The 57,477-nt window shown below is 59.1% G+C and carries 52 protein-coding genes and 1 pseudogene (2 of these 53 running past the window's edge); 34 read left to right on the forward strand and 19 right to left on the reverse strand.

The features are described from left to right. Positions 1-1,991, reverse strand: partial view of a polyribonucleotide nucleotidyltransferase gene (gene pnp, locus HGT1_RS05870; protein WP_176248988.1) — the 5' portion only. The gene continues 145 nt to the left of window position 1, outside the view; only the first 1,991 of its 2,136 coding nucleotides appear in the window; the start codon lies at positions 1,989-1,991; its stop codon lies off the left edge, out of view. A 250-nt stretch (positions 1,992-2,241) separates the two neighbouring features. Here pnp and HGT1_RS05875 point away from each other — a divergent pair, with 250 nt between their 5' ends. Together HGT1_RS05875 and HGT1_RS05880 are read left to right on the forward strand one after the other, a co-directional pair. Further along, positions 2,242-3,465: a cytochrome P450 gene (locus HGT1_RS05875; protein WP_255200108.1), complete on the forward strand. Its 1,224-nt coding sequence runs from the start codon at positions 2,242-2,244 to the stop codon at positions 3,463-3,465. 96 nt (positions 3,466-3,561) lie between these two features. Continuing rightward, on the forward strand, positions 3,562-4,053 hold the full coding sequence (locus HGT1_RS05880) for a hypothetical protein (RefSeq protein ID WP_176248989.1): 492 nt from the start codon (positions 3,562-3,564) through the stop codon (positions 4,051-4,053). A 115-nt stretch (positions 4,054-4,168) separates the two neighbouring features. On the opposite strand, the gene rpsO is transcribed toward HGT1_RS05880, so the two are convergent. From rpsO to rbfA, 6 genes are all read right to left on the reverse strand, one after another. Further along, entirely contained in the window at positions 4,169-4,438 is a 270-nt protein-coding gene (gene rpsO, locus HGT1_RS05885; RefSeq protein WP_176248990.1) for a 30S ribosomal protein S15, read from the reverse strand. A gap of 197 nt (positions 4,439-4,635) precedes the next feature. Then, positions 4,636-5,586 carry a calcium-binding protein gene (locus HGT1_RS05890; RefSeq protein ID WP_176248991.1) on the reverse strand — a complete coding sequence of 317 codons (951 nt, stop codon included), beginning with the start codon at positions 5,584-5,586 and terminating at the stop codon, positions 4,636-4,638. A gap of 109 nt (positions 5,587-5,695) precedes the next feature. Beyond that, entirely contained in the window at positions 5,696-6,205 is a 510-nt protein-coding gene (locus HGT1_RS05895; RefSeq protein ID WP_176248992.1) for a DUF1643 domain-containing protein, read from the reverse strand. Next, entirely contained in the window at positions 6,202-7,119 is a 918-nt protein-coding gene (gene truB, locus HGT1_RS05900; protein WP_176248993.1) for a tRNA pseudouridine(55) synthase TruB, read from the reverse strand. The genes HGT1_RS05895 and truB overlap by 4 nt, the downstream gene beginning before the upstream one ends. 121 nt (positions 7,120-7,240) lie before the next feature. After that, on the reverse strand, positions 7,241-7,981 hold the full coding sequence (locus HGT1_RS05905; RefSeq protein WP_176248994.1) for a phosphodiester glycosidase family protein: 741 nt from the start codon (positions 7,979-7,981) through the stop codon (positions 7,241-7,243). Continuing rightward, the gene (gene rbfA / locus HGT1_RS05910; protein WP_176249065.1) at positions 7,978-8,409 is read right to left on the reverse strand and encodes a 30S ribosome-binding factor RbfA; all 432 of its coding nucleotides are present in this window, start codon (positions 8,407-8,409) and stop codon (positions 7,978-7,980) included. The genes HGT1_RS05905 and rbfA overlap by 4 nt, the downstream gene beginning before the upstream one ends. Positions 8,410-8,489: 80 nt before the next feature. Here rbfA and dapB point away from each other — a divergent pair, with 80 nt between their 5' ends. Next, positions 8,490-9,305, forward strand: a complete 816-nt coding sequence (dapB, locus tag HGT1_RS05915) for a 4-hydroxy-tetrahydrodipicolinate reductase (protein WP_176248995.1) — start codon at positions 8,490-8,492, stop codon at positions 9,303-9,305. 87 nt (positions 9,306-9,392) lie between these two features. Then, positions 9,393-9,749, forward strand: coding sequence for a dihydrodipicolinate reductase (locus HGT1_RS05920; RefSeq protein WP_176248996.1), 357 nt, complete (start codon positions 9,393-9,395; stop codon positions 9,747-9,749). A 71-nt stretch (positions 9,750-9,820) separates the two neighbouring features. Here the strand turns inward: HGT1_RS05920 and HGT1_RS18290 are convergent, their stop codons facing one another. Then, positions 9,821-10,009, reverse strand: a complete 189-nt coding sequence (locus HGT1_RS18290; RefSeq protein ID WP_375708105.1) for a DUF1674 domain-containing protein — start codon at positions 10,007-10,009, stop codon at positions 9,821-9,823. Positions 10,010-10,189: 180 nt separating this feature from the next. On the opposite strand from HGT1_RS18290, the gene HGT1_RS05930 reads away from it, so the two are divergent. The 7 genes from HGT1_RS05930 to HGT1_RS05960 all read left to right on the forward strand — a co-directional run bounded on the left by HGT1_RS05930 (position 10,190) and on the right by HGT1_RS05960 (position 18,795). Then, the gene (locus tag HGT1_RS05930; RefSeq protein ID WP_176248998.1) at positions 10,190-11,461 is read left to right on the forward strand and encodes an RsmB/NOP family class I SAM-dependent RNA methyltransferase; all 1,272 of its coding nucleotides are present in this window, start codon (positions 10,190-10,192) and stop codon (positions 11,459-11,461) included. A 114-nt stretch (positions 11,462-11,575) separates the two neighbouring features. Next, on the forward strand, positions 11,576-13,324 hold the full coding sequence (locus HGT1_RS05935) for a heparinase II/III family protein (protein ID WP_176248999.1): 1,749 nt from the start codon (positions 11,576-11,578) through the stop codon (positions 13,322-13,324). Positions 13,325-13,340: 16 nt separating this feature from the next. Then, on the forward strand, positions 13,341-14,927 hold the full coding sequence (gene purH, locus HGT1_RS05940) for a bifunctional phosphoribosylaminoimidazolecarboxamide formyltransferase/IMP cyclohydrolase (RefSeq protein ID WP_176249000.1): 1,587 nt from the start codon (positions 13,341-13,343) through the stop codon (positions 14,925-14,927). 34 nt (positions 14,928-14,961) lie between these two features. Beyond that, positions 14,962-15,459 (forward strand): signal peptidase II, encoded by a 498-nt coding sequence (gene lspA, locus HGT1_RS05945; RefSeq protein ID WP_176249001.1) that lies wholly within the window; start codon positions 14,962-14,964, stop codon positions 15,457-15,459. Positions 15,460-15,510: 51 nt separating this feature from the next. Further along, positions 15,511-16,014 carry a DUF3035 domain-containing protein gene (locus HGT1_RS05950; RefSeq protein WP_176249002.1) on the forward strand — a complete coding sequence of 168 codons (504 nt, stop codon included), beginning with the start codon at positions 15,511-15,513 and terminating at the stop codon, positions 16,012-16,014. A 124-nt stretch (positions 16,015-16,138) separates the two neighbouring features. Then, positions 16,139-17,482: a pitrilysin family protein gene (locus HGT1_RS05955; protein ID WP_176249003.1), complete on the forward strand. Its 1,344-nt coding sequence runs from the start codon at positions 16,139-16,141 to the stop codon at positions 17,480-17,482. Next, positions 17,479-18,795 carry a pitrilysin family protein gene (locus tag HGT1_RS05960; RefSeq protein ID WP_176249004.1) on the forward strand — a complete coding sequence of 439 codons (1,317 nt, stop codon included), beginning with the start codon at positions 17,479-17,481 and terminating at the stop codon, positions 18,793-18,795. Before HGT1_RS05955 ends, HGT1_RS05960 begins: the two co-directional genes overlap by 4 nt. 108 nt (positions 18,796-18,903) lie before the next feature. Here the strand turns inward: HGT1_RS05960 and HGT1_RS05965 are convergent, their stop codons facing one another. The 3 genes from HGT1_RS05965 to uraH form a co-directional block, all read right to left on the reverse strand. Then, positions 18,904-21,243 carry an aldehyde dehydrogenase family protein gene (locus tag HGT1_RS05965; protein WP_176249005.1) on the reverse strand — a complete coding sequence of 780 codons (2,340 nt, stop codon included), beginning with the start codon at positions 21,241-21,243 and terminating at the stop codon, positions 18,904-18,906. A gap of 49 nt (positions 21,244-21,292) precedes the next feature. Next, positions 21,293-22,294, reverse strand: a complete 1,002-nt coding sequence (gene deoC, locus HGT1_RS05970; RefSeq protein ID WP_176249006.1) for a deoxyribose-phosphate aldolase — start codon at positions 22,292-22,294, stop codon at positions 21,293-21,295. An 85-nt stretch (positions 22,295-22,379) separates the two neighbouring features. Continuing rightward, entirely contained in the window at positions 22,380-22,739 is a 360-nt protein-coding gene (uraH, locus tag HGT1_RS05975; protein ID WP_176249007.1) for a hydroxyisourate hydrolase, read from the reverse strand. A 531-nt stretch (positions 22,740-23,270) separates the two neighbouring features. Here uraH and puuE point away from each other — a divergent pair. The 12 genes and pseudogenes from puuE (at position 23,271) to HGT1_RS06035 (ending at position 35,741) form a co-directional block, all read left to right on the forward strand. Next, positions 23,271-24,683, forward strand: a complete 1,413-nt coding sequence (gene puuE / locus HGT1_RS05980) for an allantoinase PuuE (RefSeq protein WP_176249008.1) — start codon at positions 23,271-23,273, stop codon at positions 24,681-24,683. Further along, positions 24,680-25,495, forward strand: a complete 816-nt coding sequence (locus tag HGT1_RS05985) for a bifunctional allantoicase/(S)-ureidoglycine aminohydrolase (RefSeq protein ID WP_176249009.1) — start codon at positions 24,680-24,682, stop codon at positions 25,493-25,495. The genes puuE and HGT1_RS05985 overlap by 4 nt, the downstream gene beginning before the upstream one ends. Then, positions 25,492-25,980, forward strand: coding sequence for an ureidoglycolate lyase (locus HGT1_RS05990; protein WP_176249010.1), 489 nt, complete (start codon positions 25,492-25,494; stop codon positions 25,978-25,980). The genes HGT1_RS05985 and HGT1_RS05990 overlap by 4 nt, the downstream gene beginning before the upstream one ends. 56 nt (positions 25,981-26,036) lie before the next feature. Then, positions 26,037-26,470, forward strand: a pseudogene (locus tag HGT1_RS05995) (solute carrier family 23 protein); the annotation flags it as partial. A 153-nt stretch (positions 26,471-26,623) separates the two neighbouring features. Beyond that, positions 26,624-27,847: a urate hydroxylase PuuD gene (locus HGT1_RS06000; protein ID WP_176249011.1), complete on the forward strand. Its 1,224-nt coding sequence runs from the start codon at positions 26,624-26,626 to the stop codon at positions 27,845-27,847. 82 nt (positions 27,848-27,929) lie between these two features. Beyond that, positions 27,930-29,771, forward strand: a complete 1,842-nt coding sequence (gene mutL / locus HGT1_RS06005; protein WP_176249012.1) for a DNA mismatch repair endonuclease MutL — start codon at positions 27,930-27,932, stop codon at positions 29,769-29,771. Further along, positions 29,768-31,015, forward strand: coding sequence for a DNA recombination protein RmuC (locus HGT1_RS06010; RefSeq protein ID WP_176249013.1), 1,248 nt, complete (start codon positions 29,768-29,770; stop codon positions 31,013-31,015). Before mutL ends, HGT1_RS06010 begins: the two co-directional genes overlap by 4 nt. Before the next feature lie 125 nt (positions 31,016-31,140). Continuing rightward, the gene (locus tag HGT1_RS06015) at positions 31,141-32,460 is read left to right on the forward strand and encodes an NAD(P)/FAD-dependent oxidoreductase (protein ID WP_176249014.1); all 1,320 of its coding nucleotides are present in this window, start codon (positions 31,141-31,143) and stop codon (positions 32,458-32,460) included. Beyond that, on the forward strand, positions 32,457-33,218 hold the full coding sequence (locus HGT1_RS06020; protein WP_176249015.1) for a DUF1365 domain-containing protein: 762 nt from the start codon (positions 32,457-32,459) through the stop codon (positions 33,216-33,218). The genes HGT1_RS06015 and HGT1_RS06020 overlap by 4 nt, the downstream gene beginning before the upstream one ends. Further along, entirely contained in the window at positions 33,215-34,453 is a 1,239-nt protein-coding gene (locus HGT1_RS06025) for an MFS transporter (RefSeq protein WP_176249016.1), read from the forward strand. Before HGT1_RS06020 ends, HGT1_RS06025 begins: the two co-directional genes overlap by 4 nt. Beyond that, on the forward strand, positions 34,453-35,013 hold the full coding sequence (locus HGT1_RS06030; RefSeq protein WP_176249017.1) for a DUF3833 family protein: 561 nt from the start codon (positions 34,453-34,455) through the stop codon (positions 35,011-35,013). Before HGT1_RS06025 ends, HGT1_RS06030 begins: the two co-directional genes overlap by 1 nt. Next, the gene (locus HGT1_RS06035) at positions 35,010-35,741 is read left to right on the forward strand and encodes an SDR family oxidoreductase (RefSeq protein WP_176249018.1); all 732 of its coding nucleotides are present in this window, start codon (positions 35,010-35,012) and stop codon (positions 35,739-35,741) included. Before HGT1_RS06030 ends, HGT1_RS06035 begins: the two co-directional genes overlap by 4 nt. Positions 35,742-35,899: 158 nt before the next feature. On the opposite strand, the gene HGT1_RS06040 is transcribed toward HGT1_RS06035, so the two are convergent. The 3 genes from HGT1_RS06040 to HGT1_RS06050 are packed head-to-tail and all read right to left on the reverse strand — an operon-like array spanning position 35,900 to position 38,240. Then, positions 35,900-36,958: a saccharopine dehydrogenase gene (locus tag HGT1_RS06040; protein WP_176249019.1), complete on the reverse strand. Its 1,059-nt coding sequence runs from the start codon at positions 36,956-36,958 to the stop codon at positions 35,900-35,902. Further along, a complete protein-coding gene (locus HGT1_RS06045) occupies positions 36,955-37,575 on the reverse strand; it encodes a glutathione S-transferase family protein (RefSeq protein ID WP_176249020.1) in 621 nt (206 codons plus the stop codon). The genes HGT1_RS06040 and HGT1_RS06045 overlap by 4 nt, the downstream gene beginning before the upstream one ends. 11 nt (positions 37,576-37,586) lie before the next feature. After that, entirely contained in the window at positions 37,587-38,240 is a 654-nt protein-coding gene (locus HGT1_RS06050; RefSeq protein WP_176249021.1) for a histidine phosphatase family protein, read from the reverse strand. 215 nt (positions 38,241-38,455) lie between these two features. Between HGT1_RS06050 and fdhF the strand changes: the two genes are divergently transcribed. Both fdhF and HGT1_RS06060 read left to right on the forward strand, forming a co-directional pair. Then, a complete protein-coding gene (fdhF, locus tag HGT1_RS06055; protein WP_176249022.1) occupies positions 38,456-41,224 on the forward strand; it encodes a formate dehydrogenase subunit alpha in 2,769 nt (922 codons plus the stop codon). 112 nt (positions 41,225-41,336) lie between these two features. Continuing rightward, positions 41,337-42,542, forward strand: coding sequence for a Zn-dependent hydrolase (locus HGT1_RS06060; RefSeq protein WP_176249023.1), 1,206 nt, complete (start codon positions 41,337-41,339; stop codon positions 42,540-42,542). Here the strand turns inward: HGT1_RS06060 and HGT1_RS06065 are convergent. Next, positions 42,531-42,758 carry a WGR domain-containing protein gene (locus tag HGT1_RS06065; RefSeq protein WP_176249024.1) on the reverse strand — a complete coding sequence of 76 codons (228 nt, stop codon included), beginning with the start codon at positions 42,756-42,758 and terminating at the stop codon, positions 42,531-42,533. The two genes, HGT1_RS06060 and HGT1_RS06065, sit on opposite strands and share 12 nt — an antisense overlap. A gap of 122 nt (positions 42,759-42,880) precedes the next feature. Here HGT1_RS06065 and HGT1_RS06070 point away from each other — a divergent pair, with 122 nt between their 5' ends. Beyond that, positions 42,881-43,639 (forward strand): enoyl-CoA hydratase/isomerase family protein, encoded by a 759-nt coding sequence (locus HGT1_RS06070; protein ID WP_176249025.1) that lies wholly within the window; start codon positions 42,881-42,883, stop codon positions 43,637-43,639. Here the strand turns inward: HGT1_RS06070 and HGT1_RS06075 are convergent. Genes HGT1_RS06075 through HGT1_RS06085 form a run of 3 tightly spaced genes read right to left on the reverse strand, consistent with a single transcriptional unit; the run spans position 43,636 to position 46,705 of the window. Next, a complete protein-coding gene (locus HGT1_RS06075) occupies positions 43,636-44,106 on the reverse strand; it encodes an N-acetyltransferase (protein WP_255200109.1) in 471 nt (156 codons plus the stop codon). The two genes, HGT1_RS06070 and HGT1_RS06075, sit on opposite strands and share 4 nt — an antisense overlap. Next, positions 44,097-44,798, reverse strand: coding sequence for a response regulator transcription factor (locus HGT1_RS06080; RefSeq protein ID WP_176249026.1), 702 nt, complete (start codon positions 44,796-44,798; stop codon positions 44,097-44,099). Before HGT1_RS06080 ends, HGT1_RS06075 begins: the two co-directional genes overlap by 10 nt. After that, positions 44,795-46,705 (reverse strand): PAS-domain containing protein, encoded by a 1,911-nt coding sequence (locus tag HGT1_RS06085; protein WP_176249027.1) that lies wholly within the window; start codon positions 46,703-46,705, stop codon positions 44,795-44,797. Before HGT1_RS06085 ends, HGT1_RS06080 begins: the two co-directional genes overlap by 4 nt. Positions 46,706-46,916: 211 nt before the next feature. Here HGT1_RS06085 and HGT1_RS06090 point away from each other — a divergent pair, with 211 nt between their 5' ends. The 8 genes from HGT1_RS06090 (at position 46,917) to HGT1_RS06125 (ending at position 57,337) form a co-directional block, all read left to right on the forward strand. Beyond that, entirely contained in the window at positions 46,917-48,890 is a 1,974-nt protein-coding gene (locus HGT1_RS06090) for an AMP-binding protein (protein WP_176249028.1), read from the forward strand. 73 nt (positions 48,891-48,963) lie between these two features. Beyond that, the gene (locus HGT1_RS06095) at positions 48,964-49,785 is read left to right on the forward strand and encodes an ABC transporter ATP-binding protein (protein WP_176249029.1); all 822 of its coding nucleotides are present in this window, start codon (positions 48,964-48,966) and stop codon (positions 49,783-49,785) included. A gap of 35 nt (positions 49,786-49,820) precedes the next feature. After that, complete coding sequence (locus HGT1_RS06100; protein WP_176249030.1) at positions 49,821-50,810, forward strand: branched-chain amino acid ABC transporter permease; 990 nt, start codon at positions 49,821-49,823, stop codon at positions 50,808-50,810. A gap of 87 nt (positions 50,811-50,897) precedes the next feature. Continuing rightward, entirely contained in the window at positions 50,898-51,974 is a 1,077-nt protein-coding gene (locus tag HGT1_RS06105) for a branched-chain amino acid ABC transporter permease (protein ID WP_176249031.1), read from the forward strand. 98 nt (positions 51,975-52,072) lie between these two features. Next, positions 52,073-53,353: an ABC transporter substrate-binding protein gene (locus HGT1_RS06110; protein ID WP_176249067.1), complete on the forward strand. Its 1,281-nt coding sequence runs from the start codon at positions 52,073-52,075 to the stop codon at positions 53,351-53,353. A gap of 75 nt (positions 53,354-53,428) precedes the next feature. After that, positions 53,429-54,265 carry an ABC transporter ATP-binding protein gene (locus HGT1_RS06115; protein ID WP_176249032.1) on the forward strand — a complete coding sequence of 279 codons (837 nt, stop codon included), beginning with the start codon at positions 53,429-53,431 and terminating at the stop codon, positions 54,263-54,265. 51 nt (positions 54,266-54,316) lie between these two features. Further along, on the forward strand, positions 54,317-55,543 hold the full coding sequence (locus HGT1_RS06120) for a phenylacetate--CoA ligase family protein (RefSeq protein WP_176249033.1): 1,227 nt from the start codon (positions 54,317-54,319) through the stop codon (positions 55,541-55,543). A 123-nt stretch (positions 55,544-55,666) separates the two neighbouring features. Continuing rightward, positions 55,667-57,337 carry an iron ABC transporter permease gene (locus HGT1_RS06125; RefSeq protein WP_176249034.1) on the forward strand — a complete coding sequence of 557 codons (1,671 nt, stop codon included), beginning with the start codon at positions 55,667-55,669 and terminating at the stop codon, positions 57,335-57,337. A 119-nt stretch (positions 57,338-57,456) separates the two neighbouring features. Here HGT1_RS06125 and HGT1_RS06130 read toward each other — a convergent pair whose 3' ends face one another. Next, positions 57,457-57,477, reverse strand: the 3' end of a protein-coding gene (locus HGT1_RS06130) for a Fe(3+) ABC transporter substrate-binding protein (protein ID WP_176249035.1). Its footprint extends 996 nt past the window's final position; 21 of the gene's 1,017 nt are visible here — the last part of the coding sequence; its start codon lies beyond the right edge, outside the window — the gene reads right to left on this strand; the stop codon is at positions 57,457-57,459.

Here is a 57,477-nt window from a genome sequence, read left to right on the forward strand (position 1 = left end):
TGGTTCAGGCGGCGGTTTTCGATCTGGGACACATGGACCAGACCGTCGCGCTTGCCAAAGAAGTTCACGAATGCACCGAAATCAACGATCTTGACGACGGTACCGGTGTAAACCGCACCTTCTTCAGGCTCGGCCACGATGGACCAGATCATGTCATAGGCTTTCTTGATCGACTCGCCGTTTGGCGATGCGATCTTGATGATGCCTTCGTCGTTGATGTCGACCTTGGCACCGGACACTTCAACGATTTCACGGATCACTTTACCGCCGGAACCGATAACTTCACGGATCTTGTCGGTTGGGATCTGCATCGTTTCGATGCGTGGTGCGTGAACCGAGAATTCACCCGCGCCGGACAGTGCTTTGTTCATTTCACCAAGGATGTGAACGCGGCCGGCTTTGGCTTGGGCCAAGGCTTTTTCCATGATCTCTGGCGTGATGCCGGCGATCTTGATGTCCATTTGCAGCGACGTGATACCTGCTTCGGTACCGGCCACTTTAAAGTCCATGTCGCCAAGGTGGTCTTCGTCACCCAGGATGTCGGACAGGATTGCATAGGAACCGTCTTCTTCCAGGATCAGACCCATGGCCACACCAGCGACTGGCGCTTTCAATGGTACGCCTGCGTCCATCATGGACAAGGAACCACCACAAACCGACGCCATCGAGGAAGAGCCGTTCGATTCAGTGATCTCGGACACAACGCGGATGGTGTAGGGGAAGTCGGTGGAAGCCGGTAGAACCGCCTGCAACGCACGCCAAGCCAGCTTGCCGTGACCGATTTCGCGACGGCCAGGGCCGGAAACGCGACCAACTTCACCAACCGAGTAGGGAGGGAAGTTGTAGTGCAGCAGGAAGTTGGATTTGAAGTTGCCGTGCAGCGCATCGATGAACTGCTCGTCGTCGCCGGTGCCCAATGTGGTCACAACCAGACCCTGGGTTTCGCCACGTGTGAACAAGGCCGAACCGTGGGTGCGCGACAGGATGCCTGTCTCGGATACGATTTCACGGATTTCGTCAGTCTTGCGACCGTCGATGCGTGTGCCTGTCTTAACAACGTCACCGCGCAGGATCGACGCTTCAAGCTTTTTCAAAGCGGAACCAAGGTTCGCATCTTCTTTTTGCTCGTCGGTCAGGGCTGCTTTGATGGTCTCGCGTGCGGCTGCAACAGCGGCGGTGCGCTCTTGCTTGTCAGCGATTGCAAAGGCGGCGCGCATTGCGTCTTCGCCAGCGGCTTTGACGGCAGCGGACAGGTCCGAATAGTCAACAGGCTGGAAATCAAACGGCTCTTTCGCGGTGTCTTCGGCCAGATCAATGATCAGGTCGATAACAGGCTGGATCTGCTCGTGGGCGAATTTAACCGCGCCCAGCATTTCTTCTTCCGACAGCTCGTAGGCTTCGGATTCAACCATCATCACGGCTTCTTTGGTACCGGCAACAACCAGATCCAGACGCTGTTCGGGCTTCAGGCGCAGGTCCTGCATGTCGTCAACGGTCGGGTTCAGGACGTATTCGCCACCTTCAAAACCAACGCGGCACGCGGCAATCGGGCCACGGAACGGCGCGCCGGAAATGGTCAGCGCAGCGGATGCGGCGATCATCGCGACCATATCGGGGTCGTTCACCAGATCGTGGCTCAGAACGGTACACATCACCAGAACTTCGTTTTTGAAGCCGGGTACGAACAGCGGGCGGATCGGACGGTCGATCAGACGGGCTGTCAGTGTTTCTTTCTCGGTGGGGCGGGCCTCACGCTTGAAAAAGCCACCCGGTACTTTACCGGCGGCATAGTATTTCTCTTGGTAGTGAACGGTCAGCGGGAAAAAGTCCTGACCGGGCTTTTGCTGACGTGCAAAAGTGACGTTGGCCATGACGCTGGTTTCGCCCAGTGTCGCGATAACCGAACCGTCTGCCTGACGGGCCACTTTGCCTGTTTCCAGTGTAAGCGTTTCTTCGCCCCACTGCATGGATTTTGTCGTTACATTAAACATCTACGTTTCCTGTTTCGGCCCGCGTTGGGCCATTTGCGTAGGGGGCATATTCCCCCTGACTCCGGTATCTTCTTTGTCGGGCGCTGGAGTCCGGGCGCCGGCTTTCAGATTGTGCGGCCATACAGGAGTTTGCGTGCGATGGGAAGAGAAGCGTTGACGCAGCGTTTTGTGAAACTCCTTGCTCAACAGGGGGGCTTGGCCTTTGATGGGGACAGGCAGGCAAGCCTGTCGGGTTTGGGAGGACCGCAAAATGGAGATGATTGCAGGGCATGTGGCGATTTCTCCGCCCAAGGGCGTTCCGGTTTGGGATGTTGACCCCTATTCGGTCGAGATCTTGCGCGATCCGGAACCGTATTATGCGGAACTGCGCGCCAAGGGGCCTGTTGTGTATATTCCCAAATATTCCGTTCTGGCCGTCGGGCGTTACCCTGAAACAAAAGAGATTTTCTCGGATTGGGAGCGGTTCGTATCTTCACGCGGTGTGGGGTTGGACGATTTCGCCCATGGTCAGAGCTGGCGGCCCAATTCCATCATCCTGGAGGTCGACCCGCCCGAACACACGGCCGTGCGCAAGGTGATGATCCGCGCGATGTCGCCCAAGGTTGCTGCGGGCTATAAACAGATGTTCTTTGACGAGGCAGCACGTCTGATCAACGATCTGCTGACGCGCGACGGTTTCGACGCGGTGGGCGATTTCGCCGAAGTCTTTCCGACAAATGTGTTTCCCAAAGCGGTTGGCATGACCGATGTGAACAAACGGCATCTGGTGGATTACGGTGCGATGGTTTTCAATTCGCTGGGGCCTGACAACGACATTCGCAAGGCGACGATGGTCAAAGCCGCCGAGATTATTCCGTGGATCAACGCGGCTTGCGCGCGCGACAGGCTGACCGGCGATGGCATGGGCGGCATCCTCTATGCCGCCGCCGACGCCGGCGATATAACCCATGACGAAGCAGGTCTGCTGGTGCGGTCGTTTCTGTCGGCGGGGGTGGACACGACAGTGTCGAGCATCGGCAATGCGTTGGTCTGCCTTGCGCAGCATCCGGCCGAGTTCGAAAAGCTGAAAGCCGACCCGTCGCTGGCCCGCCCCTGTTTTGAAGAAGTGCTGCGCTATACGTCGCCGGTCCATACCTTTTGCCGCACAGCCAAGGCGGATACGCAGGTGTCAGGCGTCGATATTGCCGAACACAGCAAGGTTTTATGCGTCTTGGGATCGGCGAATATGGACCCCGACAAATGGGATAGCCCGCAAGAGTTCCGCATTAACCGCAAACCTGCCGGGCATCTGGCCTTTGGTGTGGGGGTGCATGGCTGCGTTGGTCAAAATATCGCCCGCGCCGAGATGGAGGCAGTGCTGACGACCCTCGCGCAGAAAGTCGACCGGATCGAACTGCTGGAGCAGCCGGTTTGGCGGCCCAACAACGCAATGCATGCGTTAGATCGAATGATGGTCAGGTTTCATTCTGCGTGACTTCTGCCAGGTTGTCTTGCAAGGCTGACCGGATAAGAGGTGCAGGTTTGCTTCTGTTTAGATGACAGTGAGAAAATTAATGAAAAGGAAAATGCGATGTTAAAGTCTATTGCGCGAATAGTAGCTGTTGGTGCGGTATGTGCCACGCCGGTTGTGGCTCAAGAGTTGGAGCAGTGGGGCGCGTCTGAATATTGGGACGTGATGATTGACCCGACACTGGGGGATGGATGCCTGATCCAATCGCAATTTACCGACGGTTCGGTTGTTCGCATCGGCTTTGATCGGAATGAGGGCATGGGCTATGTCACGGCCTTCAATGACGCATGGGGCGATATCGAAGAGGGTGCGATGTATCCTGTTCTGTTCGATCTGGACGGGCAGGAATACGAGGCCGATGCCAAAGGCATGTACCTTAATGATGTGCCGGGGGCCGACATCATGTTTGACGAAGAAGACTTCTTGTTCGACATCGCCCTAAAACAAACCATGACGCTTTATACCGAAGTGGGGCAGGTCATGTCGATCGACCTTACCGGAAGCTATCAGGCGCTTGAGGCGGCGATCGAGTGTCAGGAAGAGCAGGGCTGAGGCGCGGCCCCCGCGTCATCCACGAGATTTGGTGGCATAAAAAAACCGCGTCCCGATGGGGCGCGGTTAAATCATGTCACGGGTCGCAATGACCGATGTATGATCTTTTGTTAGCTTAGCGACGCAGGCCAAGACGTTTGATAAGGTCCTGATAACGAGCGTCATCTTTGCCTTTAACATAGTCCAAAAGCTTCCGGCGTGTCGCAACCATTTTCAAAAGGCCACGGCGACCGTGGTTGTCTTTCTTGTGGGTTTTGAAGTGCTCGGTCAGCGTTGCGATGCGCGAGGACAGAATGGCAACCTGAACTTCGGGCGAACCTGTATCGCCTTCTTTGGTTGCGAATTCTTTCATGACGCGTGCTTTTTCTTCTAGCGTAATCGACATCGGGGTCTCCTTTTCAAAAGGTTAAAGTGATGGCGCAGGCCGGGATGTCGTCCAGCACAGGCCCATGGAGCATCACCCCCTGTTTTGAATCAGCGGGCGATGGGCGCGTATAGGAAAGTTTCGGGCAGTTGGCAAAGACTTTATTGAGTTGCCGGTTGCGCTGGGCCCCGTGGTCCGGACCGGATGAGAAAGGGTTCTCATGTCAGGGCCAGACCCGCCGCGATCGCAGAACTAAGCGGGATGATCGACACATCGGCAACAGTCAACACATCCGCGCTTTTTACAGAGGCAACAATCACCCCGTTCATGCGCACCAGCGTCTGGTCGGGGTTTTCCGGATCGGGATCGACAGAAACCTCGGGCGCTTCATCTTCAGCCTGGCTATCGTCCCACACCAGCAACAAACTGTCATCTTCGGCTTCAAAATCTTCGATCACTGCGGCGTTTCCATCGGTGATCCAATTCCCCAGAATGATATTGTCGGCCCCGCCACCCGCTGTAACCACATCATTCTGACCTGCCACAATCGTATCGTCGCCATCGCCGCCATTCAGAAAGTCAGCTTCATCCTCGTCCAAGATGCCCGCAACATCAGGGTCGTCTTCGACCCCGACAATCAGGTCGTTACCCCAGCCGCCAAACAATGCATCCGAACCGCGCCCGCCGGCCAAGATGTCATTGCCCAATCCGCCCAACAGCGCATCATCGCCGTCGTCGCCAAACAGCGCGTCATCGCCCGCAGACCCGTTGAGCGAATCATTTCCGAAACCACCGCGCAGCACATCATTGTCGTTGTGGCCGGTTAGGCTGTCGTCGTCGGCACCGCCTTCAATCAGGTCGTTGCCGTCGTTGCCGTGCAGGTCATCATTGCCAGCCCCGCCACTCACCGTGTCGTTTCCGGCATCGCCCTGGGCATAGTCATTGCCGCCCTGGCCGCTGATCAGATCTGCACCGTCATATCCGCCAATCTGATCGTTGTTTTCGCCCCCTGTCAGGATGTCTGCCTGACTGGTTCCCGAAATGGTCTGGCCATTTGTGGGGGGCAGGTCGTCAGGAAAGGTATCGTCGTCGTCGTCCCCAACGCCGATATCGACAAAGGCAACCGCCCCCACCGCCATCAATCCCATTAAACCGGCCAAGAACAACATCACAGAATTCCAACTTCACTGACCCGCACAAGACGCGTCACCCTTCATAAGAGTGCCCATACTCTTATGCGTTGGTCAAAAGCATATACAGATAGCGGTTAACCGCTCCCTAATCGGGCCAGGCAAGCGGTTCTTGGGCATAGGAGATATACAAAGGGTGCTTTGGGTGGCCCGCTTTTGACAGGCCAAGATGGAACATCTTAACCCGCTGTTTTCTAAGTAACAATTCCACAGCCGAACCGCGACCCAAATGCGCGCCATGCGTCCCCCATGCGGCAATCACGGTATCAGCCCATGCCGCCCCTTGCAGCAGCACCTGGTCATTGTCGGGGCCCACGGGGTCTATGGCCTTGCGCATCAACTGGGGGCTGGTTTCGCGCCATGCAAAAATATTAGCCACCTGAAACGCCCCGAATCTCAACGCGCGCGCCCGGCGTTCGCAGCGCTCTACCGTGGGGTCATTTTGCACTTCAGTCGCTTTGGACGGGTTCAGCATCACGAACAAGACCTTGGGCCCCGCCCTGTCCCACACTCTGGTCAGACTGTAGCGGTACCGTTCACAGTCCGAATAAACAGCCGCCGACACCGCGTCGCCTTTGGTATGATATCGGGTGATCACGCGTCTTGAGGATGATTGAAAACGCGTGATGGATGCAATTCGCCCGCCTTGAAACGACCAACCGCCACGGCGCGCCCCTCATAGGATGCCCAGACCTCGTCGCCATATTCAACGTCATGGGCGATCACCATGCCAGGGTTCCCATTGCGCAAGCGCACGGCCCCTTCCGCCGTCGCCTTGACCTCCGGCAAATCCTCCAAACCCTTCTCAAGGGGCAAAAGATGGGCGTCCAAAGCATCGGTGCGCGCCATCTCTTCGATCTGCTCCATGGTAAGACCATCGCTGGCCTCGAACGGGCCGGACCAGATGCGGCGCAGTTCGCGCACATGGCCCAGACACCCCAATGCCTGCCCCAGATCACGCGCGATCGACCGCACATACCCGCCCTTGCCACAGACCATTTCCAAGGTCACGTGATCCGCGTCGGGGCGATCAATCAACAACAGGCTTTCCACCCACAAAGGCCGCGCGGCCAGTTCCATGGTCTCGCCTTCACGGGCCAGCTTATAGGCACGTTGCCCGTCAACCTTCACAGCTGAAAACTGCGGCGGAACCTGCTCGATATCACCAATGAAACCTGACAAAGCCGCCTTGATCGCCGCATCATCCGGACGCAGGTCACTGGTCTCCAATACCGTGCCTTCAGCGTCGTCAGTGTTTGTCGAAACGCCAAGGCGCACGGTAAACTCATATGCCTTCAGCGCGTCTGTAATATAGGGGACGGTTTTTGTCGCCTCACCCAGTGCAATCGCAAGCACGCCGGTGGCATCAGGATCAAGCGTTCCCGCATGGCCCGCCTTATTGGCATTCAGCGCCCAACGCACTTTATTTACCACGGTAGTCGAGGTCGGCCCGGCAGGTTTATCCACCACCAGCCAACCTGAAATATCCCGTCCCTTGCGTCTGCGCGCCATGTCTTGAACCCCATCTTTGTTGGCTGCGTCCTATCAAAATACAGACGCAATTGCCCAGACCGACTTATTCCAAATGGAAAAAAATCCTCGCCGAAGGCATAAAAACTCTTCTTTTCAACGCCTAATCGTCTGATACCACGCCAATGATGGGGCCCAGCGGGCTGAACCCCAGATCGTTGCGGCCCAGATCAGGCGCACGCATCCGTGAAATATTGCCATCAAAATAAAGCGCATTTGGCAGCTTCAGATGATCGCGAAAGAACACGCCGAAGTCATAGAAATTCACCACCCCGTTCGAGATGGCGAAATAGGCCGATTTGCCATCCGCGCTGGTCCCTACCCCATTACGGATATGACGCGATGTGCCGTCTTTCAGAAACTTCGGGTGCAGCTTGCCATCGATGACCAGCATCGGGCCGGATTGGGTCGCGCTCTTGCACCCCGGGGCGTCGCGGATGAACCGTTTGGTTTCGATCACGTCCGCGCGGGCGTCCCCTAGGCAAAGAACCCCGTTGGGAAGCAGCCCGAAATTGCCCGGCCCGGCGCTGCTGATCACACGTTGCAGCTCTTTTCCGTCTTCCAGATAGTACCCGACCGGTGTGCGGTCATCGTGATACATGCCTGCGTTCATCGCAAAGCCAAGCGTTTTTCCGTCCTCATTCAACGCCTTGTCCAAGGTGTTGAAATACCCATAGGGGGTGCCGTCTGCATCATAAAGAAAAAGCCCAAGCGTGTCGGTGCTCAGATCAACTTCGCAAACACTATAGCTGTTGCCCTGATAGTTTTCGTCCCGGCAGTTTTCTGCAGCAGCTTGACCGGCCGCGGCTCCAAGCAGCAGGGCGAGGGCCAGCAAACGTGTCACGACGCGTCGGGGTCCGAATCCGGCGCTTCATCAGGGGCTTCGGCATCACGGCGCACCACATCCTGGGCCAACATGCGCCGGGTCTCGTCCATCCGGTCAAAGGTCTCATCCAGTTGAAACCGCAGATCGGGCGCAAATTTCAGCACCAGTCTCTTGGACAGCTGACGCCGCAATTCACCCTTGTTGCGGGCCAGCAGCTTCAACACGTCCTCGCGCCCTTCGCCGCCCAAAGGCAAAACGTAAGCGGTGGCGATCTTTAGGTCGGACGATGCCCGCACCTCGCCCACGGTAATCGATAGCCGGTTGAGTTCTGGGTCGTGGACATCGCCACGCGCCAATACATCAGACAAGGCGCGGCGAATGGTTTCGCCGACGCGGAGTTGCCGTTGAGTGGGGCCCGAGCCCTCGTGTGTCTTGTTCTTTGCCATATGCTTCATCTAAGGGGTTGCTGAGGTTTTGCCAAGCAGGTCGCCACGCGCTAAACCAAGTATGAAAAAGGGAGCACAGCATGAGCGATACACCAGGCATAGCGATTACAGGGGCTTCGGGCCGGATGGGTCAGATGTTGATTGGGCAGGTTTCTGCCAATGACCGGGTGCGGTTGGTGGGCGCGGTTGAACGCGCGGGGCATCCTTGGGTCGGTCAGGATGTCGGCGTCGCCATGGGCGGCGCAGCTTTGGGGGTGATCGTAACCGATGATCCGCTCGAGGCGATTGCCCCTGCGCAGGCGGTCATCGACTTTACCGCGCCGCAAGCCACGCTGGAATTTGCAGCGATTGCAGCACAAGCCCGTGCCGTTCATGTCATCGGCACGACCGGCATGACCGAGGCAGAGATCGCGCAGCTTGAACCTGCATCGCGCCATGCTGTGATCGTGCGCGCCGGCAACATGAGCCTTGGGGTGAACCTGCTGACCCAACTTACAAAACGTGTGGCCGCCGCGCTGGACGAGGATTTCGACATCGAAATCATCGAGGCACATCACAACCAGAAGGTGGATGCGCCCTCGGGCACGGCCTTGATGCTGGGCGAAGCGGCGGCAGAGGGGCGAGGTGTGTCGCTTGCAGATGTGTCCGACCGGGGCCGTGACGGCATGACAGGCGCGCGGCGACGTGGCGATATCGGTTTTACTGCGATCCGGGGCGGCGACATTGTTGGCGAACATGACGTTCTCTTCGCTGCGGCAGGTGAACGGATCATCCTCAGGCACGTTGCCTCGGACCGGGCTGTATTCGCGCGCGGGGCGATCAAAGCAGCGCTTTGGGGGCAGGGTAAGATGCCCGGGCAATATGACATGCTTGATGTGCTGGGGCTGAATGACTGACCGGCATCGTTATTTTTTACGGGTGAGATGAAACTATCTTAACGGTTCCTGCGTATGTGTTGGTAAGCAACCACGCAGGAGCCCTTTATGAGAGACGTTCTAGTACTCGCCTGCGCAAGTATCGTTGTGCTTGCGACGGCCGCCAAGGCTGACTTTCAAAAGCTTGAAACCCAGGCTGATTTTGTATCTGCAGTGGCTGGAAAAACATTAAAGCGACCGATGGTCGAGCTCAATGTGACACCGGCAGGGGGCATTTCAGGGAAGGGCGCTGTTTGGCCCGTCTCGGGTAAATGGACCTGGAAAGACGGGTATTTTTGCCGCGATCTGGTGTGGGGTGGCGATGATCTGGGGCATAATTGCCAGGAGGTCAGCCTGAACGGGGGGAAGATACGGTTCACCTCTGACAAGGGCACCGGACAATCCGCCGATTTCACATTACGTTGACGGCAGCACCGGTTTTTCGAAAAACCGGACCAGAATTTTCGAAAAATTCTGCCGCGTCAAACCGCTGTCGTTCAAAAATCGACAGCGATTCCTTTTTTCTCCCAATCGCCATAGCGGACAGGCTCTGGCCCGTCCCTGCCGCCCAGTTCGGGTGGCAATTCCAGCTCTTGCGCTTTTTTGCGGCGCTCCGCGGCTTCGGCCAAGGCGCGCTGGGCGGCCGGCGGCAGGTCTGGCGAGATCATGGGATTGGGCCCGGGCATTGGCTCGGGTGGCAGATCGGGGCCCGGCTCCGGCATCGGCTGGGGATCATGGGGCGGGCTTGGCATCGGTTTTGGGCCTGCGTCGGTCATCATCTCATCCTCTTGAGGCTACGGCCCCCTTGATATACGCCGTAGATGCGCTCAGACAACCCGAGCGATCCAAGCAAGAAAGCGTTTCGCATGTCAGATACCGGCGTTCAGGCCCGCAGAAGTGCGGTTTATCTTCTCGATATGATTCTGGAGGAAGAAAGCCTGATGTCCGAACTTCTGGCATCCGGTGCCCTGGACAAGCTGCCCCCCGATGACCGCGCCCGCGCACAGCGGCTTGCGCTGGACACGTTGCGCGGCATGGAACGCGCGGACCGGCTCTTGCAAAAGCACCTTTCGAAATATCCCCCGCTGACGGTGCGCAACGCATTGCGGGTGGGCACGGTCGAGCTTTGCCAGGGCGGGGCCGCGCATGGCGTCGTGAACGCGATGGTCGAACTGGTCGGAAGCCACAAAAAACTGGGGCACCTCAAGGGGCTGACCAACGCGGTGCTGCGCAAGATCGCGACCGAAGGGCCAGAGGCGTGGGACGCGCTGCGATCCCCCCGTTTGCCCAAATGGCTGCGCGGCCCGCTGACCGAAGCCTGGGGGGCGGAAGCCATCGCAGGTATCGAGGCTGCCCATTTCGCCGGTGCGCCGCTTGACCTGACCGCCAAAAAAGACCCCGAGGCCTTGGCCGAGGCTGTGGGTGGCGTGGTTTTGCCGACCGGATCGGTGCGCGTCATGGACGCAGGGCAGGTGACGGCGATGCCCGGCTTTGCCGAAGGCGACTGGTGGGTGCAGGATGCCGCCGCTGCCTTGCCCGTCAAAATACTGGCCCCTCAAAAAGGCGAGGCTGTGCTGGATTTATGTGCCGCGCCCGGCGGCAAAACGATGCAACTGGCCGCAGCAGGGGCGCAAGTCACGGCTGTCGACAGTTCTAAACCGCGCATGCAGCGGGTTCGCGAAAACCTAGCCCGTGTTCATCTGCCGGCAAAGGTCGTCGTCGTTGATGCGCGCAAGTTTGAAGGTCAGTTCGATGCGATCCTGCTGGACGCGCCGTGTTCGGCCACAGGAACGATTCGCCGCCATCCGGATTTGCCCCATGCCAAGGACGGCTCCGAATTTGGCGAGCTGATCGAATTGCAATCCGAGATGATTGATCATGCGTGGTCCTTGTTGAACCCCGGCGGGCGTTTGGTGTTTTGCACCTGTTCGCTGCTTCCTGACGAGGGCGAGGTGCAGGTCGACGAGGCGCTGGAGCGGCATCCGGATATGTCTGTCGACCGCACGGCCCTTGATATCGAAGGCATTGATCCTGCGTGGATAAGTTCCGAAGGCGGGTTGCGGTTGCGGCCTGATTATTGGGCAGACCGTGGCGGGATGGACGGTTTTTATATCGTTTGTTTGCGCAAGGCAGCCTGATAGGGTGAAACGGAATCGATCAATGCCAAAAACGACCGGTCAAAATGCGGTGACTTAGGGACATTCTGTGCGTATAGTTTCCCAAACGCCACCAGAGCGTACAAGGGCAGCAGCATGATCAGTACCAGTTTTCACGCGCGAAAGACGCGTTTCCTGAACCGTTGGCACGCGCGCGCGGCCGCCAAGACCCGTGCGCAAGCCAAAGGGTTTGTTTCATCGCCGGAACCGCGCACGATCGGATCATTTGCGCGCGGCAGGCAGTTGATTGCAGGGAACCTGCTGTTTTCAGGTACGTTGATCGAAGCGCCCGAAGCTGAAACCCTGTGGGATGTCGCGACACCCGATCAGGAATTCGCACAAGAATTGCACGGTTTTGCGTGGTTGGATGATCTGGCGGCTGTCGGTGATCTGAAAGCCCGCGAAACGGCGCAACGATGGCTTTGGGGCTGGATTGACCAGTTCGGCACGGGCCGCGGGATCGGCTGGACGCCTGATTTGACGGGGCGGCGTTTGATCCGCTGGATCAACCATGCCTTGTTTGTTTTGCGCGGCACCGAGCAGGAACAAAGCGACGCTTTTTACCGGTCTTTGGTAAGCCAGACCCATTTCCTGTCGCGCCGTTGGCATGCCGCTGCCGCCGGTCTGCCCCGTTTCGAGGCGTTGACCGGGCTGGTGTATGCCGGCCTTTCGCTGGAGGGGCTGGAAACTCTGGCAGACCCCGCGATCAAGGCGTTGGCGCGGGAATGCGATGCCCAGATCGACGAGCAAGGCGGATTGCCCACGCGAAACCCCGAAGAACTGCTGCAAGTCTTTACCTTGCTGACATGGGCGGCGGCTGCGCTGAGCGATGCAGGGCGGGGCACCCCCAAGGCGCATATGGCCGCCATCGAACGGATTGCCCCGACGTTGCGCACCTTGCGCCACTCGGACGGCGGTTTGGCGCGGTTCCACGGTGGCGGGCGCGGGGCCGAAGGCTGGCTGGATCACGCGCTGTCGACCGCCAAGGTCAAGACGCGGCAACCCGACGGGCTGTCGATGGGGTACGCACGTCTCTCTGCCGGTCGCACCAGTGTGATCATTGATGCAAGCGCGCCTCCGGTTGGGGCGAATTCGGTAAATGCCCATGCCTCCACGCTTGCGTTTGAATTGACATCGGGCCGCCGGCCATTGGTGGTCAACTGCGGGTCTGGCGCGTCTTTCGGGGCTGAATGGCGCAGGGCAGGGCGCGCGACACCGTCCCATTCGACTTTGTCGCTGGGTGGATATTCCAGCGCGAGGCTGGCCGATCCTGATCGCCACACCGGACAGGAAGCGTTGATTGATGGCCCGACATTCGTCCCCGTCGAAATCGGCGCAATGAGCGATGGCACCAAGTTTCAGGGCGGTCACAACGGCTATGTTGCGGGGTTCGGGCTGACCCATGCCCGCACGATTGAATTAACCCATGACGGGCGCGCCGTTGCAGGCGAGGATATGCTGCTGGCGCTGGAAGAGTCCGAAAAGCGCCAGTTCGACCGTGAAATGGACGCGGTCAAGCTCAGGGGTATCCCGTTCGAGATTCGTTTTCATCTGCATCCTGACGTCGATGCGACGCTGGATCTGGGCGGGGCGGCAATTTCGATGGCCCAAAAAAGCGGAGAGATCTGGGTCTTCCGTCATGATGGCATCCATAAACTGTCTTTGGAACCAAGCGTTTACCTTGAGCGCAACCGCCTGAGACCGCGCGCATCCTTGCAGATTCTGCTGGCCGGACGCGCCACAACACATGCCACGCGGGTCAGGTGGTCCTTGTCCAAAGCGCAGGAAACTGCGATTGGCGTGCGGGATCTGTCTCAAGACGATCCATATGATGACCAAGACTGACCCAAGGAACCTTACTATGCCCGATCTTTACCCCGTCTCCCGCGCGCTACTTTCTGTTTCTGACAAGACCGGTTTGGTCGAGCTTGGTCAGGCGTTGGCATCCCACGGGGTCGAATTGCTGAGCACCGGTGGCACCGCCAAAGCCTTGCGCGATGCCGGTCTGGCCGTAAAGGACGTGTCCGAGGTCACCGGATTTCCCGAAATGATGGACGGTCGGGTCAAGACGTTGCACCCGGTGGTACATGGCGGTTTGCTGGCGTTGCGCGACAATGACGAACATGTCGCGGCAATGGACAAGCACGGGATCGGCGCAATCGATCTGGTGGTCGTCAATCTGTACCCGTTCGAAGAAACAGTCGCCAAAGGTGCCGAATACGATGAAGTGATCGAAAACATCGACATCGGTGGCCCTGCGATGATCCGCTCTGCCGCGAAAAACCACGGTTTTGTGAACGTGATCGTCGATGTCGAAGATTACGCCGTGGTGATCAAGGAACTGGGCGATCACAACGGCCAGACGTCCTATGCCCTGCGTCAGCGGTTGGCACAGACGGCCTATGCCCGCACCGCGGCCTATGACACCGCCGTGAGCACATGGATGGCAGCACAGGTCGGCGGCACACCGCGGCGTCGCACTGTTGGCGGCACCTTGGCCCAGACCCTGCGTTATGGCGAAAACCCGCACCAATCGGCAGCCTTTTACACAGACGGGTCAAACCGCCCCGGCGTTGCCACAGCAACCCAGCATCAGGGCAAGGAACTGTCTTATAACAACATCAACGACACCGATGCAGCCTATGAACTGGTCAGCGAATTTGACCCCGCTCAAGGGCCTGCCTGTGCGATCATCAAACACGCGAACCCCTGCGGCGTGGCGCGTGGCACGTCGATGGTTGATGCCTATTCGCGTGCGTTCGACTGTGACCGGACATCCGCCTTTGGCGGTATCATCGCGTTGAACCAGACATTGGACGGCGAAACCGCCGAAGCGATCAGCAAAATCTTTACCGAAGTTGTGATTGCCCCTGGTGCAACCGACGACGCAAAAGCGATCTTTGCCAAGAAAAAGAACCTGCGCCTGCTGACCACCAGCGGTCTGGCCGATCCAACGTTGGCCGCATTGGCGTTCCGTCAGGTTTCGGGCGGCTATCTTGTGCAGGACAAGGATATTGGCCGGATCACCATGGCTGACCTCAAGGTCGTGACCAAGCGCCAGCCTTCGGATCAGGAACTTGCGGACATGATGTTTGCATGGACCGTTGCCAAACACGTCAAATCCAACGCGATCATCTATGTCAAAGACGGTGCAACCGTGGGCGTCGGTGCCGGCCAGATGAGCCGCGTTGACAGCACGCGCATCGCCGCTCGCAAGGCGCAGGACATGGCCGAAGTCATGGGCCTGCCCGCACCACTGACCCAAGGGTCGGTTGTGGCGTCGGATGCGTTCTTTCCCTTTGCGGACGGTCTGATCACAGCGGCAGAGGCGGGTGCCACAGCATTGATCCAGCCCGGGGGTTCCATGCGCGATGACGAAGTGATTGCAGCAGCAGACGAGGCCGGGCTTGCCATGGTCTTTACCGGGATGCGCCATTTCCGTCACTAAGGTTCTTCGACAGCGTAGTTTTAAAAGGTTTGGTATGCGTATCATTTTCTGGGCCGGTTTTGTGGCCTTCTTTCTGGATCAGCTGAGCAAATACATCGTTATTCACGCGATGGAGCTAAGCCGCATTCGCACGATTGATGTGCTTCCGCCGGTGATCAATTTTCGTTACGGCGAAAATCGCGGGATCAATTTTGGCCTTTTCGGCGACGGAGCGGACGCAAGCCGGTGGATTTTAATCGCACTGGCTTGCGCGATCTGTGTGGGGGTTCTGGTTTGGGCCTATCGGCATGCTATGGGCTATTGGGCCAAAGTGAGTGCCGGTTTGCTGATCGGGGGTGCGCTTGCAAATGTCGTGGACCGACTGCTGTATGGATATGTCCTTGATTTCCTGAACATGTCTTGCTGTGGGATCAACAATCCCTTTGTCTTTAACATCGCGGATGTGTTCATTTTTGCGGGGGCAATTGGTTTGATATTCTTTACTTCCGACCCCAAAAAACCGGTGAACAAGCCGGGGAAAAAAGGTCAGTGACATTTACCGCCTGCCTGCGTTAGGTATGTACAGGCCTGTAGGAGACCCGTCATGCGCTTTGTCGCCGCTCTTGTTTTGATTTCGCTTGCACTTGCTGGCTGCGCCAACGATGGCCTGCGTGACATTCGTGGAACGGCCAAAGGTCCTGATGAATTCATGATCCAGCCGGTAAAGCCCCTGACCGAACCGGCAGATTACACGAGCTTGCCGGTGCCAACGCCGGGGCAGGCAAATCTGACCGACCGCAACGCCATTGCCGAAGGTATCCAGGCCTTCGGTGGCCGCCCCGAAGCAACCGGTGGCGGCATTCCGGCCAGCGATGGTGCGCTTGTTCAACAGGCAAGCCGTTTTGGTGTGGCTCCTGCGATCCGGCAGGAACTGGCTGAAACCGATGCGGCTTTCCGCAAGCGCAAGGCGCGGTTTACCCAGTTCAGGATCGTCCCGACGGACCGCTACAATCAGGCCTACAAACGCCAGTCCCTTGATGCGGCTGCCGAAGCGGCGCGTTGGCGTCGTGCAGGTGCGCGGACGCCGTCTGCCCCTCCGTCAAACTAATCGATTTCTTGCGGTATCGCGCCGACCAACCGGCTCGCCACGATTACAAATCTGTTAGGTCCCTTGATCGCCCCGCGGGGTGGCGTAAGTAAGGTGTCATCGGACCCTGCTTAAAGGACCAACCATGTTCAGATTACCGGCCTTTGCCGCCTTTGTTTCGCTTTTGCTGCCCGTGGCATCTGCCAGCGCCGCCGAAAACGAGGCTGTCACCCATTTCACCTTGGACAACGGGATGGAGGTCGTGGTCGTCGAAGATCACCGTGCGCCATCCGTTCAGCAAATGGTCTGGTATCGGGCAGGGTCGGCGGATGAACCTAAAGGGTCATCCGGTGTTGCGCATTTCCTTGAGCATCTGCTGTTCAAAGCGACAGACAAGATGGAATCGGGTGAGTTTTCAGCCACGGTTGCCAAAAACGGGGGGCGGGACAATGCCTTCACCAGCTATGATTACACGGCGTATTACCAACGGGTCGCAGCAGACCGGCTGGAACTGATGATGCGGATGGAATCAGACCGGATGAAAAACATCCGCCTGACCCCCGAAAACATCGCGACAGAACGTGACGTGATCATCGAGGAACGCAATCAACGCACGGAAAATGACCCTGCTTCGCTGTTTCGCGAACAAATGAGCGCAGCACAGTATCTCAACCACCGCTATGGCACACCCGTGATTGGCTGGATGCATGAAATGCGCGAACTTGATCTGCAAGACGCGCTTGATTTCTATGGCCTGTACTATTCGCCCAATAACGCGATCCTGGTGGTGTCCGGCGATGTCATACCTGACGAGGTCCGTCGCCTGGCCGAGCAATATTACGGTGTGATCCCAGCCAACCCCGATTTGCCTGCGCGGTTGCGTACCCAAGAGCCACCCCAAACCGCAGAACGGCGCATGACGTTTCGCGATCCGCGGGTGGCGCAGGAATATGTCAGCCGGTCCTATCTGGCGCAGGAACGTGATCCGGGCGATCAGAAAACCGCAGCGGCTTTGACCATTCTGGCAGAAATTCTGGGCGGTGGCACAACATCCTATCTGGTGGAAAAGCTGCAATTTGATGCGCCTGTCGCAACCTATTCCGGCGCTTTCTACAACGGGCAGACTTTGGACGATACGACCTTCAATCTGGTTGTCGTGCCGCGCCCGGATGTGACGTTGCAAGATGCCGAAGACGCGATGGATGCCGCGATTGCCAGCTTTATGAAAGACGGCGTTGATGCCGGACATCTGGAGCGGATCAAAGCGCAGGTCCGCGCCGAACAGATCTATTCGCGTGACAGCGCCGACAGTGTTGCGAACCGCTATGGCAGCGCGCTGGCCATCGGGCTGTCCGTTCAAGACGTGCAAGACTGGCCGGACGTTCTGGAGGCGGTGACCCCTGATGACATCATGCAAGCCGCCCAAGATGTATTTAACCGCGAGGCATCCGTTACAGGCTGGCTAATGCGTGAAGAGGTGACCCAATGAGACTGATTTACGCGCTTGTCCTGACCGTCATGGCCGCCCTTCCGGCGCGCGCCGAAGTGAACATTCAGGAAGTCACCTCGCCCGGCGGGTTGAAGGCGTGGCTGGTCGAAGAACCCTCCATTCCGTTTGTGGCACTTGATGTGCGGTTTCGGGGCGGGGCGTCCCTTGAAGGGCCGGATAAACGCGGTGCGATCAATCTGATGACCGCGCTGTTGGAAGAAGGTGCCGGCGCAATGGACGCGCGCGCCTTTGCACGTGCAGCGGAAGGGCTGGCATCCAGTTTCCGGTTCTCTGTTGACGACGATGCCTTGGCTGTGTCGGCGCAGTTTCTGACCGAAAATCAGGATGCGTCGGTGGCATTGTTGAAAGAAGCGCTACAAAACCCCCGCTTTGACGCAGAGGCGATCGACCGTGTCCGGGGTCAGGTTTTGTCGGGCATTCGGTCCAGTGAAAAAGACCCTGATGATATCGCGCGCAAGACGATGGATGGTTTGCTGTATGGCGATCACCCCTATGGGTCATCCTTAAGCGGCTCGGTCGAGACCGTGACTGCGCTGACCCGCGATGATCTGGTTGCAGCCCATGCGGATGTTCTGGCCCGTGATCGTGTGTTTATCGGTGCCGTTGGGGATATCACACCCGATGCCTTGGGGCTTTTGCTGGATGATTTGCTGGGTGGATTGCCGGAAAAGGGCGCGGCAATGCCAGCGGTGGCCGAAGTCCGGATTCCATCCGGTGTGACTGTTGTTGATTTCCCGACACCGCAATCCGTGGCCATCTTTGCGCAAAAAGGGATTAAACAGAAAGACGACGACTGGTTCGCGGCAACAGTGATGAACCAGGTTCTGGGCGGCGGATCATTTGAAAGCCGCTTGATGGATGAGGTCCGCGAAAAGCGCGGGCTCACCTATGGCGTTTATTCCTATCTGGTCCCGATGGATCTGGCCGAGACCTTTCAGGGGTCGGTCAGTTCGGCGAATGACCGTATCGGCGAGGCGATCAGCGTGATCCGCGATGAATGGGTCAAAATGGCAGAGAAGGGCGTGACCCAGCAAGAGCTGGACGATGCCAAGACCTATATCACCGGTTCCTACCCGCTGCGCTTTGACGGCAACCAACGCATCGCGAGCATTTTGGTGGGGATGCAGATGCTGGACCTTCCCATCGACTATATCCCGACGCGCAACGACAAGGTCGAAGCGGTCACATTGGAAGATGTGCAACGGGTTGCCGGTGAGTTGCTTGATCCGGAGGGGTTGGCATTTGTGGTTGTCGGCCAGCCTGAGGGCCTTGAAACGACCGCGGGCAACTAGGCCGTGATCGAAGTGAGGCGCGTGCGCGCCCCATGATGTTTTGCCGGACCCTGCGGGTCCGGCGTGCCTTCGGCGAGGATATTTTTGAGCCAGAGAAGAGATTAGGGTCTATTCTCCGTAAGGAATCCAGATGTTTTTGACTTCGGTTGTAGCTTGAAGGAACGCATGCCCCTGGCCGTCTTTGCCGTGCCAATCCCGTGCGTTGCCGTTGTTGACCCAAGTGCGTTTGAGGTTTTGGGCTGACCCCTTTTCGATGAGCGGGCTTAGCGGGCCTGCACCAAAGCTCCAGACCGCATCGACATCCATATGACGGGCCAGCGTTTCGGCAAGGTCGGGATGTGGTCCGGTCAGGATGTTGACCACGCCTGCCGGGACATCGGATGTTTCCAGCACTTGGACAAAGTCGGTCGCGGACAGCGGGAAGGGTGTGCTTGCGGCCAGAATGACGCGATTGCCCATGGCGATGGCGGGGGCCATGCATGAGATCAGGCCGAGCAAGGGGGCATCGTCCGGGCAGATTGCGCCAATGACGCCAACCGGTTCTTTCATTGCAAACGCTGCACCGCGTATGGGAACGCCATGGACCTGACCGTCGTATTTGTCGGCCCAGGCTGCATAGGTGAACAGGCGGTCGATCGAGGTTGCGACTTCCTTTGCGCCGGACTTGCCGCCTTGCATGGCATCCAGTCTGCCTGCGAATTCGGTACCGCGTGCCGCCAGATTTTCGGCAATATAATAGAGGATTTGCGCACGAAGATGACCAGTTGTCTTGCTCCAGCCTTTGGCCGCATGGGCGGCTTCGACGGCGTTGCGCACATCTTTGCGGCCTGCCAGCGAGATATGGCCCAAAAGGCTGCCTGACTTGCCAAAGATCGGGGCGGATTGCCCGCCGTCGGGACGTGCCTGTTTGCCACCTATGTAGAGCTTTGCGGTGCGGTCGATACCGTCTGCCGGGCTGTTTTTCCCTGTCATCGGCGCGGGTGTCTTGAGCGGCTTGGGATCGCCTTTCGGTTTGGTATAGGCGGCAAGACCTTCCCAGCCCCCTTCACGGCCGAAACCGCTTTCGCGCAGGCCGCCGAAACCGGCCGCAGCATCCAGCATGTTGGTCCCGTTGATCCAGACAACGCCGGCCACCAGTTTGGGGGCGATATCAAGGGCAAGGTTGATGTTTTCAGACCAGATGGTCGCCGCAAGGCCGTAGCGTGTGTTGTTCGCAATCGCGACCGCTTCGTCCGGCGTGCGGAAGGTTGTCGCCACCAGAACGGGGCCAAAGATTTCCTCCTGCATCAATGTGTCGGCAGGGTGCAGGCCGGTGATCAGTGTGGGCGGATAAAAGCAGCCGCTGTCCGGGATATCGCCTGCGGTGAACATATCGCCAGCGCTGTTTGAGGCGACCATATCGGTGACCCGTTGCACCTGCACAGGGTCCACCAATGCACCAACATCAATTGATTTGTCCAAAGGGTTGCCAACGCGCAGCTTGCCCATCCGGGCGCGCAGTTTGGCATAGAACCGATCGGCAACGGGTTCATGTACCAACAGCCGCGATCCTGCACAGCAGACTTGTCCCTGATTGAACCAGATGGCATCCACCAGCCCTTCGACCGCTGAATCCAGATCGGCGTCGTCGAACACGATATAGGGGGATTTCCCCCCCAGTTCGAGCGTTAGTGCCTTGCCGCTGCCTGCGGTTTCCTCGCGGATGCGGCGACCCACTGCTGTGGAACCGGTAAAGGCGATCTTGTCCACATCGGCATTCACGATCATCTGGCCGACAGCACCATCGCCGGTCACGATGTTCACCACCCCTTTGGGCAGTCCCGCTTGTTGGCAGATATCGGCAAACATCAATGCGGTCAGTGATGTGTATTCGGCGGGTTTCAGCACCACGGTGTTGCCCATGGCAAGGGCAGGAGCCACCTTCCAGGCCAGCATCAGCAGGGGGAAATTCCACGGAATGATCTGCCCGCACACACCTAGTGCCTGCGCATCAGGCAGCTCGCTTTCCATCAGTTGCGCCATACCCGCATGGTAATAGAAATGCCGCTGCGCCAAGGGGATATCGACATCGCGCGCCTCGCGGATCGGCTTGCCATTGTCCAGGGTTTCAAGCACGGCGAACAAACGGCTGTGCTTTTGCAGCAGCCGCGCAATCGCATAGAGATACCGCGCGCGTTCATGCCCTGTCAGCTTGGCCCACTTGGGCTGCGCTTTGCGGGCGGCGCTGACGGCGATGTCGACTTCGGCTTGTGTAGCCTGCGTCAGGTTGGCCAGCACAGTGCCATTGGCAGGGTCGCGGCTTTCAAAGTCGTCCCTCGGCTCGGTAAATGCACCGTCAATGAAATGACCAAACCGGCTGCCCTGATCCACCAACCATGCCAAGGCATCCGCAGCAGATTCCGGTGCCACCCCATAGTCCATGGTCTCGTAAACTTCGGAAACACTCATGGCTTCACCCTTTTATAAATACTCAAATCCAACGCCTGCTGCATCCGGTTTAGCTGATGGCGTGGCGATAGCTTGCGGAATAACTGCCGGTCACGTGATGCTCGAGCTGGCGTTCGATATCCCCCAGCAGGGATGACGCGCCAAAGCGGAAAAGGTCGGGCCGCAGCCAGCGGTCCCCCAGTTCTTCCTTGATCATGGCCAGATAGGTAAGTGCGTCTTTTGCCTTTGAAATCCCGCCCGCAGGTTTATAGCCGATGCGGATTCCGGTCCGGTCGAAATAGTCGCGGATGGCGCGGATCATCACCAAGGTGACGGGCAAGGTGGCATTCACGGTTTCCTTGCCGGTTGAGGTTTTGATGAAATCTGCGCCCGCCATCATGCAAACGAGGGAAGCACGCGCGACATTGCGCAGGCTGCCCAATTCACCGGTCGCCAGGATCGCCTTTACATGTGCGTCACCGCAAGCCGCCCGAAAGGCGCGCATTTCGTCGTAGAGCGCCTGCCAGTCGCCTGACAGAACATGCCGGCGCGAGATGACGATGTCGATTTCTTCGGCCCCTGCGGCCACGCTCATCTCGATTTCCTTTATGCGCAGTTCAAGCGGGGTCAGGCCGGCGGGAAACCCCGTTGAAACGGCGGCGATCGGGATGTTGGTCCCTGCAAGGGCGGCTTTCGCCGGTGCGATCATTTCGTGATAGACGCAGACAGCGCCCACCGTGACGGGTTCCATCCCGAGGGCTTTCATCAAATGCGGGGCCACGGGTTGCCGGGCCTTCGCGCATAATCTGTGGACCCGCCGCGCGGTGTCATCGCCGGACAATGTCGTCAGATCGATGCAGGTGATGGCGCGCAGCAGCCAGGCGGCTTGGTGATCTTTCTTGACCGACCGGCGGGCGGGCAAACTTGCGGCACGGCGCTCGACTGCCGATGTGTTGACCTGAACCGATCTGACCCAATCCATATCCAGCGGCATCCCCGGATTGCGAGGCTCTGTCACTTGGGGCAATTGGCTTTGCGCGATGTCTGTCTGGGTTGTCACATGTGTGGACATGGGCGGTTTCCTGTTTGATCAGATGTGCAAAGTGACATGGGCGTTGGTTCTTTGGCAACTACAGCGTCCCCACGTCACGCCGGTGTCAGCTGCCGCGATAGGTCGAATAGCCAAAGGGCGACAGCAAAAGCGGCACATGGTAATGCGCATCGGGGTCTGAAATGCCAAATCGCAGGGGGATTTGATCCAGAAAGCGGGGGGCTTCGGGCGGGGTGCCGATGGCGTCGAGATAGCCGCCCGCGTCAAAGACCAGCTCGTATGTGCCTGTGGTGAACTGATCTTTGGGCAGAATGGGCGTGTCGGTGCGGCCGTCGGCATTGGTCACCATCTGCACAAGCTTTACACGGGTGTCGCCGTTCATCCGGTACAAGGTGATTGCAAGCCCTCCGGCGGGCTGGCCGCGGGCTGTGTCCAGAACATGAGTGGTGAGATAGCCATGAGCCATGATGTCGGCCTTTCATTGGACGTTCGGTGTGCAGGATACGGGCGGCAAGTGCCGCGTCAATGCCCGTCGTTCGCGCGCGAATCAGGAAAAATTGTAAACCGATTCGTTTTTGCTTTGACCCGCGAATCATCCTCGGCCTATATGGATGACACATGTGATCAGAAGTGTCGCCTGCCAGCGATGCGCATAGCTCTGACATATGTACGCCGGGGATAGATTTTTTAGAATTCGAGCACACCATATGAATAATGGTGACTTTAGGACAGGGGCCGGCAGGACTGAACATACCATGCGTATGCGCAGCGGCCCCTGTCTGAATTTTACGCGACTTTCCCCCGACAGGTTTAAAAGTTTCAGATCGGCCAGCGCCCGAAAATTCCCGGATAACAAGCGAGCAGGGCCACGATGCGCGGATCTGGCAACGGGCTGACCTTAGAAACAGGTTGGCCTGTTGTACTTTCGCGGGATGGATTGTTGCAATTGATATGCTGGGCGAGGCACTGTTGCAGGCGTTGATCAAAGGACATGACCATGAACCGCTACCCCCGTGACTTTCAGGGCTATGGCCCCACGCCCCCTGACGCGCAATGGCCGGGCGGCGCACGTATCGCGGTTCAGTTCGTCGTGAATTACGAAGAAGGCGGCGAGAATAACATCCTGCACGGCGATGCCGCCTCAGAGGCATTCCTGTCCGAGATCGTTGGTGCTGCCCCTTGGCCGGGTCAGCGGCACTGGAACATGGAATCCATCTATGACTATGGCGCGCGGGCGGGGTTCTGGCGGTTGCACCGCTTGTTTACTGGCGCGAATATCCCGGTAACGGTCTACGGTGTCGCCAGCGCCTTGGCGCGGTCGCCGCAGCAGGTCGAGGCGATGAAAGAAGCCGATTGGGAAATTGCCAGTCACGGCCTCAAGTGGATCGACTACAAGGACCACAACGCCGAAACCGAAAGCGCGGACATCGTCGAAGCGATCCGTCTGCACACCGAAGTTGTGGGTGCGGCCCCTCGGGGGTGGTACACCGGGCGCAGTTCGATCAATACCGTCGCCCTGGCCGCCGAGACAGGCGTATTCGACTATATCTCAGACACTTATGATGACGATCTGCCCTATTGGATGCGGGTGTCGGACGGGGATCAGCTGATTATTCCCTATACGCTGGATTGCAACGATATGCGGTTTGCAACGCCTCAGGGCTTCAATTCCGGCGACCAGTTTTATGCCTATCTGCGCGACACATTTGACGCGCTATATGCCGAAGGCTGCGATGGCGCGGCCAAGATGATGTCGGTCGGCTTGCATTGCCGTCTCGTGGGGCGCCCGGGCCGCGTTCAGGCGCTGAAACGGTTCATCGACTATATCAAAGGGTTCGAGGGCGTCTGGACCCCGCGCCGCATCGACATCGCTGAGCATTGGCGCGCGACCCATCCGCCCAAGCATCCCCTGCGCATCGACCAGATGTCCCGCGCCATTTTTGTCGAGAAATTCGGCGGCGTGTTTGAGCATTCGGCATGGATCGCGGAACGTGCCTTTGATCTTGAACTCGGCCCCGCCCATAATTGCGTTGCCGGCATTCACAACGCATTGGCGCGCATGTTCAGATCGGCCAGTCACGGTGAACGAATGGGCGTGCTGACCGCACACCCTGATCTGGCAGGCAAGCTGGCGGCGGCCAAACGGCTTACGGCCGAAAGCACGGCGGAACAGGGCAGCGCCGGGCTGGACGCGCTGACGGATGCGGAACGCGCCAAGTTCACCGAGCTGAACGCGGTTTACATGGCCAAACACGGCTTTCCGTTCATCATCGCGGTCAAGGATCACGACAAGGACGGTATCCTGCGCCACTTTGAAGCGCGGATATCGAATGATAGCCAAACCGAATTTCAAACCGCCTGCATGCAGGTCGAACGCATCGCACGTCTGCGATTGGAAACCATGCTATGACATATGCCTTTCCCCCCGGCGGGTTGCCGGACCAGTCGCAATCCCCTGACAGCACAGCGGTGTTCACAGACGCCTATGCCGTGATCCCCGCATCGGTGCAGCGCGATATCGTGACCAGCTTTCTGCCCGGCTGGTCGAACACCCGTGTCTGGGTTCTGGCGCGCCCGCTCAGCGGATTTGCCGAAACATTCGCGCAATACGCGCTTGAGCTGGGGGCTGGTGGCGGCAGTGACACGCCCGAACCGGATACGGAGGCGCAAGCGGTGCTGTTTGTCGCTCACGGCACGGCGCGCCTGACCATCGGGCATGATGCCTATGATCTGGTCCCCGGTTCCTATGTTTATCTGCCGCCTGCCGCTGTCTGGACCTTGTGGAACGCATCCGATGTACCTTGCGGCATTCACTGGATACGCAAGCGCTATGTCCCCGCCGCAGGTCTGCAAGCGCCGCCTGCCATGGTCACCCACGAAGACGACGTGCCGAAAACCGCCATGCCGGATACCGACGGCGCATGGGCGACGCAGCGCTTTATGGACCCGCTGGATTTGCGCCACGATATGCATGTGAACATCGTGACGTTTCAGCCGGGCGGGGTGATCCCATTTGCGGAAACCCATGTGATGGAACACGGGTTATACGTGCTGCAAGGGACCGCTGATTATCTGCTGAACCGCGACTGGGTGCCGGTGGTGCCGGGTGATTTCATGTGGTTGCGTGCCTTTTGCCCGCAGGCCTGTGTGGCAACGGGAACCGAACCGTTCCGCTATCTGCTCTACAAAGATGTAAACCGCCACATGCCACTTGCCCTATGACCCGCGATATCAAGGCTGAGCCACTGACGGCGGACGCCTTTGCCCCGTTTGGCGATGTTCTGGATGCGTCCGGCAGCCCCGACAAGATGATCAACGCCGGGCTGTGCGGGCGGCATCACGATTTGGCAGCCCTTGATTTCGGGCCTGACGGGCGCGCGGGGATCAGCATATTCAACGCGCAGGCCCGCAGCCTGCCCTATACGCTCAACCTGATCGAGCGGCACCCCGAAGGGTCGCAAGCATTTATTCCCATGACCGGTGCCCCGTTTCTGGTCATTGTCGCCCCCGATGATGGCGGCCGTCCGGGCACCCCCCGGGCCTTTCTGACTGCGCCATATCAGGGCATCAACTTGCACCGCGGTGTTTGGCACGGTGTCCTGACCCCGCTGGCAGAGCCCGGTCTTTTCGCGGTGGTCGACCGGATCGGCGCTTCGGCAAACCTTGACGAATTCATGATCGACCCGCCTTATGTCATCACGACCTAAGGAAAAAAATATGGACCGCGCCAAAAAGCGGCCAACTTCCAACAAGGGACAGAGACATGACACGTAACGCTATAGGGACGCCGGAACAGCTGCGCGATCCAAATTACGCCCCGTCACTTGGCCGCGCCATTCCGCTGGCTATCCAGCAGGTTCTGGGGATGTTTGTGTCGAATGTGACGCCTGCGATCATCGTTGCAGGGGCTGCCGGTTTCGGCTTTGGTTTCAACTCACCTGATTTCTCCGACCTGCTGTATCTGATCCAGATGTCGATGCTGTTTGCGGGCGTTGCGACCTTGTTGCAGACGCTGACGCTCGGCCCCGTTGGCGCGGGCCTGCCCATCGTACAGGGCACATCCTTCGCGTCTAACTCGATCATGATCCCGCTGGTGGCAGGCAAGGGCGTCGACGGCCTTGCCGCTTTGCCCTGCCGCCACTGGTCACGATGATCGGTCTGGCACCGATCAAGGTCGGCATCCACTACGCGACGGGCAGCTCCAAAGGCAGCCTGCCGCATGAATAATCCCCTGCCAGAAAGGCCCCCGGCTTCTCTGGCTTACAAATATCCCCGCCGGAGGCATCCCGCGCACCCCTCAGCGCGGGCCCCCGGCGGCCCCATTCCAACCGCCAAAGCAAGGATTTCAACATGTATGATATGGTCGCCATGGGTGCGTGGATCGAATTCGCCATCCGCTGGGTGCATGTGATCACAGCCATCGCGTGGATCGGGTCTTCGTTCTATTTCATCGCGCTTGATTTGGGCCTGCACCGTGACCGAAACTTGAAATCCGGTGCCGATGGTGAAGAATGGCAGGTCCACGGCGGCGGGTTTTACCACGTGCAAAAATACCTCGTGGCCCCGGCGCAAATGCCCGACGACCTGATCTGGTTCAAATGGGAAAGCTATTCGACATGGCTGTCCGGTTTCGCGCTGCTGATCCTCGTCTATTACCTTGGGGCCGAGTTCTATCTTGTGGACCCTGCGGTTGCCGATTTGGCGACATGGCAAGCAGTCGGCATTTCTATGCTGTCGCTGGCCTTTGGCTGGATTGTTTACGACCAGATCTGCAAAAGCAAATTCGGCGATGACAACACGCGCCTGATGATCGGCCTCTATGTGATCCTTGTCGGGATGGCGTATTTCTACACGTCGGTCTTTTCGGGCCGTGCAGCCCTGCTGCATCTGGGCGCGTTTACCGCGACGATCATGTCGGCCAATGTGTTTTTCATCATCATGCCGAACCAGCGCATTGTCGTGGCCGACCTCAAGGCGGGGCGCACGCCGGATGCGAAATACGGCAAGATCGCCAAGCAACGCAGCACGCATAACAACTATCTCACCTTGCCGGTGATTTTCCTGATGCTGTCCAACCACTACCCGCTGGCCTTCGCATCCGAGATGAACTGGCTGATCGCGGCGCTGGTGTTTTTGATGGGCGTGACGATCCGCCATTACTTTAACAGTCTACATTCGCGCGCTGGCAACCCGACCTGGACATGGCTGGCCACGGCGCTTTTGTTCATCACGATCATCTGGTTGTCCACTGCGCCGATGTTCCGCGTAGCTGAACCGGAGGAGGCGACAGGCCCGTCCTTGCGCTTTGCCCAGGCTGACGGGTTTGATCAGGTCCATGATATCGTTTTGGGACGGTGCAGCATGTGCCACGCGGCTGAACCCGCATGGGACGGTCTGCTTTGGGCCCCCAAAGGGGTGCGGCTGGAAACCGAACACCAGATCGCCAAAGCCGCCAAGCAGATATATTTGCAAGCGGGCGTAACCCACGCGATGCCGCCAGCCAACCTCAGCTACATGCGTGCGGATGAACGCGCGCAGATCGTCGCGTGGTATCAAGCGGCAACGCGCCAATAACGGGATCGTCGGGTGGGTTTTACCCAGGGCTCTTGCCATTGCGGCTTTCAGAATCGCGCGGGCCTATGCTAGCTCTAGCGTTATGGCACATCCGAACCCCAATATAAGCGATATGGCTCCGGTGATCCGGCAGCTTGATGAAACCGCGATCAACCGCATTGCTGCGGGCGAGGTGGTTGAACGCCCAGCGTCAGCCGTCAAGGAACTGGTGGAGAACGCCATCGACGCCGGTGCGCGCCAGATCACCGTTGAATATGCCGACGGGGGCAAGACCCTGATCCGCGTCACGGATGATGGCTGCGGTATCGCGGCGGGCGATCTGACGCTGGCCCTGTCGCGTCATGCCACCTCGAAAATCGACGGCTCTGACTTGCTGAACATTCACACCTTCGGTTTCCGGGGCGAGGCGTTGCCGTCGCTGGGGGCCGTGGGCCGTCTGACAATCACCAGCCGCGTCGCGGGCCAAGACGGGGCCGAGATCACCGTGAACGGCGGCAAAACCGGCCCTGTGCGGCCCGCCGCGCTGAATGGCGGTACGGTCGTGACCCTGCGCGATCTGTTTTTCGCCACGCCCGCGCGGCTGAAATTCCTGCGCACGGACCGCGCCGAGGCACAGGCGATTGCCGACATCATCAAACGTCTGGCCATGGCCGAACCCTTTGTGCGCTTTACCCTGCGCGACGTGTCGGGCGATGGTCCGGGCCGCGAAGTCTTTCGTGCCGAGGCCGAACAGGGCGACATGTTCGCCGCCCTTCATGGCCGTTTGGCGCAAGTGTTAGGGCGCGAGTTTGCGGATAATTCCCTGCCCATCGATGCCGAACGCGAGGGGCTGCATCTGACAGGTTTTGCCGCGCTGCCGACCTATTCGCGCGGCACGGCCGTGGCGCAGTATCTGTTCGTGAATGGCCGTCCGGTGCGGGACAAATTGCTCGTTGGGGCACTGCGGGGCGCTTACTTTGATCTGCTCAGCCGTGACCGCCATCCGGCGGCTGCGCTGTTCCTCGATTGCGACCCGACCTTGGTCGACGTGAACGTGCACCCCGCGAAATCAGAGGTGCGGTTTCGTGATCCGGGTCTTGCGCGTGGCTTGATCGTATCCGGCTTGCGTCATGCGCTGGCAGATGCAGGGCACCGTGCCTCGACCACCGTGGCAGATGCGACCTTGGGCGCGATGCGGCCCGAACAGACCGGCGCGCGGGTGTACCAGATGGACCGCCCTTCGCTGGGCGCGCGGACTGCGGCCTATCAGGCGCAGGCCCCCGGCTTTGCCGAAACCGCCGGCATGTGGGGCAGGGTAGAAACACCCGCAGCGCCCGTAACCGAAGACCCGCAAGAGGCCCCCGATTATCCGTTGGGCACCGCACGCGGGCAGGTGCACGAGAATTACATCATCGCGCAGACCGCCACGGGCATGGTGATCGTTGACCAGCACGCCGCGCATGAACGGCTGGTCTATGAAAAGCTCAAGCGTCAGATGGCTGAAAACGGGGTTGCCGCGCAGGCATTGCTGATCCCCGAGATCGTCGATCTTTCCGCCTCCGATTGCGCGCGTCTGCTGGATGTGGCGGATGAGCTGACCAAACTGGGCCTGACAATTGAACCCTTTGGCGGCAGCGCCATTGCGGTGCGCGAAACCCCTGCAATTTTAGGCACCGTGGATGCCAAGGCGATGATTTTGGATATCCTCGACGAACTTGCCGATCAGAATGAGTCCAACACGGTCCAGGCCCGGATCGAGGCGATCCTGAGCCGGGTTGCCTGTCATGGCTCCATCCGGTCTGGCCGCTGGATGCGCGGCGAAGAAATGAACGCGCTGCTGCGCGAGATGGAGGCAACGCCTCACTCCGGCCAATGCAACCACGGGCGGCCCACCTATGTGGAACTGAAGCTCAGCGATATTGAACGGCTGTTCGGGCGCACATGATCCAGATCGACGGGCAAAGCTATGCGTTGAATGATCCGCGTGTCTTGATGGTGCTTGGGGCCGTGGCGCTGGTGCTGTTGGTCCTGATCCTGCTGATCATGGCGGTGCGCGCGGCGGGCAGATCGGCGCGGATGACCGAACCGCTTGCGCGGCAGATGCAGGTTATGGGCGGCCATGTGCAGCAGCTTGGCATGGGGCAGGAACAGCTGCGCGGCGGTTTGCAGACCGTGTCGGATACGCAAGCGAATGCACAGGCGCAAATGATCCAAAGCATCGAGGCGCGGATGGCCCATGTGCAGCAGCAGATGCAGGACCGGCTGGCCGAAAACGCCGCGCGCACGGCCCGCAATCTGGCCGAGATGCAGGAACGGATGTCTGCCACCTTGCACGGGTCGTCAAAACAAACCACGACCAGCCTGACGCAGCTTCAGGAACGGCTGGCGGCGATCGACAAGGCGCAGGAGAATATCACCAAGCTGTCCGGCGATGTGCTGTCCTTGCAAGATATCCTGAGCAACAAACAGACGCGCGGCGCGTTCGGTGAAATCCAGCTGAATGACATCGTGTCCAAGGCCCTGCCGAGCGACAGCTATACAATGCAGGCGACCCTGTCGTCTGGCAAACGCGCCGATTGTCTGATCCATCTGCCAAACCCGCCGGGGCCCATCGTCATCGACAGCAAATTCCCGTTGGAAGCCTATGAGGCCCTGCGCAAGGCCAAGTCGGACTACGAGCTTAAAGACGCAGCCCGTGCCATGCGCGTCGCCGTCAAGGCGCATATCAACGCGATCAGCAACAAGTATATCATCGAAGGCGAAACCGCAGATGGCGCGCTGATGTTTCTGCCCTCGGAAGCGGTCTATGCCGAACTGCACGCCAATTTCCCCGAACTGGTGCGCGAAGGCTTTGCCGCGCGGGTGTGGATCGTATCCCCCACCACCTGCATGGCGACGCTGAACACCATGCGGGCCATTCTGAAAGACGCACGGATGCGCGAACAGGCGGGGGCCATTCGCAAGACGTTGAAGATGCTGCACCGCGATGTCGAGATCGTGGTGGAACGCGTGGGCAAGTTGAACACCCATTTCGGGCAGGCGCGTGCTGACCTCGAAGGGCTGGGAACCGCAGCGGAACGCGCAGGAAAACGCGCGGCGCGGCTGGACAATTTCGACTTCGAGGAGATTTCGGATCAGGACAGAACCGTCGTGCCCCTGACCAAGCCAACCCCCGACAGCGCGCGCTGACCCTGGTTAACGCGGGGCATCAGGCAGGTGGTTAATTATATTTCCACGCACCTAAATTAATTCTTGGCGTGTGCCTCATTCGTATTACATCCACGATACCTGAACATACTGGACACCGCCCTCTTATGCCGTTTGAAGCCATCGACCCGCCGCAGCCCGACCTCATGACCGGACGACGTAAAATTGCCGTTATCGGTGCCGGGATTTCAGGGATGGGGGCCGCGCATATGCTGGCCGACGATCACCGCGTTACGATTTTCGAGACAGAAGCAAGACTTGGCGGTCATGCTCGTACCAAAATGGCCGGCAAGAATGGCGACCAGCCGGTCGATACCGGTTTTATCGTGTTCAACTATGCCAATTATCCGCATCTGGCCGCTTTGTTCAAAGAACTGGACGTGCCAGTGATCAAATCCAACATGAGCTTTGGCGCGTCGATTGATGGCGGCCGGTTGGAATATGCCCTGATGACGATGGATTCGATCTTTGCGCAGCGGCGCAATCTGGCGAACCCGAAATTCCTGCGGATGCTCAGCGATATTTTGCGGTTCAACAACTCCGCCGTCAAGATCGCTCAAGACCGGTCGCTGACCATCGAGGGCTTTCTTGAGAAGCTGGGCGCGGGCGAATATTTCCGGAAATATTATCTTGCCCCTTTGTCGGGCGCGATCTGGTCGACGCCGGTGGAAAAGATCATGGATTTTCCGGCCTATTCGATGATCGACTTTTTCGAAAACCACGCCCTGCTCAGCCACACGGGTCAGCACCAATGGTACACGGTCAATGGCGGGTCGCAGGAATACGTCAATCGTCTGGGCGCGTCGTTGTCGGCCAAAGGGGTCGATATCCGCCTAAGCGCTGCGGTGCAGTCGGTGCGGCGCACGGCCGTCGGGGTCGAAGTGAAATCGAACGGTGCCGATTGGGAACGCTTTGACGAGGTGGTGTTTGCCACCCATTCCGACGACACGCTGGCGATGTTGTCAGACCCAAGCGCGCAGGAGCAGGCCGCTTTGGGCGCGGTTAAATACCAGCCGAATAATATTGTGCTGCATGCCGACACCAGCATCATGCCAAAGCGCCGGAAGACATGGGCATCCTGGGTCTATTGCGAGGATAAAGGGCAGCAATCCGACCGGATCGACCTGACCTATTGGATGAATTCGCTGCAACCGATCCCGATGGATGATCTGCACTTCGTGACCCTGAACACCAAACGCCCGATCCGCGAGGAACTGATCTATGATCAGGTGACCCTGCGCCATCCGGTTTATGATATGGAAGCCCTGGGTGCCCAAGAACAGGTGCGCGGATTTAACGGGACGAACAACACGTGGTTCTGTGGGGCATGGATGAAAAACGGTTTCCACGAAGACGGGCTTTCCAGCGCTGTCGATGTCGTGCGCGCGATCAGAGGCGAGGCAAAGGTGTCCTTGGCGGCAGAGTGACCAATAGCGTCGATCACATTGCGGGCGTCACCTATCACGGGCGCAAGGGCAGTGTGGAAAATGCGTTTCGCTATTCGGTGGATTATGTGCTGGTCGATGCCGAAGCCGATCTGAAAACCCCGCTGCTGTTTGCGCGCAATCGCGCTGGCGTGACGTCTTTGCAGGACATTGATCATGGCGGCGACAAAGGCGCGGGGCGCGGTGCCGCCTGGGTGCGCGATGTATTGGCGCAACATCAGATCACAGGTGTCGCTAAAATCGAATTGATGGCGCAGCCGCGTGTACTGGGGCATGTGTTCAACCCGGTCAGCTTTTGGCTGTGCCGCAGGGCAGACGGCACCTTGATCACGGTGATTGCCGAAGTGTCGAATACATTTGGCGACCGCCACAGCTATCTGTGCCACCATCCCGACCTGTCCGAGATAAAGCCCGACGATCATCTGCACGCGACCAAGATTTTCCACGTGTCCCCGTTTCAGCCGGTCGAGGGGAGCTATGACTTTCGGTTTGATATCCGCGAGGATCGTATCGGCATCTGGATCGACTATACCCAAAGGGACGGCGGGTTGATTGCGACCCTGACCGGCAAGCGCACGCCGCTGACCAACGCGCGCATTGCGTGGTCCCTGCTGCGCAGACCTTTTGGCGCGCGCCGTGTCCTCGCGTTGATCCATTGGCAAGCGGTCAAGCTGTGGTGGAAAGGTGGCGGTTATCGGCCCAGACCGGAACCGCCCAAGCAAGACGTGTCGCGCGGATGAAGCCCGCTTCGAATAACCTGCCTGCCTACGCCTTGTTTGCAGCCCTGTTGGCGTCTGCCGGCTTGCCGATCTATATCCACGCGCCCAAGTTCTTTTTGGATGAATACGGAGTGTCTTTGGCCGCGTTAGGCTCTGTTTTATTCGGTCTGCGCCTGCTGGATGTGGTGCAGGACCCGTTACTGGGGCGGCTGTCTGAAAGGTTGCGAAACCATCGCGGTCTGGCTGTTGGTTTTGCCAGCGGTCTGATGGCGCTGTCGATGTATGCCTTGTTTGCAATCCCGCCCTTGCTGCCGCCCCTTGTGTGGTTTGGCCTGACCCTGACGGGCGTGTTTTCGGCGTTCAGCTTTCTGACGATCTGCTTTTATGCCCAAGGCGTGGCCAAAGCCGCGACCCTGCCCGGCGCAGGGCATCTGTCGCTGGCGCGCTGGCGGGAAACCGGTGCGCTGCTGGGGGTTTGCGTAGCCTCTGTTGCACCGGTGGGGTTGGGCGTTGCGCTGAACGCGCCCTTTGCCGGTTTCGGCGTCGGGTTTGCTGTGCTGGCGGTGGCTTCGGTTCTGGCGATGCGCGGTGAATGGCGCAACATCGGCCTGCCCGCCGCGACGGGTTTTGGCACCATTCTGCGGGACGGGGTGGCGCGACGGCTTTTGCTGATCGCGCTGTTGAACGCGGCCCCTGTCGCGGTGTCATCGACGCTGTTCCTGTTTTATGTCGAAAGCGCATTGCAGGCCCCCGGTTGGGAAGGCCCGTTGCTTTTGCTGTTTTTCCTGTCTGCCGCCGCCGCTGCACCGTTTTGGGGAATGCTTGCAGAACGATACGGCGCAAAACGGGTCTTGCTTGGCGCGATGGTACTGGCAATCGGTGCCTTTGGCGGTGCCTTGTTCCTTGGAGTGGGGGATGTGGGGCTGTTTGCACTGGTGTGCATCGGATCGGGCGCGGCACTTGGCGGTGATCTGACGCTGCTGCCTGCGATGTTTGCCACGCGTTTGGCTGTGATATCGCCCTCTGCTGCCGAAGGTTTTGGACTTTGGTCACTTGTCTCGAAGTTCACACTTGCCTTTGCAGCTGTTACGCTACTTCCAACACTACAAATGTCGGGGTTCGAAAGCGGCATGGCGATCCCCCCTCCTGCGGCGATCACGACGTTAATCTGGCTATATGCGGGGCTGCCCTGTCTGCTCAAGCTGTTGGCTATTGCGTTGCTGGTTGGAACCAGACTTGAAAAGGACAGGACGTAATGGATATTCTCTCATTCTTGATCGGGGCAGGGTTGGTTGCAGGGGTTGTGCTGCTGCGCCATCTGGTGGCTGACTTTCCGTCGCAGCGCCCCGAGGATCATGCCGAAGATTTCAACGTTCTGGATATGAAAAAGGATCTGGACGGGGAAATGGTTTGCGAAGGCGTCATCTTCGGGCCGATGGGGCGCGTGACCAGCACGTTCGTCGCCGACTTTAACGTTGAATGGAACGGCGACACCGCGACGATCAACGAACATTTCGTCTATGATGACAAATCGACGCAAGACCGGGTTTGGACAATCAAGCTTGGGCCCGATGGCACCTTCACTGCGACAGCGCCCGATGTGCCAGGCGTTGGAAAAGGGCACCATTCAGGGGCCACGATCCAGATGCTTTATCCCATCAAATTGCCCGAAGAAGTGGGGGGGCACACGTTGCAAACCGTGGATTGGATCTATCTGACTTCCGAAGGGACTTTGATCAACCGCAGCCAGTTTCGAAAGTTCGGCATCAAGGTCGCTGAACTGGTAGCGACCATTCGGAAAAGGGATCCAAAATGAAATCCTGGCAAGGCAAACGGTACTGGCTCGTTGGCGCAAGCGCTGGCCTGGGCGAGGCATTGGCCTACAAGCTCTGCCGTGCCGGGGCCGAAGTGATCGTGTCCGCCAGATCCGAAGAAAAACTGGTGGAATTGGTCGCGGCATTGCCGGGCAAGGCACGCTATCAAACCATGGATGTGCAAGACATTGAAAGTGTCCGCTCCGCTGTTGAAAACATCGGCGATGTCGACGGCATCGTCTATCTGGCCGGGGTCTATTGGCCGTTCGGTGCAAAAGACTGGAACGCAGATCACGCGACGGCGATGATTGACGTGAACCTGACCGGCCTTGTGCGTGTGCTGGGCGAAACCGTGCCGGACATGGTCAAAAAGGACGCCGGGCACATCGTCATCACGTCAAGCCTGACCGCCTTTCGCGGCTTGCCAAGATCTATCGGTTACACGGCATCCAAAGCCGGCACGATGTCCTTGGCAGAATGCATGTATGCAGATTTGCGCAAAACCGGGGTGCAGGTTCAGGTGATCAATCCCGGATTCATCAAGACGCAACTGACCGACAAGAACGACTTCAAAATGCCGTTCCTGATGGAGCCGGAAGAGGCCGCGCAAGAAGTTTTCGACCACATGAACAGCGATAGCTTTAAAAAGAGCTTCCCCTTTGTCTTTTCACTGTTCTTCAGGTTGGCCCGGTTCCTGCCCGACGCAATATATTACCGCCTTTTTGGTTAAATCAGCCCAATTAAAAGGTGTCGTCTTGCGACGACATTACATTTTCGGCGGGTGCCCCTGCTTCTCTGGCTCTTAAATATCCCCGCCGGAGGCATCTTCCTTTTGGGGTGGCTCAAAGGCCGCCTCCGGCGGGGATATTTAAGAGCCAGAGAAGACGGTCAGATTTCAGACAGGTGTTTGCCAAAGATGGCTTCGGCGCGTTGCCATACCATGCTGTTTTGCAAAAGCGCTTGGAGTGTAGGAAGAAGTTGCGAGGCGTAGTCTTCGGAGCTTTCTAGAGGGAGCATCGATGGCAGGTTGTCGATGGCAGTCACCTCAAGGGGCGGTGCGTCATGGACACGCAATGCGGGTTTTCCCCAGGTTGTCGCTTCGGTGTAGATTGGTACAGGGTTAAACGCGCTGTCTGGATCGCAGGCAATGTCGCCGATCACACGTAGTTTTCGAGGGGCATTGATGGCCGTTTTGGGAACAAAAACGGGGGTGGTTGGACCAGCAAGGATGCAGTTGAAGAACAATGTGTGATCCAGAATTTCAGGGAAAGGTCCGCCGCTGGCTGTTTCGGCCATGTCCCACGCCGTGACCGGTATGCCCAATCGTTTACACAGGTCTGCGGCCCCAGTCCCGACGCGGCCGAGGGCCCCAATCACAAGCGCATCCAGCTGGTCGGTGTCGAGTGTTGCAAGTTCTTCTTGCAGTTTGTTCGTCAGAGCATCTGCATTTTTCGAGGGCGTGATCGGCGCGGCGGTTTCACCGCGCATTTGGGCCGCCCAGCATGTGACGGCCACGGCCGCACCCGCAAAGCCTGCCCAATAGCCAAAGGCCGCCACGCGACGGCCGGCATCGGTCGTAAGGTATTCAAGGTCATACAAGGTGCCGCCGCCCGCCTTGAACCGCTCCAAAAGGATGCGGCCTGAGGATTGCCCTTTGTAGGCGTGGCCGAACATGATGTGCCGGTGCGGCAGGGGGCTGCCATCGGCGGGGAGTTCTTTGAGGCCGAAGATAATGACGTCGGATGGCGCTTGGGGCCAGCTGAATTGGGGGGCAATGGTGCAGCCCGCCTGCGCGTAGGCGTCGGTCGGGATGACACGGGTGTCCGATGCCTCGACGGTGACTTTGAAGCCTTGTTCAATCAGGGCAGCGGCCCCTTTCGGGGTGATGCCGACGCGGGTTTCATTGTCGCGTTGTTCGGCGCGGACCCACAGATGGGTTTGTGTCATAGCATGGCCTTTTCTCGGATGGTTTTGACGCTTTGGCGCGTTTCCATCATTGTCATGAAGTTCTGGATTTTTGGATAGTCGCTGAGGTGGACCCCGTCGCCTTCAAGCCAGTTGCACACCACAAAAAGATAGGGATCGGCGATGCTGAAGCCCTGCGTCAGGACGCTGGTGCCGCGCAGCAGGTGCGTTTCGACATATGTTGCGCAGGCGGCCATTGTCTGGGGAACCAATGCGGCCATGTCGTCAAAGCTGGACTGTTGTGTTGCCCATCTGCTGCCGCGCATTTTATGGGCATGGGCGACATGCATGGTTGAGGCCAGATAAAACATGGCGCTGCGCATATGGGCTGCAAGTGTCGGATCGGCGGGGATGAGTTGCGCCGCGGGGCTGATGGATGCGATGTATTCGAGCAATGCGCCGGTTTCGGTCAGGACGGTGCCATCTTGCAAGATAAGCGCCGGGACCCGGCCTTTGGCATTGATGGACAGATAGTCGGGCAATCTCTGCTGGGCTGATTTGAAATCGACCTTGACGGTTTCATAGGGCAGTCCCGCTTCCTCCAGAGTGATCGCAACGGCAATCGAAATCGTGCCGGGGGCATAATAGAGCTTGAGCATGGCCTGACCTTTCAGATGTGGGTTTGCGCGGTGCGCCGTTCGGGGGTGTCGAGGTGGGGGACGGCGTTGAAAAGGACCGGTGACCAATGGCCCCCGATCGGAAACAGCCGGTGCATTGATGTGTTCATGATCGCCAGCGCCATGCGCGACATGGCCGGCACGCCAAGCCCCATGGCCTGTGCCATCGCCATTGATATCAACCCGCCGGATGTCACCACCAGCGCAGGGCCGTGGCCGGCCGCGATTTCTTCGAGGACGGATTGAATGCGGGTCTCGAAACTTGCGTAGCTTTCGGGCGGATTGTCGAGTTTGTCGTTTTTCCACGTTTCGAACACCAGCGGCAGGTGGGCGCTGAACCCGTGTTGATCGTCGGGAAAGGGAACGCCGTGTTGTTGTTCAAGCAGGGTTGCGAGGGTGAAATATTCAAGTTCGTTCAGCCGCGCGTCGCGGGTGGGTTCCAGCCCGGTATCCATGGCGTCTGCCGTTTCGATGTGGCGTCGCAGGGTGCCGGTATAAAGCCTTGTGTGATGGGTTTGCGAATGGCGCAGGTGGTCGCCCAGCCATGCCGCCTGTTGGTGGCCAAGCGGGCTGAGCATGTCATAGCTGGCTTCGTCCGTGGCACCGGAGTTGGCCTGGCCGTGGCGGATAAGGGTGATGTGGGACATGGGTGCGCCTTTTGCTGTTGGGTCTTTGATAGGCAAGCGCTGCGCGGGTTGGAAGGGCAGGAGCCTTCGGCGAGGATATTTTTTAGCCAGAGAAGCGAAGGGGCGCATATCGGAAACAGCGGTGGCGCAAAATCGGGGTGGTGTGTCGGGATTGTGACTGCCGTGGAATGGCGTTGCGCCTTATGGTGCGGGGACGCGTTGCAGGAGGACCCCCAATGGCCGAGACAATTTCATTTACGCTGGACGGCGAAACGGTTGAGGCCGAGGCCGGATTGACCATTTGGGAAGTCGCCAACGGGCGCGGGCTTAAAATCCCTCATCTGTGTTACACGCCTGCGCCGGGCTATCGCCCTGATGGCAATTGCCGCGCGTGCATGGTCGAGATCGAGGGCGAGCGGGTTTTGGCAGCGTCTTGTTTGCGCGAGCCTACGGATGGCATGGTTGTGACCACCAACAACGCACGCGCTGAAAACGCGCGCAAAATGGTGATGGAGTTGCTTGTCACCGATCAGCCGCCACGGGATGTGGCGCATGACAAGTCGAGCCATCTTTGGGAGATGGCTGCGATGGAAGGGGTTGAGGCCAGCCGCTTTCCGAAGTTGGAGGAGGGGCGCATACCGCTGCTGGATGACAGCCATGTGGCGATGCGGGTCAATCTGGATGCCTGCATTCAATGCAATCTATGTGTGCGTGCCTGCCGCGAGGTTCAGGTGAATGACGTGATCGGCATGTCGGGCCGGGGGCATGACAGCTATCCGACCTTTGACATGGCCGATCCGATGGGGGCGTCGTCTTGTGTGGCCTGTGGCGAATGTGTGCAGGCCTGTCCGACGGGGGCCTTGATGGAGGCCACGGTCGTTGACGCCGATCAGGTGGGCGACCGCGCGGATTTCGACAGTGAAGTCGACACCATTTGCCCGTTCTGCGGTGTGGGGTGTCAGGTGTCGCTGAAGGTCAAGGACGGCAAGATCAAATATGTCGAAGGGATCAATGGCCCCGCGAATGAGGGACGTTTGTGCGTCAAGGGGCGTTTCGGGTTCGACTATATCCATCACCCGCACCGGCTGACCAAGCCGTTGATCCGCCGCGACGATGCGCCTGCAAAAGGGCTGAACGTCGATCCCGGCAATTGGCACACGCATTTCCGCGAGGCGTCATGGGACGAGGCGCTGGATTTCGCGGCCAACGGTATGAAGAGGATCGGCGGGCGCGGTGTTGCCGGTTTCGGGTCGGCCAAATGCACCAACGAAGAGGCCTATCTGTTTCAAAAGATCATCCGGCAGGGCTTTGGTCATAACAACGTCGATCACTGCACGCGGCTGTGCCACGCGTCGTCGGTGGCCGCATTGATGGAGAATGTCGGATCAGGGGCGGTCACCGCGACCTTCAACCAGATCGAAAACGCGGATGTGGCGATTGTGATCGGGGCGAATCCGACTGAAAACCATCCCGTCGCGGCGACGTTTTTCAAGCAATTCACCAAACGCGGTGGCAAGTTGATCGTGATGGACCCGCGCGGCCAGGCGCTCAAGCGGCATGCATCGCATATGTTGCAATTCCGGCCCGGTACGGACGTGTCGATGCTGAACGCCATCATGCATGTGATCGTCGAAGAGAAGCTGTACGACCAGCAATATATCGAGGCCTATACCGAGAACTGGGAAATCGAGAAGGCGCATCTCAAGACCTTTACCCCCGAAAAGATGGCCAAGATTTGCGGCATTGATGCCGAGACGCTGCGCGATGTGGCGCGGACCTTTGCCGGGGCGAATGCGGCGATGATTTTCTGGGGCATGGGCGTGTCGCAGCATATTCACGGCACCGATAACGCACGCTGTCTGATTTCGCTTGCGCTGATGACCGGGCAAATCGGGCGGCCCGGCGCGGGGCTGCATCCGTTGCGGGGGCAGAACAACGTGCAAGGGGCATCGGACGCCGGTTTGATCCCGATGTTCTTGCCGGATTACCAGCCGGTTTCAGACGACGGCGTGCGGTCGGCCTTTACCGAGGTCTGGGGGAGCGAGGATTTCAGCAATAAAAAGGGTCTGACGGTGATCGAGATCATGGATGCGATCCATGAGGGCGACATTCGCAGCCTTTATGTATTGGGTGAAAACCCCGCGATGTCTGACCCCGATGTGGAACATGCCCGTGATGCACTGGCCAAGCTGGAGCATTTGGTGGTGCAGGATATTTTCCTGACCGAAACGGCGAATTTTGCCGATGTGATTTTGCCGGCATCGGCCTTTGCCGAAAAGGCAGGCACGGTGACGAACACCAACCGTCAGGTGCAGATGGGCCGCGCGGCGGTGGCCCCCCCCGGTGATGCCAAAGAGGATTGGTGGATCGAGGTCGAACTGGCCAAGCGGCTGGGGCTGGGGTGGAGCTATACGCATCCGAGCGAGGTGTTCGCGGAAATGAAGCTGAACATGTCGTCGCTTAACAACATCACATGGGACCGGCTTGAGGATGAGGGCGCGGTGACCTACCCGTCGACCAGCCCAACCGATCCGGGTCAGGCGATCGTGTTCGGAGACGGGTTCCCCCGTCAGGACGGGCGTGCGCGGTTTACTCCGGCCAGTATCGTCGCCCCTGATGATGTGCCGGACGAGGATTATCCGATGATCCTGACCACGGGGCGGCAGTTGGAGCATTGGCATACCGGGTCCATGACACGCCGGTCCTTTGTTCTGGACGGGCTCGAGCCTGAGGCGAACTGTTCGTTGCACCCATCCACCTTGCGCAAATTGGGGGTGGCCCCTGGCGAGCATATCCGGCTGTCGACCAAGCGCGGGTCGATCGAGATTATGGCGCGCGAGGATCGGGCGGTGTCGCCTGACATGGTGTTCTTGCCCTTTGCCTATGTCGAGGCGGCGGCCAATATTCTGACGAACCCGGCTGTGGACCCTTATGGCAAAATCCCGGAGTTCAAATTCTCGGCTGTGAAGGTTGAGGCGGTTGCGGGAGCAGTTGCGGCACAGTAGCGTCCGGCCCTGAGATGTGCCCTTTGGGCACATGCGGTCTATTTCGGGAATGAGGGACGCTGTCCCTCAAACTCCCTGGGATATTTTTGAGCCAGAGAAGGTGTGGTGTGTGATGCAGGTAGATGGTGACCGGTTTTTGGCGGATTTGCACAAGCTGCGCAGTTTCGGGGCTGCGGGTGTTGGCAAGGGTGTCGTGCGCCCGGCCTATAGCGCGCCGGACATTGAAGCGCGGCGCTGGCTGGCAGGGCAAATGACCCAGATCGGTTTGCGCGTCGAGGTTGATGCGATGGGGAACCTGTTTGGTCTGGCTGACGGGCCATCCCTTTTGCTGGGGTCGCATTCGGACAGCCAACCGGAAGGCGGCTGGCTGGATGGTGCCTTGGGGGTGATTGCTGCTTTGGAGGTTGCGCGGGCCGCGAAAGAGGCTGGGGGGCCGGCTGTTTCCGTGGTGTCTTTTCAGGATGAGGAAGGGCGGTTCGGGGTGACGACGGGCAGTGCTGTCTGGTCGGGTCATGAAACATTGGCCAGCGCGGATGTGCTGCAAGATCATGCCGGCGTTGCACTTGGCACTGCGCGGCAGGCGATGGCGGATATGGTCACGGGAGAGGTAGCGTCGGAGGTGTTCACCGGTTTTATCGAATTGCATATCGAGCAAGGGCCAAGTCTGGACACCAGCGGTGAAAAAATCGGTGTTGTGACGGATATCGTTGGTATCCGGGACATGAAGGTCACTTTTGACGGGCAGCAAAACCATGCGGGGACGACGCCGATGCATTTGCGGCGGGATGCGTTTCAGGCGGTGTCGTCGTTCAACACGCTGCTGAACGACAGGTTGCGCAATGTGGTGACGCCGCAGACGGTCTGGACGATCGGGCATGTGTCGCTGCATCCCAATGCATCCTCCATTGTGCCGGGGCGTGCGGTGTTTTCGATGCAGTGGCGGGATGCGGATACCGACCGGCTGGCGCGCATGGAAACGATCATTCGTGAAACCGCTGCCGAGGTGGCGCAGGCGCAGGGCATAGGGTTGAGTTTCGGGCCGCTTTTGGGGCTTGAGCCAGTCGCGATGGACCCGCGTTTGCGGCGCGCACTTGAGGACGGCGCAGAGGCGGTTGCCCCCGGAAAATGGCGTAACATGCCATCAGGTGCCTTGCATGATGCGACCAATGTTGCGCGGCTGTTGCCTGTGGCGATGTTGTTTGTGCCGTCGATTGGCGGGCTAAGTCACACCTTCGAGGAGGACACGGACGAGGCTGATCTGGTCGCGGGCGTGCAGGTCTTGGCCCATGCTGTGAGCCGTTTGGGATCAGCTGCGTAGGTAGCCGCGTCGTTCGGCACGGCTGCGGTGGATATCTGCCGCGCGGGATGCCTCGCGCAGGTTGCCAAAGCACTGCACCACCGCTTTGGGGCGTCCGCCTGCGGTGCCCCATTCGCGCAACACAGAAACTTCGCTGAACAGGTTCATTGCGATCTCGACACGATAGAAAATCTGCCGCTGTGCCTGGCTGGTGCGGTAAAGAAGGCATTCAATCATGGCTTGAATCTAACGGTCATGTCACGGGGAAGGCAACGGAAAATTGACGGGAATGCAAAATACCGGATGACGGCGGTGCGAATGGATGAAACGCTATGGCCAGTCACGAGGAGACCACGCATATGACCCAAACATCAGATATCATCCAAAGCGAACATGCAGGCGGGGTGGTTTGCCTGACGCTGAACAATGGCCCGGTGAACGCGCTGTCGGCTGACGGGTTGATGCAGTTTGCAGGCAGGATCAAGGCGCTTGAGGCCGATGATGCCGTGCGCGCGATTGCTCTTGCGTCGCCCTTCAAGGTGTTTTCCGCAGGGGTGAACCTGAAGCAGGCGCAAGGCTTTGATCTGGCCGCGCAGCACGCGATTGTCAAAGGGCTGAACGAAGGGTTTCTGGCGTTGTTTGAATGTGCCAAGCCGACAGTCGTTGCCGTCAACGGTGCGGCGATTGCGGGCGGGTTGTTCTATGTGCTGGCGAGCGATTTTCGCATTGCTGCGGCGCGGGCAGCCTTCGGTCTGGCCGAGGTGCGCGTCGGTGTCGATTTTCCGTTGGGGCCGCTGGAAATTGCGCGGGCGACTTTGTCACCGAATGATCTGCGGCGGCTGATGTTGACGGGGCAACCCATGTCAGCCGAGGAGGCGCGGATCGCCGGTATTGTGGACCGGATCGTGCCGGATGAGGAACTGCTGGAAGCGGCGTTGGCCGAGGCCGCCAAGCTGGGGCAGATCCCGCCAGCCACCTTTGCATCGGTGAAACGCCAGATCAGGGGCGAGGCGATTGCCAAGATCAAGGCGGGCATGGCTGCGGGTGCCAACGCGCCGGAGGGCGGGTGGTTCAATGATGAAACCATTCCGGCCATGCGCGCGATGCTGGGCGGTTAGGCGACCGGTTTGCGCATCGTGATGCTGGTGGGGCGGTCATATCCCGCATGGGCCGTGCGCGCGTATTCGGTGAACCCAAGTGCGCGAAACGTGGCGTGATTGTTCACCAGTTCAACCCGGGTTTGAAGTTCAAGCATCGGTAGGTCCAGCGCGCGGGCGCGGGCGCTGGCATGGTCGATCAGGTGGCGCGCAAGGCCAAGTCGTTGATGGGGCGGGGCGACACATAGTTTGCCCAGATACAGCACGTCGGGTTTCGGGGTCAGGACCATGCAGGCGACAGGCGGGGCACCGATGCACCAGATCTCGGCCTCGGATGCGGTTTCTTGCAGGGATGCTTGGGTGACCTTGCCAAGCGAGCTGGGCGGGGCGATCCGCCCTTCCATATAGGCGAAACAATCGCGCATCAGGGTCAGCAGATCGGCCAAAGCCGGATCATCAGGGCCAAGCTGGCGGGGCGTCAGCTCCACGTCACGTCCCCCAGAAAGATGTAGCCTGCGCCGTAGATGGTTTTGATCAGTTGCGGGTTTTTCGGGTCTTCGCGCAGCTTGGTGCGCAGGCGCGAGATACGGACATCCATCGCGCGGTCAAAGCTTTCTGATGCGACGCCGCCAAGGCTGGTTTGCATTTGTGCGCGGCTGATCAGACGTTTCGGCGCGTCCAGAAACAGGCGCAGTACTTCGCCTTCGGCATGAGAGAATGGGGTCTCGGACCCGGCGTCGTCTTCTAGGGTGTAGCGGTCGAAATGCGCGGTCCAGCCGTTGAACACAGCAACATTGCCTGCTTGTGTTGCGGGTTTGGTGCTGCGCAGGCGGGCGCGGATGCGGGCCACGACCTCGGCGGGATCAAACGGTTTGATGATGTAATCATCGGCCCCAAGTTCAAGCCCCGTCACCCGGTCCTGCACCTGCGCGCGGCCCGAGATGATAATGACGATGGCACCTTGTTCCAGCGCCAGCCGGTGCACCAGCGTCAGCCCGTCCGTGTCGGGCAGGGACAGATCGACAAGGCAGACATCGGGGGTATGGGTGGCGAGGGCTGCTTCGAACGCGCGGGCGCGGCCAAAGCTGAGGGTGTCAAAACCGGCCTCTTCCAGCACATCGGCCAGCAGGGTGCGGATTTCGGGTTCATCGTCCAGAATGGTGACAAGGGGGCGGGTCATTGGGCGGCTATCTCTTGGGGTTTGATCAGTGCAGTCAAATCATCTGCGCCAAAGGGCTTGCGTAAAACCGGTGCCTGTTTTTGCGCCTCAAGAAACAGCGCGTCATCGGTCGGCAGGGATGTCATCAGGACCAAGGGCGGGGCGCTTGGGCCAAGACGTCTGGCCAGATCAAGGCCGGTTGCCTCGCCCACCAGTTGGATGTCGGACAGGATCAACGAGATGTCTGGCAGATCGGCAAGCAGGGCCGTTGCCTCGTCTGCGCTGGCCGCTTCAATCACCGAATGGCCCAAGCCCATCAGCATATCGCGCACCAACGCGCGCAAATCATCGGCGTCTTCGACCAGCAGCACCAACCCGGTGGTGGCAGCAACGGCGGGGCGGTACGGCAGGCGCATGGTGACCTGCGCGCCGTCTGTTGTGTTTGACAGACGCAAATCGCCGCCAGCGGATTTGGTCATGTCATAGACCATGGGCAGGCCCAGACCCGACCCTTCGGCCCCTTTGGTGGTGAAAAACGGGGCGCATCCATGTTCCAGCGCCGATGCGGAAAACCCCGGTCCGGTATCCTGCAAGACAAATTCGATCCAGGTGTCATGGACCTGCCTGACTTCGAGCGTGATCATCCCCGCCATGCCGCAGGCGTCGCGGGCGTTCAGGATCAGGTTCAGCAGTCCGTCTTGAACCAGCCCGCTGTCCAGCAAAACCGGCTGGTCCGGCATCAAGTTCGTAATACGCAATTCAACGGCTTTGGGCAGCGTGGGCTTGGCCAGCAGGCTCAGGTCGGACAGCAGGTTGGCGATGGGCGTCGCGGTGGGGCGCAGGGTGCGCGCGCCGGTCATATCCGCAATCGTGCTCAGCAGCGCCCCGCCGCGGCGGGCGGCGGCAAGGGTCCCTTCGATCAGCGGTGCGGCGGGGGCTGGCAGGGCGTCAAGGCGAGCCAAACGCGATTGCAGGCCCAGAATGATGGTCAGCAGGTTCGAGAAATCATGCGCCAGCCCCGAAATCACCTGCGCCGCAACTTCACGGCGGCGGGTCTGTTGCAGGGCGGTCCGGTTCTGGGTTTCTTCGGTCACGTCCATCGACAGAATATAGACGCCGCCGTTGTTATCGGGGGTAAAGGCCCCACGGATGCGGCGGGCGCTGGCTTCGTCGGTGAACTCCACAATCGACTGTTTGCCGGCATAGGCCTGGGTCAGGGATGGCGTGATGCAGTCATGGGCCTGAGGGCCCAATATATCGCGGATGCTGCGCCCGATCAGGTCGGTCGGCCGCCCTGGCATCACGGCAGACAGGCGGCGGTTGGAATAGGTATAGCGCCCCTCTGCGTCCACATGCGCGATATGGGCGGGCATCATTTCGGTGGTCAGGCGGGTGCGCGCTTCTGACAGGGTCAACTGGCGCTTGGCTTCTTCCAGGGCGCTGTTCATCGCGGCCAGTTCGCGGTTGGTCGCGGACAGTTGTTCGGCATGGGCAATCACCTGCCCCGACAGCGCGTCCGATCGCGCGCGCAACAGGGCCTCGTGCTGTTTGGTGTGGGAAATGTCGGTATAAACAGTGACCCATCCGCCTTGGGGCAGGGGTGATCCTTCGACTGAAATGGTGCGGCCGTTGGCGCGGGTGCGTTCCATATAATGTGCTTCAAAGGCGCGGGCCTGAACGACACGTTCGGAGACAAAGGCATCCACATCAGCGACCTCGCCATATTCGCCGGATCGGGCCAGATGGGTGATGGTTTCCTGAAAGCTGGCCCCCGGTGTGACAAAAGCAGGGGGCAGATTGAACATTTGCTGAAACGGGGCATTGCACAAAACCAGTCGCAGATCAGCGTCATAGATCGTGAGCGCTTGGGCAATCAGGTTCAGACCGGCGGCGGTCATCGCGCTTGTTTGCGTATCATTCAGCTGCATTTGGTCCCCCCTTTGTCATCCAATGGCTATCACCATCGACAGGGCTGCGCAAAGGCCCGCCGATGAAAATGCGCCCTGTAACAATTCGTAAGGATTGAGAAATCATTAGGAATAAGTTGACGCACAGGCTGTGATCAACATCATGGTACGACATCAGAATCGCACCAGTGATCGACCTGCCGATAAAGAGCAGGACTTGGGAGGAAGACATTTGGCTTACAAGCTTGTGAGCGCCGACGGACCGCAGTCCGTTCCGGCGTTGTTGCACCGCAATGCAAAGCAATTCGCGAACGCCCCTGCGTACCGCGAAAAGGAATTTGGTATTTGGCAAAGCTGGACCTGGTCGCAAACGCGCGACGAGGTCGAAGCGCTTGCCCTTGGCTTTCTTGAGCTTGGTGCCAACGAGGGTGATTTCATCGCCATCATCGGCCGCAACCGCCCGTACCTGTACTGGGCGATGATGGCAGCCGAAATGGTAGGTGCCGTGCCCGTGCCGCTGTACCAGGACGCGAACGCCGAAGAGATGGCCTATGTGCTGGACCACTGTGGTGCCCGTTTTGTCATCGCTGGTGATCAGGAACAGGTCGACAAGGTGCTTGAGGTTCAAGACCAGCTGACCCAGTTCGAACGCATCATCTATCTTGATCCACGCGGTTTGCGCAAATACGACCACGCTGCATTGGACCAGTATGCTGCCGTTCAGGACATGGGCCGCAAGAACCGCGACAAGCACATCAAGGAGCTTGAAGCGCGTCAGGCCAAGCTGAATTATGACAGCACCGGCGTCATGCTGTACACCTCCGGCACCACGGGCAAGCCCAAGGGTGTTGTGCTGAGCAACCGCAATATTATTGAAACGGCCAAGTCGTCTTCTGAATTCGATCACCTGCGCCAGACCGATGATATTCTGGCCTATCTGCCGATGGCATGGGTTGGTGATTTCATATTCTCGGTGGGTCAGGCGCTTTGGACGGGGTTCTGCACCAACTGCCCTGAATCCGCTGACACGATGCATGTCGATTTGCGCGAAATCGGACCGACCTATTATTTCGCACCACCCCGCGTGTTTGAAACACAATTGACCAGCGTCATGATCCGCATGGAAGACGCCAGCCGTTTCAAAAAATGGCTGTTCGACCGTTTCATGAAAGTCGCACGCAAGGTTGGCCCCGCCATTCTGGATGGCAAACCCGTAGGTCTGATGGACCGGCTGAAATACGGTCTTGGCGAATTGATGATTTACGGCCCGCTGAAAAACACGCTGGGCCTGAGCCGCGTGCGCGTGGGCTATACTGCGGGCGAAGCGATTGGGCCTGAAATTTTTGATTTCTACCGGTCGCTTGGGATCAACCTGAAACAGCTTTACGGTCAGACCGAAGCGACCGTGTTCATCACAGCGCAGCCCGATGGCGAAGTGCGCAGTGACACGGTTGGCGTGACCTGCCCCGGCGTGGAACTGAAGATCGCCGAGAATGGCGAGGTGTTCTACCGCAGCCCCGGCGTGTTCGTCGAATATTACAAGAACCCCGAAAGCACCGCAGATACCAAGGATGCTGAAGGCTGGGTCGCCACCGGCGACGCGGGCTTTATCGAGGAAAGCACAGGCCATCTGCGCATCATCGACCGTGCCAAGGACGTTGGCAAAATGGCCGATGGCAGCCTGTTCGCGCCGAAATACGTTGAAAACAAGCTCAAGTTCTTCCCGAATATTCTTGAGGCGGTTGTTTTCGGCAACGGTCGCACGGAATGCACCGCGTTTATCAACATCGACCTGACCGCCGTGGGCAACTGGGCCGAGCGCAACAACATCGGCTATGCGTCCTATCAGGAACTGGCGCGGCATCCGCAGGTGATGGACCAGATCCAAAGCCATGTGGAAGAGGTCAATGCATCCATCGCCGAAGACGAGATGTTGTCGGGTTGTCAGGTGCACCGCTTTGTCGTGCTGCACAAGGAACTGGACGCCGATGACGGTGAACTGACACGCACCCGCAAGGTACGCCGCAAGGTGATTGGCGAAAAGTTCGAAGACATTATCAACGCACTTTACGATGGATCGCCGTCGGTCAGCACGGTCACGGAAGTGACCTATGAAGACGGGCGAAAAGGGTCGATTGCGGCCACATTGGAAGTGCGCGATGCCAAGGTATTCGCAGATAATCGCAAGAAGAAGGCCGCAGCATGAGCATCATGAGTGGCGTTTTCGGGCGCATGGGTTGCGCAGTGGATTTTAAGACCATTTGGAAAGAGGGTGTAGCATGAAGGATCAGGCTGACGGCTACGTCACAGCGGATGGTCGCCAGATCGGCCCGGTGGTGATGGAGATGAAAAACATCACCCTGCGGTTCGGCGGTGTGGAGGCGATCAAAGACATTTCGCTTGATATTCGCGAAGGTGAAATTCGCGCGATCATCGGGCCGAACGGCGCGGGCAAATCCTCCATGTTGAACGTGATCAGCGGGTTCTACGTCCCGCAGGATGGCGAAGTCTGGTACAAAGGCGCGCGCCGCGCCGCGATGAAACCGTTTCAGGTGGCCGAGCAGGGCATCGCGCGGACGTTCCAGAACATCGCGTTGTTCGAAGGGATGACCGTTCTGGATAACGTCATGACCGGCCGTTTGACCCATATGGAAACCGGTTTGTTCTGGCAGTCCCTCTGGAAGGGTAAGGCTGAGCGTGAAGAGACTGCGAACCGCGAAGTCGCCGAGAAGATCATCGATTTCCTTGAGATTCAGGCGATCCGCAAGACGCCGGTTTCGCGCTTGTCTTACGGATTGAAAAAACGGGTCGAACTGGCCCGCGCATTGGCCGCCGAGCCGTCGATCTTGTTGTTGGATGAACCGATGGCGGGGATGAACGTCGAGGAAAAAGAGGACATGAGCCGCTTTATTCTGGATGTGAATGACGAATTCGGCACGACGATTGTTCTGATCGAACACGACATGGGCGTGGTCATGGACCTGAGCGACCGCGTGGTCGTGATGGATTACGGCAAAAAGATCGGCGACGGCTCGCCGCACGATGTGCGCAACAACCAAGACGTCATCGACGCCTATCTGGGGGTCGCACATGATGACTGATTTTGACCTAAACTTTGCGAACTGGAGGGTCTGATATGCCTGAGCAACTGGCCTTTGCCCTAGAGGTAACCGCGAACGGTCTGATGGCGGGGGTGCTTTATGCGCTTGTCGCGTTGGGTTTTGTTCTAATTTACAAAGCATCCGGCATTTTTAACTATGCCCAAGGCGTTATGGCGCTTTTTGCGGCGCTGACGCTGGCCGGGATCATGGACGGGCAGGTGCCCTTCAGCCACTTGATCAACGCCGTGTTCGGCACCGATGTGCATCACTTTGGCTGGAACGTTCCGGCGTTTCTGGCGATTTTGCTGACCATGGTGGTGATGATCGCGCTGGCCTATGTCGTGCAGCGCTTGGTGTTCCGCCATCTGGTTGGCCAAGAGCCGATCATCTTGTTCATGGCGACCATCGGTCTGGCCTATTTCCTTGAAGGCGTCGGCGATCTGATGTGGGGGTCTGACATCAAATCAATGGATGTGGGCCTGCCGCAGGGCATCAACACATGGATCGACGAGACCACGTTCGAGGTCTTGGGCTACGGCTTCTTTATCGACAACCTTGATATTGTCGCGAGCATCATCGCCGCGTTGCTGGTCATCGGGTTGGTCATGTTCGCGCAATATACCAAGCAGGGCCGCGCCATGCGGGCTGTGGCGGATGACCATCAGGCGGCCTTGTCGGTCGGGGTTTCGCTGAACTTTATCTGGATCCTTGTGTGGTCGCTGGCCGGGTTTGTCGCCCTTGTGGCCGGCATCATGTGGGGCACGAAATCGGGCGTGCAGTTTTCGCTGTCGCTGATCGCGTTGAAGGCTTTGCCGGTGTTGATGCTGGGCGGGTTCACCTCGATCCCCGGTGCGATCGTCGGTGGTTTGATCATCGGTGTGGGTGAGAAACTGTTCGAATTCCTGATTGGCGCGCCCTTCCTTGGCGGTGCGACCGAGAACTGGTTTGCCTATATGCTGGCGCTGATTTTCCTCGTGTTCCGTCCGCAGGGTCTATTTGGGGAGAAGATCATTGAACGTGTTTAGTCATGGCAATCGTCGGACCGGGGCTCTGCCAATGTGTATCGTTCGGGCCCCAGGATTTAAAACCATTTGGAATGAGGAGCGCGTCTGATGCTTTATCGTGAATCAGGGGATTTCAGCTCCACCTATGCAGAAGACAGCCAGACGTTTCCGATCAAGTTTGACCGGTACCGCTATTACTTTGTGCTGTTTGTCGCCATTTTCGTGATCCCGTTCATGATCAACGACTATTGGGTGAATTCGCTTTTCCTGCCGTTTCTGATCTATGCCATCGCGGCGATCGGGTTGAATATTCTGGTGGGGTATTGCGGGCAGGTAAGCTTGGGTACCGGTGGTTTCATGGCGGTGGGGGCCTATGCCTGCTACAAGCTGATGACCAGCTTTCCCGATGTGAGCATGCTGGTGCATGTCTTGCTGTCGGGTCTGATTACGGCTGCGGTTGGCGTGCTGTTCGGTTTGCCGTCACTGCGGATCAAGGGGTTCTATCTGGCGGTGGCGACACTGGCGGCGCAGTTCTTTCTTGTGTGGCTGTTCAACCGGGTGCCGTGGTTTTACAACTATTCGGCATCGGGTCAGATCAGCGCACCCGAGCGTACCTTTCTGGGCATCAACATCACCGGCGCGAATACCCAAGCCTGGGCGACCTATCTGTTCTGTCTGATGTTCGTGATCTTTAGCGCCTATGTCGCACGCAACCTGACCCGCGGGTCGGTGGGGCGCAAATGGATGGCGATCCGTGACATGGATATCGCGGCTGAAATCATCGGCGTGAACCCGTTGCGGGCCAAGCTGACGGCCTTTGCGGTATCGTCGTTCTTTATCGGCATCTCGGGCGCACTGTTCTTTTCGATCTATCTGGGCGCTGTCGAGGTTGGCGAAGTGTTCGGTATCCAGAAATCATTCCTGGTGTTGTTCATGATCATCATCGGCGGGCTGGGGTCCATCTTTGGCAGCTTTGCCGGGGCCGCGTTTCTGGTGCTGCTGCCGGTCGTGCTCAAGATCGTTGGCGTGGACTGGCTGGGCTGGCCCACGGATATCGTGGCGCATTTGCAGCTTGTGATCGTCGGGGGGCTGATTATCGTGTTCCTGATCGCAGAACCGCACGGCCTTGCCCAACTGTGGCGCGTCGCCAAGGAAAAACTGAGATTGTGGCCCTTCCCGCACTAGGGGACGGCACATGGCGGGGGAGGAGACCCACGCCGAAGAAGACGACCGGGCAAACCCGGCACTATCGGACATATCCAAGGGAGGAAACACCGATGAACATGAAACTGAAACTGACCACACTGGCGCTTGGCGTCACATTGGCCGCAGGCCCGGCAATGGCAGAGCTTGTCTTTCCATCGTTGAGCTACCGCACCGGCCCCTACGCCGCAAACGGTATCCCCTTCGCGGATGGCTATGCGGATTATTTCACGCTGCTGAACGAGCGTGATGGTGGCATCGGTGGCGAACCGATCCGCATGATCGAATGCGAAACCGGCTATAACACCGAAAAAGGTGTGGAATGCTATGAAAGCACCAAAGGCGAAGGCGCTTTGGTTTATCAGCCGCTGTCCACAGGCATCACCTATCAGCTGATCCCCAAAGCGACCGCTGACGGCATTCCTGTCCACTCGATGGGCTATGGCCGCACATCCGCCAAAGACGGCGCTGTGTTCAAGAACATCTTTAACTACCCTGCGAACTACTGGGATGGCGCATCGGTCGCGATCAAGCACCTGCTGGACGTGAACGGTGGCAGCCTTGAGGGCAAGAAGATCGCTTTGGTCTATCACAACTCTGCCTACGGCAAAGAGCCGATCCGCACCCTGGAAGAGCTGAGCAAGAAGCACGGTTTTGAACTGTCCTTGCTGCCCGTTGACCACCCCGGTCAGGAGCAGAAATCGCAGTGGCTGCAAATCCGCCGCGAAAAGCCTGACAACGTGATCATGTACGGCTGGGGCGTTATGAACCAGGTTGCCGTTCAGGAAGCGGCGAACATCCGTTACCCGATGGACCAGTTCATCGGCATCTGGTGGTCCGGTTCTGAAAACGACGTGCGTCCAGCGGGCGAAGCGGCCAATGGCTACAAAGCGTTGACATTCCACAACGTGGGCAGCGACTTCCCCGTCTTTGCGGACATCCAGAAGTTTGTTGTTGATGCGGGCAAAGCTGCCGGTGCGGGCGACCAGATCGGTACCGCTTTGTACAACCGTGGTCTCTATGCCGCGATGTTGGCTGCCGAAGCTGCGAAAACAGCCCAAGGCATCCACAACACAACGGCGCTGACACCTGCACAGATGCGTGACGGTATGGAAGCACTGGAAATCACCGAAGCGAAGATGGCCGGATTGGGTCTGCCGAACTTTGGTCCCGAGTTCAGTGTTTCTTGCGAAAACCACGGTGGTAACGGTCTTGTTGCCGTATCCCAGTGGGATGCAGCGGCTGACAGCTGGAGCCTGATCACAGGTTACGAGCAGTCCGACCAGGACGTGCTGACACCGCTGATCGAAGAAGACGCAGCGGCCTTCGCAGCTGAAACCGGCATCACACCGGGCTGCTAAGCCAAGCCTTTGACTTGGGATGCGGCGGCCCGTTTCGCCGCATCCCGACAACCGCCATCTATGAAAGAGACACCCATGCTGGACGCCACCCCAACGCCCGACGCGCAGGTCGAGACCCTTCTTGAGGTCAACAATATCGAAGTGATCTATAACTCGGTCATTCTGGTGCTCAAAGGCGTGAGCCTGAAGGTCCCCAAGGGCGGTATCACGGCTTTGCTTGGCGGCAACGGCGCGGGCAAGACGACGACGCTCAAGGCGATTTCGAACCTGCTGCACTCCGAACGCGGCGAAGTCACCAAAGGGTCGATCAAATACCGTGACGAACCGGTGCATAGATCCGACCCCGCCGACATGGTCAAACGCGGTGTCGTGCAGGTCATGGAAGGCCGGCATTGTTTCGAACACCTCACCATCGAAGAGAACCTGCTGACCGGGGCCTATACCCGCAGTGACGGCAAGGCCGCGATCGCGCGTGATCTCGAGATGGTTTATGAATATTTCCCGCGTCTGCGCGAACGGCGCAAATCCCAGGCGGGCTATACCTCGGGCGGTGAACAACAGATGTGCGCGATTGGCCGCGCCCTGATGTCACGCCCCGAAACGATCCTGCTGGACGAACCCTCGATGGGTCTGGCCCCGCAGTTGGTCGAACAGATTTTCGAGATCGTGAAATCGGTAAACGAACAGGAAGGCGTGACTTTCCTGCTGGCTGAACAGAACACCAACGTGGCGTTGCGCTTTGCCCATTACGGATACATCCTTGAATCCGGTCGTGTCGTGATGGACGGCCCCGCCGCTGACTTGCGCGAAAATCAGGACGTCAAGGAATTCTACCTCGGCATGTCCGACGAAGGCCGCAAATCCTTCCGCGACGTGCGCAGCTACCGCCGCCGCAAGCGCTGGCTCAGCTAACCCGACCCTTGCCACCGATCCTGACCTTCACATGAATTGCGAGTAAGCAACATGGCACAGACGTCCCACTTCGATGAGCTTGAGACCCGCAGCGCCGCAGCGCGCGCCGCCGATCTTGCGCAGGCCTTGCCCGCACAGATCGCCCGCGCCCAAGCCTTGCCGGGCTATGCCGGATCACTCGACGGGATCGACCCTGCGACCATCACCAGTGCTGACGCCCTTGCTGCCTTGCCGGTTCTGCGCAAATCCGAACTGGGCAAGGCACAAGCGACCTCGGCCCCCTTTGGCGGATTTACGACCAAACCTGCCCATGGCTTCACCCATGTGTTCCAATCGCCCGGCCCGATCTATGAACCCTCGTCTAACGCGCCCGACTGGTGGCGCATGGGCCGGTTCCTGCATGCGGTTGGCATCGGGGCGGGTGATATCGTGCAGAACTGCTTTGGCTATCACCTGACCCCTGCGGGCATGATCTTTGAATCCGGCGCGCAGGCTGTCGGGGCTGCCGTGCTGCCCGCAGGCACCGGCCAGACTGAACTTCAGGTGATCGCCGCGCGCGATGTCGGCACGACCGCCTATGCCGGCACGCCCGACTACCTCAAGATCATTCTCGAAAAAGCCGATGAAATGGGTGTGACCCTTGGCATCACCAAGGCGGCAGTCGGGGGCGGCGCGCTCTTCCCGTCCTTGCGCGACTATTACACCGGCCGCGGCATCACCTGCCTGCAAAGCTATGCGACCGCCGATCTGGGCAACATCGCCTATGAAACCCCCGCGATGGAGGGGATGATCGTCGATGAAAGCGTCATCGTCGAAATCGTCACGCCCGGCACGGGCAACCCCGTCCCCGCTGGCGAAGTCGGCGAAGTCATCGTGACCACGCTCAACCCCGACTACCCGTTGATCCGCTTTGCCACGGGCGACCTCAGCGCCGTCCTTCCGGGCACTTCGCCCTGTGGCCGTACCAATATGCGCATCAAAGGCTGGATGGGCCGCGCCGATCAAACCACCAAGATCAAAGGCATGTTTGTGCGCCCCGAACAGGTTGCCGCCCTTGTCGCCCACCACGCCGAGATCACCAAGGCCCGCGTCATCGCGAGCCGCGCCGGTGAACAAGACGTGATGACCGTGCAGATCGAAGCCACCGGCGGTGATGCTGACGCCTATGCGCAAACTGTGGTTGATGTGCTCAAACTCAAAGGCACGATCGTGATCGTCGACCCCGGCACCTTGCCCAAAGACGGCCTCGTTATCGAAGACCAACGCAGCTACGACTGATGGCACCCCTGTTCTCTGGCTCTTAAATATCCTCGCCGAAGGCGGCACCACGTCGCACCGGCCGGAACGATAATTTTGCGCAGCCCGCTGGTATTTCCGACTAAAATAGTCGAAACCGAACCTATGACATTGCGCCAGACAAACCCTGCTGAAACCCTTGTGAAAGCCCCCCGTGACGGGTTGCGCTTTCTTGCAGGCGTTGCCGTTGCGATTGCTGCGGCTTGTGCGCTGCCGATGCTGGCGGTGCTGCTGGCTGCTCTGGTCGGGGGCACCGAAACCGTGCGCCACCTGTTGGACACGGTTCTGCCCGCCTATGCCGGCACCACGTTGCTGCTGGTGGTTATCGTGGCGGGGGGGACATTTGCCTTGGGGGTGGGGGCTGCGTGGCTGGTCACGATGACCCGCTTTCCGGGGGCCAAGGTTCTCGAGATCGCTTTGGTTCTGCCGCTCGCCTTTCCCGCCTATGTGCTGGCCTATGCCTATACCCATGTGCTTGATCACCCCGGTATCGTGCAAACATCGCTGCGCGATGTGACCGGCTGGGGCCCCCGCGATTACTGGTTCCCCGAGATCAGATCGCTGGGCGGTGCTGCGCTGATGCTGATCTTGGTGCTCTACCCTTATGTCTACCTGCTGGCCCGCGCCGCGTTTCTGCAGCAATCGGCCACGACATTCCTTGCCGCGCGTGCCTTGGGCAGCAGCGCGTGGGTGGCGTTCTACAAGGTCAGCTTGCCCCTGGCGCGGCCTGCCATTGCGGGCGGCGTGTTGCTGGCGGTGATGGAGACGATCGCGGATTTCGGGACGGTTTCCTATTTCGGCGTCCAGACCTTTGCAACGGGCATCTATACCAGCTGGTTTTCCCTGTTCGACCGTGCCGGTGCCGCGCAACTGGCGCTGTGCCTGCTCAGCTTTGCGCTGCTGTTGGCGATGCTTGAGCGTATCCAGCGCGGCAAGGCGAAATACCACGACCCCTCGCGCCGCGCCGTGGCGATGCCACCGCTGCAACTGAACGGCTGGCGCGCGGCCGTGGCGTTGATTGCCTGTGGCGTGCCGGTGCTGTTGGGGGCTGCGCTGCCGGTTGTGATCCTGTTTTCAATGGGCATCGGCTCCGAGCAAGACCTGCTCAGCCCCCGCTACCTCGGGTTCATCCGCAACTCCGTCACGCTTGCGGGGATCGCTGCTGTGTTAACCGTGATGGCGGCGGTTTGCGTGGGGTTCTTTCAGCGGTTGCGTCCGGGCAAGCTGTCCAACGGCGCGGCCTATGTGGCGCGGTTGGGGTATGCGGTGCCGGGCGGGGTGATCGCCGTGGGCTTGCTGGTGCCCTTTGCGGCCTTTGACAACACGCTCGACGCATGGATGCGCAGCACCTTTGATATCTCGACAGGGTTGCTGGTCACGGGGTCGATCTGGCTGCTGGTCGCGGCCTATATGGTGCGGTTTCTGGCAGCGGCTTTGGGGGCTTACGAGGGCGGGCAATCGATGGTGCATGCGAATATGGATTCGGCGGCACGGTCCTTGGGTGAAACCCCGGTCGGCACCTTGCGGCGTGTGCATTTGCCGATCCTGTCGCCCAGTCTGTTGACGGCGCTGTTGATCGTGTTTGTGGACGTGATGAAAGAACTGCCCGCGACGCTGATCATGCGGCCCTTCAACTATGACACGCTTGCGGTGCAGGCGTACCGCCTGGCCAGTGACGAACGTCTGGACGGTGCTGCGGTGCCGTCGCTGGTGATTGTGGCGATGGGGCTGCTGCCGGTGATCCTGATCTGCCGGCAGGTCGGGCGGCAACGCTAGGGTCGCGGCCCGTACGGGGGTTCACTAACGGCACATATTTGGGTCTGGAAAAGCAAAAGGCCGCATCGACGCTGTGTCGATGCGGCCTTTTATCGTTCAATCAGGCGTGGGGGCGGGCGTTATTCCCAGCCCACCGCGTC

The organism is Sulfitobacter sp. HGT1 (assembly GCF_013282155.1).
Taxonomy (GTDB): Bacteria; Pseudomonadota; Alphaproteobacteria; order Rhodobacterales; family Rhodobacteraceae; genus Sulfitobacter.

Excerpts from the sequence above, each read along its gene's own strand:
- HGT1_RS18290 (WP_375708105.1), bottom strand. The coding sequence starts at position 10,009 with ATGCCCGGGCCCAATCCCATGATCTCGCCAGACCTGCCGCCGGCCGCC.
- HGT1_RS05965 (WP_176249005.1), bottom strand. The coding sequence starts at position 21,243 with ATGAGTGTTTCCGAAGTTTACGAGACCATGGACTATGGGGTGGCACCG.
- HGT1_RS06000 (WP_176249011.1), top strand. The coding sequence starts at position 26,624 with ATGTATGATATGGTCGCCATGGGTGCGTGGATCGAATTCGCCATCCGC.
- uraH (WP_176249007.1), bottom strand. The coding sequence starts at position 22,739 with ATGGCTCATGGCTATCTCACCACTCATGTTCTGGACACAGCCCGCGGC.
- HGT1_RS06010 (WP_176249013.1), top strand. The coding sequence starts at position 29,768 with ATGATCCAGATCGACGGGCAAAGCTATGCGTTGAATGATCCGCGTGTC.
- HGT1_RS06045 (WP_176249020.1), bottom strand. The coding sequence starts at position 37,575 with ATGCTCAAGCTCTATTATGCCCCCGGCACGATTTCGATTGCCGTTGCG.
- HGT1_RS06105 (WP_176249031.1), top strand. The coding sequence starts at position 50,898 with ATGCTTTATCGTGAATCAGGGGATTTCAGCTCCACCTATGCAGAAGAC.
- HGT1_RS05880 (WP_176248989.1), top strand. The coding sequence starts at position 3,562 with ATGTTAAAGTCTATTGCGCGAATAGTAGCTGTTGGTGCGGTATGTGCC.
- rpsO (WP_176248990.1), bottom strand. The coding sequence starts at position 4,438 with ATGTCGATTACGCTAGAAGAAAAAGCACGCGTCATGAAAGAATTCGCA.
- HGT1_RS06035 (WP_176249018.1), top strand. The coding sequence starts at position 35,010 with ATGAAATCCTGGCAAGGCAAACGGTACTGGCTCGTTGGCGCAAGCGCT.
- HGT1_RS06070 (WP_176249025.1), top strand. The coding sequence starts at position 42,881 with ATGACCCAAACATCAGATATCATCCAAAGCGAACATGCAGGCGGGGTG.
- HGT1_RS06085 (WP_176249027.1), bottom strand. The coding sequence starts at position 46,705 with ATGCAGCTGAATGATACGCAAACAAGCGCGATGACCGCCGCCGGTCTG.
- HGT1_RS05985 (WP_176249009.1), top strand. The coding sequence starts at position 24,680 with ATGACATATGCCTTTCCCCCCGGCGGGTTGCCGGACCAGTCGCAATCC.
- fdhF (WP_176249022.1), top strand. The coding sequence starts at position 38,456 with ATGGCCGAGACAATTTCATTTACGCTGGACGGCGAAACGGTTGAGGCC.
- HGT1_RS06050 (WP_176249021.1), bottom strand. The coding sequence starts at position 38,240 with ATGTCCCACATCACCCTTATCCGCCACGGCCAGGCCAACTCCGGTGCC.
- HGT1_RS05890 (WP_176248991.1), bottom strand. The coding sequence starts at position 5,586 with ATGTTGTTCTTGGCCGGTTTAATGGGATTGATGGCGGTGGGGGCGGTT.
- HGT1_RS05920 (WP_176248996.1), top strand. The coding sequence starts at position 9,393 with ATGAGAGACGTTCTAGTACTCGCCTGCGCAAGTATCGTTGTGCTTGCG.
- HGT1_RS05875 (WP_255200108.1), top strand. The coding sequence starts at position 2,242 with ATGGAGATGATTGCAGGGCATGTGGCGATTTCTCCGCCCAAGGGCGTT.
- HGT1_RS06025 (WP_176249016.1), top strand. The coding sequence starts at position 33,215 with ATGAAGCCCGCTTCGAATAACCTGCCTGCCTACGCCTTGTTTGCAGCC.
- HGT1_RS05955 (WP_176249003.1), top strand. The coding sequence starts at position 16,139 with ATGTTCAGATTACCGGCCTTTGCCGCCTTTGTTTCGCTTTTGCTGCCC.
- rbfA (WP_176249065.1), bottom strand. The coding sequence starts at position 8,409 with ATGGCAAAGAACAAGACACACGAGGGCTCGGGCCCCACTCAACGGCAA.
- HGT1_RS05930 (WP_176248998.1), top strand. The coding sequence starts at position 10,190 with ATGTCAGATACCGGCGTTCAGGCCCGCAGAAGTGCGGTTTATCTTCTC.
- HGT1_RS06095 (WP_176249029.1), top strand. The coding sequence starts at position 48,964 with ATGAAGGATCAGGCTGACGGCTACGTCACAGCGGATGGTCGCCAGATC.
- HGT1_RS06060 (WP_176249023.1), top strand. The coding sequence starts at position 41,337 with ATGCAGGTAGATGGTGACCGGTTTTTGGCGGATTTGCACAAGCTGCGC.
- dapB (WP_176248995.1), top strand. The coding sequence starts at position 8,490 with ATGAGCGATACACCAGGCATAGCGATTACAGGGGCTTCGGGCCGGATG.
- purH (WP_176249000.1), top strand. The coding sequence starts at position 13,341 with ATGCCCGATCTTTACCCCGTCTCCCGCGCGCTACTTTCTGTTTCTGAC.
- HGT1_RS05950 (WP_176249002.1), top strand. The coding sequence starts at position 15,511 with ATGCGCTTTGTCGCCGCTCTTGTTTTGATTTCGCTTGCACTTGCTGGC.
- HGT1_RS06125 (WP_176249034.1), top strand. The coding sequence starts at position 55,667 with ATGACATTGCGCCAGACAAACCCTGCTGAAACCCTTGTGAAAGCCCCC.
- HGT1_RS06110 (WP_176249067.1), top strand. The coding sequence starts at position 52,073 with ATGAAACTGAAACTGACCACACTGGCGCTTGGCGTCACATTGGCCGCA.
- HGT1_RS06030 (WP_176249017.1), top strand. The coding sequence starts at position 34,453 with ATGGATATTCTCTCATTCTTGATCGGGGCAGGGTTGGTTGCAGGGGTT.
- truB (WP_176248993.1), bottom strand. The coding sequence starts at position 7,119 with ATGGCGCGCAGACGCAAGGGACGGGATATTTCAGGTTGGCTGGTGGTG.
- HGT1_RS06015 (WP_176249014.1), top strand. The coding sequence starts at position 31,141 with ATGCCGTTTGAAGCCATCGACCCGCCGCAGCCCGACCTCATGACCGGA.
- puuE (WP_176249008.1), top strand. The coding sequence starts at position 23,271 with ATGAACCGCTACCCCCGTGACTTTCAGGGCTATGGCCCCACGCCCCCT.
- HGT1_RS05960 (WP_176249004.1), top strand. The coding sequence starts at position 17,479 with ATGAGACTGATTTACGCGCTTGTCCTGACCGTCATGGCCGCCCTTCCG.
- HGT1_RS05935 (WP_176248999.1), top strand. The coding sequence starts at position 11,576 with ATGATCAGTACCAGTTTTCACGCGCGAAAGACGCGTTTCCTGAACCGT.
- lspA (WP_176249001.1), top strand. The coding sequence starts at position 14,962 with ATGCGTATCATTTTCTGGGCCGGTTTTGTGGCCTTCTTTCTGGATCAG.
- deoC (WP_176249006.1), bottom strand. The coding sequence starts at position 22,294 with ATGTCCACACATGTGACAACCCAGACAGACATCGCGCAAAGCCAATTG.
- mutL (WP_176249012.1), top strand. The coding sequence starts at position 27,930 with ATGGCACATCCGAACCCCAATATAAGCGATATGGCTCCGGTGATCCGG.
- HGT1_RS06040 (WP_176249019.1), bottom strand. The coding sequence starts at position 36,958 with ATGACACAAACCCATCTGTGGGTCCGCGCCGAACAACGCGACAATGAA.
- HGT1_RS06120 (WP_176249033.1), top strand. The coding sequence starts at position 54,317 with ATGGCACAGACGTCCCACTTCGATGAGCTTGAGACCCGCAGCGCCGCA.
- HGT1_RS06080 (WP_176249026.1), bottom strand. The coding sequence starts at position 44,798 with ATGACCCGCCCCCTTGTCACCATTCTGGACGATGAACCCGAAATCCGC.
- HGT1_RS06100 (WP_176249030.1), top strand. The coding sequence starts at position 49,821 with ATGCCTGAGCAACTGGCCTTTGCCCTAGAGGTAACCGCGAACGGTCTG.
- HGT1_RS06115 (WP_176249032.1), top strand. The coding sequence starts at position 53,429 with ATGCTGGACGCCACCCCAACGCCCGACGCGCAGGTCGAGACCCTTCTT.
- HGT1_RS06065 (WP_176249024.1), bottom strand. The coding sequence starts at position 42,758 with ATGATTGAATGCCTTCTTTACCGCACCAGCCAGGCACAGCGGCAGATT.
- HGT1_RS05990 (WP_176249010.1), top strand. The coding sequence starts at position 25,492 with ATGACCCGCGATATCAAGGCTGAGCCACTGACGGCGGACGCCTTTGCC.